At 71.3% G+C, this 55,945-nt stretch carries 54 protein-coding genes and 2 pseudogenes (1 of these 56 cut by a window edge); 36 read left to right on the forward strand and 20 right to left on the reverse strand.

All coding sequences use genetic code 11. From position 1 onward, the window contains the following. Positions 1–1,247: pseudogene (locus SSOG_RS44310) on the reverse strand (YncE family protein); the annotation flags it as partial. 193 nt (positions 1,248–1,440) lie between these two features. Here SSOG_RS44310 and SSOG_RS44315 point away from each other — a divergent pair. From SSOG_RS44315 to SSOG_RS44330, 4 genes and pseudogenes are all read left to right on the forward strand, one after another. After that, positions 1,441–2,337 (forward strand): Gfo/Idh/MocA family protein, encoded by an 897-nt coding sequence (locus SSOG_RS44315; protein WP_009720865.1) that lies wholly within the window; start codon positions 1,441–1,443, stop codon positions 2,335–2,337. Between the two features lie 138 nt (positions 2,338–2,475). After that, on the forward strand, positions 2,476–3,219 hold the full coding sequence (locus tag SSOG_RS44320) for an HAD family hydrolase (protein WP_009720866.1): 744 nt from the start codon (positions 2,476–2,478) through the stop codon (positions 3,217–3,219). Beyond that, positions 3,216–5,561, forward strand: a complete 2,346-nt coding sequence (locus SSOG_RS44325; protein ID WP_009720867.1) for a glycoside hydrolase family 65 protein — start codon at positions 3,216–3,218, stop codon at positions 5,559–5,561. The genes SSOG_RS44320 and SSOG_RS44325 overlap by 4 nt, the downstream gene beginning before the upstream one ends. Positions 5,562–5,588: 27 nt before the next feature. Further along, a pseudogene (locus tag SSOG_RS44330) lies at positions 5,589–6,622 on the forward strand (PHP domain-containing protein). Positions 6,623–6,631: 9 nt separating this feature from the next. Here SSOG_RS44330 and SSOG_RS44335 read toward each other — a convergent pair. Continuing rightward, on the reverse strand, positions 6,632–7,204 hold the full coding sequence (locus tag SSOG_RS44335; RefSeq protein ID WP_009720869.1) for a YceI family protein: 573 nt from the start codon (positions 7,202–7,204) through the stop codon (positions 6,632–6,634). Positions 7,205–7,324: 120 nt separating this feature from the next. Beyond that, entirely contained in the window at positions 7,325–9,250 is a 1,926-nt protein-coding gene (locus tag SSOG_RS44340; RefSeq protein ID WP_039940239.1) for a glycoside hydrolase family 97 protein, read from the reverse strand. Between the two features lie 167 nt (positions 9,251–9,417). On the opposite strand from SSOG_RS44340, the gene SSOG_RS54520 reads away from it, so the two are divergent. Next, complete coding sequence (locus tag SSOG_RS54520; RefSeq protein WP_009720871.1) at positions 9,418–9,585, forward strand: hypothetical protein; 168 nt, start codon at positions 9,418–9,420, stop codon at positions 9,583–9,585. A gap of 1 nt (position 9,586) precedes the next feature. Here SSOG_RS54520 and SSOG_RS44345 read toward each other — a convergent pair whose 3' ends face one another. The 4 genes from SSOG_RS44345 to SSOG_RS44360 form a co-directional block, all read right to left on the reverse strand. Then, positions 9,587–10,060 (reverse strand): nuclear transport factor 2 family protein, encoded by a 474-nt coding sequence (locus SSOG_RS44345; RefSeq protein ID WP_039942798.1) that lies wholly within the window; start codon positions 10,058–10,060, stop codon positions 9,587–9,589. 48 nt (positions 10,061–10,108) lie between these two features. Then, on the reverse strand, positions 10,109–11,827 hold the full coding sequence (locus tag SSOG_RS44350) for a right-handed parallel beta-helix repeat-containing protein (protein WP_050800205.1): 1,719 nt from the start codon (positions 11,825–11,827) through the stop codon (positions 10,109–10,111). Positions 11,828–11,903: 76 nt separating this feature from the next. Further along, positions 11,904–12,581: a response regulator transcription factor gene (locus SSOG_RS44355; protein ID WP_009720874.1), complete on the reverse strand. Its 678-nt coding sequence runs from the start codon at positions 12,579–12,581 to the stop codon at positions 11,904–11,906. Further along, the gene (locus tag SSOG_RS44360) at positions 12,578–13,828 is read right to left on the reverse strand and encodes a sensor histidine kinase (protein WP_106516561.1); all 1,251 of its coding nucleotides are present in this window, start codon (positions 13,826–13,828) and stop codon (positions 12,578–12,580) included. The genes SSOG_RS44355 and SSOG_RS44360 overlap by 4 nt, the downstream gene beginning before the upstream one ends. 178 nt (positions 13,829–14,006) lie before the next feature. Here SSOG_RS44360 and SSOG_RS44365 point away from each other — a divergent pair, with 178 nt between their 5' ends. After that, a complete protein-coding gene (locus tag SSOG_RS44365; RefSeq protein ID WP_245606526.1) occupies positions 14,007–14,840 on the forward strand; it encodes a CPBP family intramembrane glutamic endopeptidase in 834 nt (277 codons plus the stop codon). Between the two features lie 50 nt (positions 14,841–14,890). Further along, entirely contained in the window at positions 14,891–15,919 is a 1,029-nt protein-coding gene (locus SSOG_RS44370; protein WP_106516563.1) for a methyltransferase, read from the forward strand. 18 nt (positions 15,920–15,937) lie between these two features. On the opposite strand, the gene SSOG_RS44375 is transcribed toward SSOG_RS44370, so the two are convergent. The 4 genes from SSOG_RS44375 to SSOG_RS44390 form a co-directional block, all read right to left on the reverse strand. Next, a complete protein-coding gene (locus SSOG_RS44375) occupies positions 15,938–16,756 on the reverse strand; it encodes a class I SAM-dependent methyltransferase (protein ID WP_009720878.1) in 819 nt (272 codons plus the stop codon). 198 nt (positions 16,757–16,954) lie between these two features. Continuing rightward, positions 16,955–18,151, reverse strand: coding sequence for a globin domain-containing protein (locus SSOG_RS44380; RefSeq protein ID WP_039940244.1), 1,197 nt, complete (start codon positions 18,149–18,151; stop codon positions 16,955–16,957). Between the two features lie 141 nt (positions 18,152–18,292). Then, a complete protein-coding gene (locus tag SSOG_RS44385) occupies positions 18,293–18,742 on the reverse strand; it encodes an RrF2 family transcriptional regulator (protein ID WP_009720880.1) in 450 nt (149 codons plus the stop codon). A 36-nt stretch (positions 18,743–18,778) separates the two neighbouring features. Next, positions 18,779–19,984 (reverse strand): AI-2E family transporter, encoded by a 1,206-nt coding sequence (locus tag SSOG_RS44390; RefSeq protein ID WP_009720881.1) that lies wholly within the window; start codon positions 19,982–19,984, stop codon positions 18,779–18,781. A gap of 256 nt (positions 19,985–20,240) precedes the next feature. Between SSOG_RS44390 and SSOG_RS44395 the strand changes: the two genes are divergently transcribed. Beyond that, a complete protein-coding gene (locus tag SSOG_RS44395; protein ID WP_009720882.1) occupies positions 20,241–21,446 on the forward strand; it encodes a cysteine desulfurase-like protein in 1,206 nt (401 codons plus the stop codon). Between the two features lie 5 nt (positions 21,447–21,451). On the opposite strand, the gene SSOG_RS44400 is transcribed toward SSOG_RS44395, so the two are convergent. Next, a complete protein-coding gene (locus tag SSOG_RS44400; protein ID WP_009720883.1) occupies positions 21,452–22,216 on the reverse strand; it encodes an SDR family oxidoreductase in 765 nt (254 codons plus the stop codon). 156 nt (positions 22,217–22,372) lie between these two features. Between SSOG_RS44400 and SSOG_RS44405 the strand changes: the two genes are divergently transcribed. After that, positions 22,373–22,912: a nucleoside/nucleotide kinase family protein gene (locus SSOG_RS44405; RefSeq protein WP_009720884.1), complete on the forward strand. Its 540-nt coding sequence runs from the start codon at positions 22,373–22,375 to the stop codon at positions 22,910–22,912. 10 nt (positions 22,913–22,922) lie between these two features. Here SSOG_RS44405 and SSOG_RS44410 read toward each other — a convergent pair whose 3' ends face one another. After that, complete coding sequence (locus SSOG_RS44410) at positions 22,923–23,195, reverse strand: hypothetical protein (RefSeq protein ID WP_009720885.1); 273 nt, start codon at positions 23,193–23,195, stop codon at positions 22,923–22,925. Positions 23,196–23,465: 270 nt separating this feature from the next. On the opposite strand from SSOG_RS44410, the gene SSOG_RS55235 reads away from it, so the two are divergent. Next, a complete protein-coding gene (locus SSOG_RS55235; protein ID WP_050800207.1) occupies positions 23,466–24,137 on the forward strand; it encodes a TetR/AcrR family transcriptional regulator in 672 nt (223 codons plus the stop codon). A 56-nt stretch (positions 24,138–24,193) separates the two neighbouring features. Here the strand turns inward: SSOG_RS55235 and SSOG_RS44420 are convergent, their stop codons facing one another. Next, positions 24,194–25,303 carry an amidase domain-containing protein gene (locus SSOG_RS44420; RefSeq protein ID WP_009720887.1) on the reverse strand — a complete coding sequence of 370 codons (1,110 nt, stop codon included), beginning with the start codon at positions 25,301–25,303 and terminating at the stop codon, positions 24,194–24,196. Between the two features lie 462 nt (positions 25,304–25,765). Between SSOG_RS44420 and SSOG_RS44425 the strand changes: the two genes are divergently transcribed. After that, the gene (locus SSOG_RS44425; RefSeq protein WP_039940248.1) at positions 25,766–26,785 is read left to right on the forward strand and encodes a glutathione S-transferase family protein; all 1,020 of its coding nucleotides are present in this window, start codon (positions 25,766–25,768) and stop codon (positions 26,783–26,785) included. 23 nt (positions 26,786–26,808) lie between these two features. On the opposite strand, the gene SSOG_RS44430 is transcribed toward SSOG_RS44425, so the two are convergent. Then, positions 26,809–28,149 (reverse strand): FAD-dependent oxidoreductase, encoded by a 1,341-nt coding sequence (locus tag SSOG_RS44430; protein ID WP_009720889.1) that lies wholly within the window; start codon positions 28,147–28,149, stop codon positions 26,809–26,811. 119 nt (positions 28,150–28,268) lie between these two features. Here SSOG_RS44430 and SSOG_RS44435 point away from each other — a divergent pair, with 119 nt between their 5' ends. Beyond that, complete coding sequence (locus SSOG_RS44435; protein WP_245606527.1) at positions 28,269–29,111, forward strand: SDR family NAD(P)-dependent oxidoreductase; 843 nt, start codon at positions 28,269–28,271, stop codon at positions 29,109–29,111. Positions 29,112–29,280: 169 nt separating this feature from the next. Further along, positions 29,281–30,582 carry an MFS transporter gene (locus SSOG_RS44440; protein WP_009720891.1) on the forward strand — a complete coding sequence of 434 codons (1,302 nt, stop codon included), beginning with the start codon at positions 29,281–29,283 and terminating at the stop codon, positions 30,580–30,582. Positions 30,583–30,625: 43 nt separating this feature from the next. Here SSOG_RS44440 and SSOG_RS44445 read toward each other — a convergent pair whose 3' ends face one another. Both SSOG_RS44445 and SSOG_RS44450 read right to left on the reverse strand, forming a co-directional pair. Beyond that, the gene (locus SSOG_RS44445; RefSeq protein WP_009720892.1) at positions 30,626–31,378 is read right to left on the reverse strand and encodes an SDR family oxidoreductase; all 753 of its coding nucleotides are present in this window, start codon (positions 31,376–31,378) and stop codon (positions 30,626–30,628) included. A gap of 27 nt (positions 31,379–31,405) precedes the next feature. Next, positions 31,406–32,446 carry an NAD(P)-dependent alcohol dehydrogenase gene (locus SSOG_RS44450; protein WP_009720893.1) on the reverse strand — a complete coding sequence of 347 codons (1,041 nt, stop codon included), beginning with the start codon at positions 32,444–32,446 and terminating at the stop codon, positions 31,406–31,408. Between the two features lie 201 nt (positions 32,447–32,647). Here SSOG_RS44450 and SSOG_RS44455 point away from each other — a divergent pair, with 201 nt between their 5' ends. The 16 genes from SSOG_RS44455 to SSOG_RS44530 all read left to right on the forward strand — a co-directional run bounded on the left by SSOG_RS44455 (position 32,648) and on the right by SSOG_RS44530 (position 46,752). Next, entirely contained in the window at positions 32,648–33,808 is a 1,161-nt protein-coding gene (locus SSOG_RS44455; RefSeq protein ID WP_009720894.1) for an acyl-CoA dehydrogenase family protein, read from the forward strand. Between the two features lie 96 nt (positions 33,809–33,904). After that, the gene (locus SSOG_RS44460) at positions 33,905–34,693 is read left to right on the forward strand and encodes an enoyl-CoA hydratase/isomerase family protein (protein WP_009720895.1); all 789 of its coding nucleotides are present in this window, start codon (positions 33,905–33,907) and stop codon (positions 34,691–34,693) included. A 5-nt stretch (positions 34,694–34,698) separates the two neighbouring features. After that, positions 34,699–35,079, forward strand: coding sequence for a Zn-ribbon domain-containing OB-fold protein (locus tag SSOG_RS44465; RefSeq protein WP_039940249.1), 381 nt, complete (start codon positions 34,699–34,701; stop codon positions 35,077–35,079). After that, on the forward strand, positions 35,076–36,221 hold the full coding sequence (locus SSOG_RS44470) for a thiolase family protein (RefSeq protein WP_009720897.1): 1,146 nt from the start codon (positions 35,076–35,078) through the stop codon (positions 36,219–36,221). Before SSOG_RS44465 ends, SSOG_RS44470 begins: the two co-directional genes overlap by 4 nt. A 55-nt stretch (positions 36,222–36,276) precedes the next feature. Continuing rightward, on the forward strand, positions 36,277–37,479 hold the full coding sequence (locus tag SSOG_RS44475; RefSeq protein ID WP_039940251.1) for an acyl-CoA dehydrogenase family protein: 1,203 nt from the start codon (positions 36,277–36,279) through the stop codon (positions 37,477–37,479). After that, entirely contained in the window at positions 37,476–38,513 is a 1,038-nt protein-coding gene (locus SSOG_RS44480; protein ID WP_009720899.1) for a phosphotransferase family protein, read from the forward strand. The genes SSOG_RS44475 and SSOG_RS44480 overlap by 4 nt, the downstream gene beginning before the upstream one ends. Next, complete coding sequence (locus SSOG_RS44485; RefSeq protein WP_009720900.1) at positions 38,482–39,708, forward strand: acyl-CoA dehydrogenase family protein; 1,227 nt, start codon at positions 38,482–38,484, stop codon at positions 39,706–39,708. Before SSOG_RS44480 ends, SSOG_RS44485 begins: the two co-directional genes overlap by 32 nt. Then, complete coding sequence (locus SSOG_RS44490) at positions 39,705–40,481, forward strand: SDR family oxidoreductase (protein WP_009720901.1); 777 nt, start codon at positions 39,705–39,707, stop codon at positions 40,479–40,481. The genes SSOG_RS44485 and SSOG_RS44490 overlap by 4 nt, the downstream gene beginning before the upstream one ends. Next, positions 40,478–41,257, forward strand: coding sequence for an SDR family NAD(P)-dependent oxidoreductase (locus SSOG_RS44495; protein WP_009720902.1), 780 nt, complete (start codon positions 40,478–40,480; stop codon positions 41,255–41,257). Before SSOG_RS44490 ends, SSOG_RS44495 begins: the two co-directional genes overlap by 4 nt. Next, entirely contained in the window at positions 41,254–42,003 is a 750-nt protein-coding gene (locus SSOG_RS44500; RefSeq protein ID WP_245606529.1) for an enoyl-CoA hydratase/isomerase family protein, read from the forward strand. The genes SSOG_RS44495 and SSOG_RS44500 overlap by 4 nt, the downstream gene beginning before the upstream one ends. Before the next feature lie 176 nt (positions 42,004–42,179). Next, positions 42,180–42,800, forward strand: a complete 621-nt coding sequence (locus SSOG_RS44505; RefSeq protein ID WP_009720904.1) for a TetR-type transcription factor C-terminal domain-containing protein — start codon at positions 42,180–42,182, stop codon at positions 42,798–42,800. Positions 42,801–43,087: 287 nt separating this feature from the next. Further along, positions 43,088–43,456 (forward strand): nuclear transport factor 2 family protein, encoded by a 369-nt coding sequence (locus SSOG_RS44510; protein ID WP_009720905.1) that lies wholly within the window; start codon positions 43,088–43,090, stop codon positions 43,454–43,456. Then, positions 43,453–43,830 (forward strand): hypothetical protein, encoded by a 378-nt coding sequence (locus SSOG_RS44515; RefSeq protein WP_009720906.1) that lies wholly within the window; start codon positions 43,453–43,455, stop codon positions 43,828–43,830. Before SSOG_RS44510 ends, SSOG_RS44515 begins: the two co-directional genes overlap by 4 nt. Before the next feature lie 41 nt (positions 43,831–43,871). Beyond that, positions 43,872–44,192: an EthD family reductase gene (locus SSOG_RS44520; protein WP_009720907.1), complete on the forward strand. Its 321-nt coding sequence runs from the start codon at positions 43,872–43,874 to the stop codon at positions 44,190–44,192. A gap of 11 nt (positions 44,193–44,203) precedes the next feature. Beyond that, positions 44,204–45,715 carry a class I adenylate-forming enzyme family protein gene (locus SSOG_RS44525; protein ID WP_009720908.1) on the forward strand — a complete coding sequence of 504 codons (1,512 nt, stop codon included), beginning with the start codon at positions 44,204–44,206 and terminating at the stop codon, positions 45,713–45,715. Continuing rightward, positions 45,712–46,752, forward strand: coding sequence for an MBL fold metallo-hydrolase (locus tag SSOG_RS44530; RefSeq protein ID WP_009720909.1), 1,041 nt, complete (start codon positions 45,712–45,714; stop codon positions 46,750–46,752). The genes SSOG_RS44525 and SSOG_RS44530 overlap by 4 nt, the downstream gene beginning before the upstream one ends. A gap of 9 nt (positions 46,753–46,761) precedes the next feature. Here the strand turns inward: SSOG_RS44530 and SSOG_RS44535 are convergent, their stop codons facing one another. Next, positions 46,762–48,273, reverse strand: coding sequence for a serine/threonine-protein kinase (locus SSOG_RS44535; protein WP_009720911.1), 1,512 nt, complete (start codon positions 48,271–48,273; stop codon positions 46,762–46,764). Positions 48,274–48,380: 107 nt separating this feature from the next. Here SSOG_RS44535 and SSOG_RS44540 point away from each other — a divergent pair, with 107 nt between their 5' ends. Beyond that, a complete protein-coding gene (locus SSOG_RS44540) occupies positions 48,381–49,022 on the forward strand; it encodes a hypothetical protein (RefSeq protein WP_039942811.1) in 642 nt (213 codons plus the stop codon). A gap of 286 nt (positions 49,023–49,308) precedes the next feature. Continuing rightward, complete coding sequence (locus SSOG_RS44545) at positions 49,309–49,755, forward strand: GNAT family N-acetyltransferase (RefSeq protein ID WP_039940252.1); 447 nt, start codon at positions 49,309–49,311, stop codon at positions 49,753–49,755. A gap of 20 nt (positions 49,756–49,775) precedes the next feature. Here the strand turns inward: SSOG_RS44545 and SSOG_RS44550 are convergent, their stop codons facing one another. After that, positions 49,776–50,480: an AfsR/SARP family transcriptional regulator gene (locus SSOG_RS44550; RefSeq protein WP_245606530.1), complete on the reverse strand. Its 705-nt coding sequence runs from the start codon at positions 50,478–50,480 to the stop codon at positions 49,776–49,778. A gap of 279 nt (positions 50,481–50,759) precedes the next feature. Then, on the reverse strand, positions 50,760–50,963 hold the full coding sequence (locus SSOG_RS44555) for a hypothetical protein (protein ID WP_009720914.1): 204 nt from the start codon (positions 50,961–50,963) through the stop codon (positions 50,760–50,762). A 183-nt stretch (positions 50,964–51,146) separates the two neighbouring features. On the opposite strand from SSOG_RS44555, the gene SSOG_RS44560 reads away from it, so the two are divergent. The 5 genes in view from SSOG_RS44560 to SSOG_RS44580 are tightly spaced (at most 31 nt apart) and all read left to right on the forward strand, a layout consistent with a single transcriptional unit that may run on beyond the window. After that, the gene (locus SSOG_RS44560) at positions 51,147–51,725 is read left to right on the forward strand and encodes a Pvc16 family protein (protein WP_009720915.1); all 579 of its coding nucleotides are present in this window, start codon (positions 51,147–51,149) and stop codon (positions 51,723–51,725) included. After that, a complete protein-coding gene (locus SSOG_RS44565) occupies positions 51,722–52,453 on the forward strand; it encodes a carboxypeptidase-like regulatory domain-containing protein (RefSeq protein WP_009720916.1) in 732 nt (243 codons plus the stop codon). The genes SSOG_RS44560 and SSOG_RS44565 overlap by 4 nt, the downstream gene beginning before the upstream one ends. A 10-nt stretch (positions 52,454–52,463) precedes the next feature. Next, positions 52,464–54,728, forward strand: coding sequence for a phage tail sheath C-terminal domain-containing protein (locus SSOG_RS44570; RefSeq protein ID WP_009720917.1), 2,265 nt, complete (start codon positions 52,464–52,466; stop codon positions 54,726–54,728). A 31-nt stretch (positions 54,729–54,759) separates the two neighbouring features. Beyond that, on the forward strand, positions 54,760–55,215 hold the full coding sequence (locus tag SSOG_RS44575; protein WP_009720918.1) for a phage tail protein: 456 nt from the start codon (positions 54,760–54,762) through the stop codon (positions 55,213–55,215). Between the two features lies 1 nt (position 55,216). Beyond that, a protein-coding gene (locus tag SSOG_RS44580; protein ID WP_039940254.1) for a phage tail sheath family protein crosses the window boundary here: on the forward strand, positions 55,217–55,945 show its 5' end (the start). The gene runs 765 nt beyond the window's last position; the window shows 729 of its 1,494 coding nt (coding positions 1–729); it begins with the start codon at positions 55,217–55,219; the stop codon falls past the right edge of the window.

A 55,945-nucleotide genomic window follows, 5' to 3' on the forward strand; every position in this document is an offset into this window, starting at 1 on the left:
GGCCGAGGGAGTAGCGGCCCGGCTGCGGATAGACGGCCAGCCCGTGCGGGCCACCGCCCACCGGGATCCGGTGGCGGAGCCGCCCGGTGCGGGTGTCGATCGCGTACACCTCACCGTTGTAGCGGCCCGACAGCCACAGCACTTTTGCCGTCCGAGGACACGCCGCCCATGTCGGGGCTGGTGCCCCCGGGAAGCCGCCAGCGGTCGGTGAGCTTGCCGGACTTGAAGGACAGCAGGGAGACCGTGCCCTCACCGCGATTGGAGATGTAGAGCGTGCGGGAGTCCCGGCTGACGTAGAGGCCGTGGGCGCCCTTGCCGGTGGGCAGCAGCCGGGGGCGGCGGAAGGTGTCCCCGTTCAGCACCCACACCCCGTTCGCCACCATGTCGGCGATGTACCAGGTCTTGCCGTTCGGCGAGATCTTGACGTCCTGCGGCATGGCCCCCGCGAGCGGCAGCCGCTGCTGACCCACCACCTTCATCCGGGCCGTGTCCACCTTCAGCAGCTCGCCCGAGAATTCGCACGAGACGATGAAGTAGCGCCCGTCGGGGGAGAAGTCCGCGTGGTTGACGCCGAAGCACGTCACCGGCACCGACTTCACCACCCGCATGGTGTGCGCGTCCCGGAACACCAGGGCCCGGTCCTTGGAGGCCATCACCACGGCGTACTTGCCGTTCGGCGTGAAGTACAGGTTGTACGGATCGTGGACGTCCACCGGGCGGCCCACCCGGCCGGTCTTGGGATTGATCGGGGTGAGGGTGTTGCCGAGGTCGTTGTTGACCCACAGCGTCTTCAGATCCCACGACGGCACCACGTGCTGCGGCTGGTGGCCGACCTGGATGGTGCGCACCACCTTGTACGTCTTCGGGTCGATCACGCTCACCGTGTCCGACAGCGTGTTGGGCACGTACACCCGTGACGGAAAGCCCTTCACCGTGCGCGACAGCTTGTTCGGCCGGTCCGCCGCGTACAGGTCCCGCGGATCGAGCGGCGGTGGCATGCCTGGCAGCAGACGGGCGCGGGCCGCTTTCTCGGCCTTCTTGGCCTTCTCGGCCGCGGACTGCGCCCGGGCCGAGTGGTGCGGCGTCGCCGACTTCCGCGGGTGGGAGCCGTGGTCCGGGGAGGAGGCACAGGCGGGCACCGCCGCGCAGCACAGCAGCAGCGCCGCGGCCGCGCGCGTCGCGGTGCGGGGGCGTGGCGGGGCAGGCCGCGTCGCACGGCCCGATGTGGTGGGGGTCGGGCTGGCCACGGACGTCCTCCAGCGGTGAGGGGAGCGCGGCCGTGCCCGGGCTGTGGCGGGGCCGTGGCCCAAGATTGTCACCGCCCCCGCACCCCGGCACCCGCCCACGTCCAAGCAGGTGAGCGGCGTACCGCCCGCGGCGTAGGATCGCGGTCGGCCGCGGGGAGCGCCCCGCGGCGAACCGGGCGAAAGGGCGGGCAGGATGCGCTTCGGACTGCTGGGCACCGGACACTGGGCGGCCGAGACCCACGGCGCCGCGCTCGCCGCGCACCCCGACGCGGAACTGGCCGGGATCTGGGGCCGCGACCCGGGCAAGACGGAGGCGCTCGCCGACCGCTACGGCACCCGCGCCTACGCCGACGCGGACGCGCTGATCGCCGACGTCGACGCGGTCGCCGTGGCCCTCCCGCCGGACATCCAGAGCGACCTCGCCGAGCGTGCCGCGCGGGCCGGTCGCCATCTGCTGCTCGACAAGCCGGTGGCCTTCACCACCACTGCCGCCGACCGGATCGTGGCCGCAGCGGAGGAGCGCTCGGCGGCCTCGGTGGTCTTCTTCACCCGGCGCTTCGCCGCGCCCATCGCATCGTTCCTGGACCGTGCCGCGGCGGCCGGGGGCTGGGACGGCGGCCGGGCCACCGGCTTCGGTTCCATATTCCGGTCCGGCAGCCCCTACGGTGCCTCGCCCTGGCGCCGCGAACGCGGTGGGCTGTGGGACGTCGGGCCGCACGCCCTGTCCCTGCTGCTGCCGGTGCTGGGCCCGGTGGCCGAGGTCACCGCCCTCGACGGGCCGCGGGGCGCCGCGCACGTACTGCTGCGGCACGACTCGGGCGCGGTCGGCACCCTCGCGCTCACCCTGGACGCCGCGCCCGCTGCCGCCGGATTCGGCTGCGACTTCTACGGGGAACAGGGCACGGCCGAGGTGCCCGACCCGGGAACCACGGCGGTGGAGGCGTTCGGCACGGCGGTCGACCGGCTGCTGCGGAGCGCGCGGGACGGCGTGGCCGACCCCTGTGACGTGCGGTTCGGCCGCGAGGTGGTCGCCGTACTGGAGGCCGCCGACCGCTCCCGCCGCGAGGGCCGCACGGCCGTACCGGGCTAGGGCCGGGCTAGGGCCGGGCCGCCGGGAGGCGTCGTACCGGGCCAGGGCCACCGCCGTGCCGGGCTGAGCCCTGGGCCACGGCCGGAGCCGCCGGAGAATCTTCCGCATATTCCGGCGTGCGCGGGGGAACCGGGGGCCATGACCAAGCTCTGCCTCCCGGCGGGCATCCGGGCCTGCCTCTTCGACCTCGACGGCGTGCTGACCCGGACCGCGGTGGTGCACGCGGCGGCGTGGAAGCAGATGTTCGACGAGTTCCTGCGACGCCGCGACGGACCCTCCTTCCGCCCCTTCGACAAGACCACCGACTACGACGAGTACGTCGACGGCCGTCCGCGCGCCGACGGCGTACGCACCTTCCTGGCCTCCCGGGACATCGACCTTCCCGAGGGCAGCGCGGACGACCCGCCCGACAAGGACACCGTCCAGGGGCTCGGCAACCGGAAGAACGTCCTCGTCCTGGAGCGGATCCGGGAGGAAGGCGTCGAGGCGTACCCCGGATCGGTGCGCTTCGCCGAGGCCGCGCGCGCCGCCGGGCTGCGCACCGCGGTCGTCTCCTCCAGCGCCAACTGCCGCGATGTGCTGATCGCCGCCGGTATCGAGCACCTCTTCGAGGTACGGATCGACGGCGTGGTCGCCGCCGAGCGGGGGCTGCCGGGCAAACCGCGTCCGGACACCTTCCTGGAGGCCGCCCGGGAACTGGGCGCGGCCCCCGCCGAGGCGGCCGTCTTCGAGGATGCCCTGGCGGGCATGGAGGCGGGACGGGCCGGTCGCTTCGGCCGCGTGGTCGGCGTGGACCGGGTCGGCCAGGCCGACGCGCTGCGCGAACACGGCGCCGACATCGTCGTCGAGGATCTCGCCGAGCTGCTGGAGGACCCCTCGTGATCACCGATTCCTCATACGCCGTCGATCCCTGGCAGCTGCGCGAGACCGCGCTGCGCCTCGATCTGCTGCCGCAGAGCGAGTCCGTCTTCGCGCTCTCCAACGGCCATGTCGGCTGGCGCGCCAACCTCGACGAGGGCGAGCCGCACGGGCTGCCCGGCTCCTACCTCAACGGGGTGCACGAGCTGCGCCCGCTGCCGTACGCCGAGGCCGGTTACGGCTATCCCGAAGCCGGCCAGACCATGATCAACGTCACCAACGGCAAGATCATCCGGCTGCTGGTGGACGATGAGCCCTTCGACCTGCGCTACGGGCGGCTGCGCTCCCACGAGCGCGTGCTCGACCTGCGGGCCGGGGTACTGCACCGCACCTGCGAATGGACCTCTCCCTCGGGAACCAGCGTGCGCGTGCGCTCGACCCGGCTGGTCTCCCTCACCCAGCGGGCCGTTGCCGCGGTCGCCTACGAGGTGGAGGCGCTGGACGCCGAGGTCCGTGTCGTCGTCCAGTCCGAGCTGGTCGCCAACGAGCAGCTGCCGGAGCGTGGCGGGGACCCCCGGGTCGCCTCCGCGCTGGAGAGCCCGCTGGAGGCTGAGGAGAACGACGCCGTCGACAAACGGCTGCTGCTCATCCACTGCACCGAGGCCAGTAAGCTGCGGGTCGCCGCCGCCGCCGACCACCTGATCAGCGGACCGCCGCCCACCCGCCACGCCAGTGAGAGCGGCGACGACGTCGCCCGCCTCACCGTCACCTCCGTCCTCAAGCCCGGCGAGAAGCTGCGGCTGGAGAAGCTGGTCGCCTACGGCTGGTCCGGCGCGCGCTCCCTGCCAGCCGTACGCGACCAGGTCGAGGCGGCGCTCGCCGGAGCCGCCTCCACCGGCTGGCACGGCCTGGTCGAACAGCAGCGCGCGTGGCTGGAGGACTTCTGGGCCCGCGCCGACGTCGAGGTCGAGGGCGACGCCGAGATCCAGCAAGCCGTGCGGTTCGGCATATTCCACGTCCTCCAGGCCGGTGCGCGCGCCGAGGAACGCGCCATCCCCGCCAAGGGCCTCACCGGCTCCGGCTACGACGGGCACTCCTTCTGGGACGCCGACACCTTCGTCCTGCAACTGCTGACCTACACCTTCCCCGAGGCCACCGCCCAGGCGCTGCGCTGGCGCCAGTCCACCCTGCCCGCCGCCCGGGAGCGGGCGCGCCAGCTGGGCCACGAGGGCGCCGCCTTCCCCTGGCGCACCATCGACGGCTCCGAATGCTCCGCCTACTGGCCCGCCGGCACCGCCGCCTTCCACATCAACGCCGATGTGGCCGACGCCGTGGTGCGCTACATCGCCGCCACCGGCGACGAGGAGTTCGAACGCGAAACCGGGGTGGAGATACTGGTGGAGACCGCCCGGCTGTGGCGCTCCCTGGGCCATCACGACCACCACGGCCGCTTCCACATCGACGGGGTGACCGGCCCGGACGAGTACAGCGCCATCGCGGACGACAACGTGTACACCAACCTCATGGCCCAGTCGAACCTGCGCGCCGCCGCGGACGTCGTGGAGCGCCACCCCGACAAGGGCTCACTGCTGGGTGCCGACGACGAGGAGGCCGCCACCTGGCGGGACGCGGCCGAGGCCATGACGGTCCCGTACAACAAGACGCTGGGCGTCCACGAACAGTCCGCCGACTTCACCGGCCACCAGGAGTGGGACTTCCAGAACACCCACCCCAGCCAGTACCCCCTGATGCTCCACTTCCCCTACTTCGACCTGTACCGCAAGCAGGTCGTCAAACAGGCCGACCTGGTGCTGGCCATGTATCTGCGCGGCGAGTGCTTCACCCCCGAGGAGAAGGCCCGCAACTTCGCCTACTACGAGCATCTGACCGTCCGCGACTCCTCCCTGTCCGCCTGCGCCCAGGCCGTCATGGCCGCCGAGGTCGGCCATCTGCGCCTCGCCTACGACTACCTGGGCGAGGCGGCCCTGATGGACCTGCGGGACCTGGAGCACAACACCCGCGACGGACTGCACATCGCCTCGCTGGCCGGTACCTGGATGGCGCTGGTCGCCGGGTTCGGCGGGATGCGGTACCGCGAGGGCAGCCTGTGCTTCTCGCCCAAGCTGCCGGAGAAGCTGGCCCGGCTGGCGTTCAGCGTGCAGGTGCTGCGACGGCGGCTGCGGGTGGAGATCACCGACCTCACCGCCACCTACACGCTGGTCGAGGGCGCACCGCTGGAGATCCAGCACTACGGTCGGCCCATCACCGTCTCCGACAAGTCGCCGCAGACCTGCGACGTGCCCGAACAGACCGCCCGCGCCGAGCCCCGGCAGCCTCCGGGCCGCCGCCCGGACCGGCGCGCCTGAGGTGCTGTAAGGACAATGGAGGGCGTGGTGGACCCGCTGACGGCGCTGGACCGGATCGCGTTCCTGCTGGAGCGCGAGCAGGCACCGACGTACCGCGTGCGCGCCTTCCGCAACGCCCAGGCGGTGCTCGCCGAGCTGTCCCCGGACGAGGTGGAGCGACGGGTGGCGGCGGGCACCCTCGCCTCGCTCAAGGGCCTCGGCCCCAAGACCTCACAGGTGGTCAAGGAGGCGCTCAAGGGCGAGGTGCCCGCCTATCTCCGGAAACTGGAACCCCGGTGGCGGTGAGGGCGCTGACCGGCCCGAACGCCGCTGCGGACGAACTGTGCGCCGCGCTGCGCGGCGACTGTCATCTGCATTCGGACTGGTCCGACGGCGGTTCCCCGATCGAGCTGATGGCCCGTACCGCCGCCCGGCTGGGCCATGACTGGGCCGTGCTGACGGACCATTCCCCGCGGCTGACCGTCGCCCGGGGGCTCTCGGCGGACCGGCTGCGCGAGCAGCTGGACGTGGTGGCGGCGCTCAACGAGAGGTTGGCCCCGTTCCGGCTGCTGACCGGGATCGAGGTCGACATCCTGACCGACGGCTCGCTGGACCAGGAGCCCGAGCTGCTGGACCGGCTGGACCTGGTGGTGGCCTCCGTCCACTCCAAGCTGCGGATGGACGCGCGCCCGATGACGCGCCGGATGGTGGCCGCGGTCAGTGATCCGCGCGTCGATGTGCTGGGGCACTGCACCGGGCGGCTGCTGGGCGGCAAGCGGCCCGAGTCGGCGTTCGACGCCGCCGAGGTCTTCGCGGCCTGCGCGGAGTCGGGCACCGCCGTGGAGATCAACTGCCGGCCGGAGCGGCTGGACCCGCCGCGGCGGCTGCTCCGGGAGGCCGTCCAGGCGGGGACGTTCTTCTCGGTCGACACCGACGCCCATGCGCCCGGCCAGCTCGACTGGCAGATCAACGGATGCGCCCGGGCGGTGGAATGCGGCGTGCCGAAGGAACGGATCATCAACACCTGGACGGCCCGGCAGCTGGGGGAGTGGACCCGCACCCGTAAGCCCCCGGGCGGTTAGCCCAGCGGCTCAGGCACGGCTGCCCGCGGGGTCGAGAACGGCCTCGACGTCGATGGTGATGTCGACCATGTCGCTCACCACGACCCCGCCCCGGTCCACCGTGTCGTTCCAGGACACCCCGAAGTCGTGCCGGTTGACCCGGCCCGTCGCGAGGAAGCCCGCCCGCCGCCGCGGCCCCAGGTCCCGGTCGCCCTCCCACCAGGGCGTGCCCCACTGCCCCAGATAGGCCACGTGCAGCGGCACCCGGCGGGTGACACCGCGCACCGTGAGATCGCCCGCGACCTCGAACTCGGTTTCGCTCAGCTGGGTGACACCCGTGCCGGTGAACGTCCACGTCGGATGGTGCCCGACGTCGAAGAAGTCCGCGCTGCGCAGATGCGCGTCCCGCTGCGGCTGCCCCGTGTACACCTGCGTCGCGTCGATGGTCGCCTCGATCCGGGCGTCCTCCGGCTGGTCCGGATCCACCTCGATCGAGCCCTGAACGTTCTTGAACTGCCCACGCACGTACGTGACCATCATGTGCCGGGCCCTGAATTCGGCGGCCGTGTGGCCGGGCTCGAAGAACCATCTCGTGATCGCCATATCCGCTTCCTGACGTCTGATCCGCTCGGTCGCCCCGGAACGATCATGCGTCAGACGCGCGGAATCCGCCGCTCCGGCGGCGGCACGGTCACCGTGGTGTCCATGCCGCCGCCGCGCGCGTCAGGACGGCCGGTCGCAGCTGGTGACGCCCGGACGCCAGCGGCAGGCGATGGCGGCGAATCCGCCGTCCTTCACCACCGGGACGGACAGGGTGTCCCCGCCGCGCACCACCCGTGGCTCGCGCGCCAGGCCGTCCGCTCCGTCGAGGACGAGGTCGACCAGCCACTTCCCCCGGCCCAGCCGCAGCGGCATGGTGGCGGTGTGCGCGTCGCCGGTGAAGGTGCCGCCGATGAACCAGCGCTCGCCCTTGGCGCGCGCGAGCACCGCGCTCTCACCGGGACGCCCCGCCAGCAGCCGGGTGCGGTCCCAGGAGGCGGGTATCTGCTCCAGGAAACGCCGGGCCTGCGGACGGGCGTCGTACGACTCCGGGGTGCCCGCCAGGTTCTGGATCCCCGACTCGTACAGCACCGACAGGCCCAGCTCGCCCGCGTCCGAGGCCGCGTTGGGGCGCTCGGCGCGGTGGAAGGCGCCCGGGGTGAAGTCCATCGAGCCGATGACATTGCGGGTGAACGGAAGCGTCGCCAGGTGCTCCGGGGTGTTCACCCGCTTCTCCTCACCGTTGACGCCCTCCATCGTCATCACCTGCGGCCAGGTGCGCTGGATGCCCTTGGGGATGGTCGAGCCGTGGAAGTTGACGAGCAGATGGTGGGCCGCGGTGGCCGGAAGGATCTCGTCGTACCAGCGCAGCGTCTGCTGGGCCTCGGAGTCCATGAAGTCGATCTTCACCCCCTTTACGCCCCACTTCTCCAGGGTCGGCAGCCACTGCTCGCGCTCCTCAGCGGTGTCCAGATCGCGCTGGTGGATCCAGACCTGGATGCCGACCTTGCGCTGTTTGGCGTACCGGACCAGCTCCGGGATCCAGCTGTTGCGCTGCCAGTCGGGGTCGGTGACGTCCCACTGGTCCGGGTCGAAGTACCAGCCCGCGTCCACCACCACATACGGCCAGCCGCGGGCTGCCGCGTAGTCCACGTACCCCTTCTGCATCGACAGGCTCTGCCCGGCCGGACGCCCGCCCGCGAGCCAGGTCCACAGCGCGGGCCCCGGCCGGATCCACGAGGTGTCGGCGACCTTCGAGGCGGGAGCCAGATCGTCGGTGAAGGTGGACTCGGTGACGGTCGCCAGATCGCCCACGACCATCGCACGCCACGGGGTGCTGAGCGGACCGTCGGACTCGACCCGCTGGTCCCACAGCCCGATGCGGTACGTCGGGGCGCCCTCCTCGTGGACCAGGCGGGCGGCGGAGTAGCGGCCGGTGAGGTCCGATTCGGCGATCAGGGCGTAGGTGCCGCCCGTCTGGAACAGGGCCTGCGCCATGTACTCACCGGCGGGCGCGGTCGCCGCGGTGTACTGCTTGAACAGGTTCTCATTGTCCTTGCGGTACGTGCCGAGCCACGCGTCCGCGTCCGCGGGCAGCGTGAACGCCGAGGTCTCGCCCAGCACATCACCGCTGCCGGACGGCAGGACATAGCGATAGGCGACCCCGTCGGCGGACGCCCGCACCAGCACGTCCAGCCGGGCGCCGCCGTCGCCCCGGAACCGGAAGCGCGCCTCGGTCATGCGGTATGCGCGCGAGCGCTCCTTGCCGACCGTGGACCGGTACTGCCCGGCCACCGTACGGTCGCTGCGGCCTACGAACCGCAGCCCGCGCGACAGGTCCGCCCGCTCGGTGACGATGCCCACCGGCGAGGGCTCGACCACCGTACGACCGGATCGCGACACCTGAAGCGTCAGCGCGCCCGAGGCCCGGTCCAGCCGTAGCCGGGCGAGCGGACCGGAGTCGGAAGCGCGTGGCGACGGCCCGCTCACCGTCCACGCGGAGTCCCGCACCTGCCCCTTGGCGCGCGCCGGGCCCGTGACGAACAGCGTCATGGCCAGCGCGCCGCACAGGAGAAGGACCAGGGTGGAGCGTCTGACAGATCTCTCCATGTTTGCCTCCCGAGGCGGACACGTTACCGATTCATCCGACAACTGGGGAGACCTGGAACCGAATGACCCCCCATCAAGCCCGCATCGCGGCCGTATAGATCCGATCTATCCGTCTCATGGCACCCTGATAAGCCTCGCCCAACGATCCGGAGAGAGGGACCCCGGCGATGAGCGACACCGACCCCCGGCAGCCCTCGGACCGCGCCCCCGCCGAACCCGAAGGCGGGGACGCCGCCTGCTGGCTGGACCGCGTCTGCGCCGCATGCGGCGCCATCCAGGACACCGTCCCCTTCGACCGCTGCCAGCGCTGCGGCGCGGACGCGGAGGACCACTGACTCAGCTCCGCTCCGTGCCCCCGAGCCGCTCGGTCTCCCCGCCGAAGGCCAGATGCGTGGTCCGCGAGGCCAGCAGCCACCGCCCCTCCACCCGGCGGAACGCGTCCTCGTAGTGCCCCACGTTGACCGGCGGCCGCGGCGGAACGATGCCCCCGCGATAGCCGTCGACCCGGTACGTCGCGAAATACGACGTCGCATGGGCCGTCGTCGCGGAGTCCACCGTCACCAGGACGTTGGAACACACCCGGCGCGACAGCCGGTCCGCGGGCCGCGAGGCGAAATACTCCCGCAGCGCCTCCCGCCCCCGCACCAGACGCTCCCCGGCGGGCCACTCCCATATCCCGTCGAGGGTGAACAACTCCGCCACCGTGCCCGGTTCCCCCAGATCGAGCCGCCGCAGGAACTCCACGAGCAGCCGCTCACAGGCACGCTCGGCGAGCAGCCGCTCCATCGGATCGAGTGTCCCGGTCTCCATCTCCGCCATGTCCTCACGGTACGAGGCACCACTGACAACCCGCAGCGATTATCGCGGGCCCTCGATCGCGCCGAGGTCGGGTGCGCCGCGGTAGAGGGGGGTGCCCCGGTAGTCGCGGCCGCCGTTGTCGGGGGTGGGGGCGCCGGTGTCGATCAGGGGGGAGCCCGGGCGGGGCGCGAAGGCCAGGCCGGTGCGGAGTTGCGGGCCGCTGGTGGGGGTGCCGTACGGGCCCGAGACGGCCGGGTTGACGAACAGCGGGTCGCCGGTGCGCGCCTGGGTGTCGGCGGCGGGGACCGGCAGCGGGGCGCCGCCGTAGAAGTTGCGGGCGTAGGTGATGGTCGGGCTGGTCGTCAGGGTCGCGTCGGCGACCGCCGAGGAGAACACGTTGTCGTGCAGGTTGTAGCGCGCGTTCAGCGAGGAGCCGTAGCCGTAGACGAGGTACTTGCTCGACGCGTTGTGCACGGTGTTGTTGTAGACCTCGGCCGACGCGGCCTTGTCCGAGTGCAGATACAGCGGATACCGCGAGTTCCCGTTCAGGACGTTGTAGCGCACCACGACATCGCCGAAGGCGAACTGGCAGAGCAGGATGCCATCGCCGTTGTCATGGGCGAAGTTGTACTGGATGACGACCCGCGTGGTGCCCTTGTCCGCGTCGATGCCGTTGGAGTCCGCGCCCCCGGCCTTCCGTTCCGTCCGGTACACCTCGTTGCGCTGGATCACCACGTCGTCCGCGTAGTACGCCTCGATGCCCGACGTCCCCGCCTGGTCGACCACATTGCGGTCGACCACCGCGCCGCGGACGTTGGTCAGATACATCGCGTTGCAGCCGTACGCGGTGCCGCCCTGGGAGACGTAGTTGTTCCGGATGGTGATGTTCGTATGCGGGGTGAACGTGGTGTCGGAGGCCGAGGTCCGGGTGCCCCAGCCGGTCGGCTTGGCGACCGGGTTGCCGTCCGCGTCCTTCAGGTCGCCGGTGTACTGCTTCACGACGATGCCCGCGAACGAGGTGTTGCGCACCGTGGAGTTCTGCACCCGCACATCGTGCAGAACGGTCGGGGCGGTGGGCGGTGCCGTGATGTCGGGCACCGTGGTGTCGAAGACGATGCCGCCGGTCCTCTTCGACCGGTCCCAACCGGTCTTGAAGCGCACGCCCGGGGCGTTGCCCGCGGTGTCGCCGCTGATCCAGTTCACCTCGCCGGTGACATCGTGGACGTCGACCCTGTCGATCACGAAGTGGTCCAGCTGCCGTGAGTCGTCCCCGGACACATGGATGCCGCGCAGATCGCGCAGATTCTCGCCCGGAGTCCCCGTGGCGGGCAGCGCGTTGCTGACGTCGAGGTCACGGATCTCCCAGTACTCCTGGTTGAACAGCCGCACCGCGTCGTCGACCTGGCCCTCACCCTGGATCCGGGGCTTGGGGCCCGGACCGTAACGGCCGATCGAGATGGGGTGGTTCCGCTCGCCCGAGCCCTTCGGCCACAGCTGCCCTTTCCAGGAGCCGCCGCCCTTCAGCAGGATGCGGTCACCTGGCCGGAACGTCGTCCGGCCGATCTGCTCCAGGCTGCGCCATGCCGCGCGGGCGCTGGTGCCGGACGCGTCGTCGCTCCCGGAGCGGGAGTCGACGTAGTACGTGGTGCCCGAACCTGCCACCGTGGCCTGAGCTTGGGCGGGGAGCGCCGTGAGCGTGGCGGCGGCGCCGAGGGCGGCGGCCGTGAGCAGGCCGAGCGGCCGCCGGCCGGGTCTGACGGAGCGTCGTCCAGAGGTCATCACGCCATAGAAAGCGCTGTCATCAGTGGTGTCAAGGTGCCTGCCGCGTACGCGACTTGATCGCGAAACCGCTTTCTCACCTCCCGGGTGCGAGTCCCGCCTCGAAGGCCAGGATCACCGCCTGGGTCCGGTTCCCGGCGCCCAGCTTGGTCAGCACATTGCCCACATGCGTCTTGACGGTCTCCAGGCTCACCGTCAGCACCTCCGCGATCTGCTGGTTCGTCAGCCCCTCCGCCATCAGCCGCAGGATCTCCGCCTCCCGGCGGGTGAGCGCCGCCACCCGCGCCGCGGCCTCCCGCCGCGGCGGGCGCCCGGTGGTCAGCCGGGCGACGGCTTCGGGGAAGAGGACGGAATCCCCGCTGGCCACCAGCCGGATGGCATGGGCGATCTGCTGGGCCGGGGCCCGCTTGCGGATGAATCCGCTGGCACCGGCCTCCAGGGCGTCGTACACATACTCGTCGTTCTCGAAGGTGGTGATCACGATGACCTTCGGCGGTTCCGCCGACGTGGCCCGCAGCCGCCGCGTGGCCTCGATCCCGTCGACGATGGGCATCCGTGCGTCCATCAGCACCACGTCCGGCTGCAACTCCTCCACCAGCGGCGGCACTTCGGAGCCATCGGCGGCCTCGCCGACCACCGTGAGATCGGGCTTCGCGGACAGCAGGGTCCGCAGCCCGGTACGGGTGAGTTCCTCGTCGTCCACGACGAGCACGCGCACCGTACGGCCGACAGCGGCAGCCTCTTCGGTGTTCACCGCGCAGCCCCCAGTGGCAGCCGTGCCACCAGCCGCCAACGGGCCCGCCCGTCCCCGGCGTCCTCCACCGGCCCGGCGGACACCTCGCCGTTCAGCAGCCGTACCCGGTCGGCGATCCCGGTCAGACCCTGACGCGGCCGCCCGCCCCGGCGGAAACGCGCCGCGCCGCCCACCAGGTTGACGAGTTCCACCTCCAGCAGGTCGTCCCGGGCGGTGACCCGCAGCGTGATGCCCGCCTTCGCGCCGTGCCGCAGCGCGTTGGTCAGTCCCTCCTGGACGATGCGGTACGCCTCGCGCGACACGGTCGCCGGGACGCGGTCCAGGCCGCCCTCGGTCGTCACCTCCAGCGACGCGCCAGCCTGCCGCACCGATTCCGCGAGCGCGCCGAGGTCGGCGAGGGTGCGCGCGGGTGAGGTGGGCGCCTGCTGTTCCCGCAGCGCGCCGAGGACGTGGTCGAGGTCGTCCATCGCCGCGCGGGCCGTCTCCTCGATGGTGTTCAGCGCGCGCCGCGCCGCCACCGGATCACGCTCCAGCAGTTCGCTCGCCACCGCCGCCTGGATGGTGGAGGCGGTCAGCGTATGCCCGATGGAGTCGTGCAGCTCCTGCGCCAGCCGGTTGCGCCCGGCCAGCACCCGCGCCCGCTCCTCGGCGGCGGCCGCTCGCTCGGCGGGCCGGTGGTCGAGCAGGACCGGAGCCAGCAGCCGGAGCCCCGCGGCGGCGACCGCGGTCAGGTAGGCGGCCAGCAGCAGACACAGGGCGGCGACGGCCGGGCTCCACGCTCCGGCCACACCCGCCGTCACGGTGACATGGCTCCCGAGGACGGCGACCCGCCCTCCACCGTTCAGCCAGACGGCCGGAAACGTGACCGCGGCGAAGGCCAGCACCCCGGTCACCGCCGTCGCCGCCACGCCCACCGCCGCATGCGGCACCAGCCAGGCCGCCGTACGCACCCGGTCGGCCCACCGGGATCGGGCCGATACGGCGGCGGGGGCGGGCAGTTCGGTGCCCAGCAGCCGGTTGGCCAGCGTGACGCATCCGCGGCGCGCCGCGCGCAGACTGCCCATGACGGCGAGCACCACGACGAGCGCGAGCGTGAAGCCCGCGATACGGCCGGGAAGCGGCCACGTCGGCGGTGCCGAAAGCACCGCCACCACCAGCGGCGGCACGCTCAGTGCCGCTCCGAGAAACGCGTAAGCCCAGCTTCGATAAGTGGCGCCATCGAAAAGCGGGCGCATCAGTGTGCGCATGGCCCGAACGGTAGCGGTGCCCAGGTGCGGACTGCCTCCCCCGAAAGAGCCAGCCGGCACTCGCGACACCGGGGGAGACGGATTTCGCTCGCGGCAGCGATGCGCCCACTCGCCGCCGGACGGCAGTTTTATCCGCAGATTGATCCGTGCTCACTGCTCAGGAAAGGGATGCGCGTTGATGTCATCGAAAACCAGAGGGCTTGTGGTATTCCTCGCCCTGTCCTTCGGCGGGACCTGGCTGTGGCTGTTCGTGGCGTACGAGGTTCTGGGCCTGTCCGCACTGAATCCGCTGTTGCAGCTTCCGGCCTTCTGCGTTCCGGGCATCGCGGCGTTCGTCGTACGGCGCTGGGTCACCCGGGAGGGATTCGCCGACGCGGGGCTCCGGCTCCGGCTGAAGAGGGCCTGGCCCTACTATCTCCTGGCCTGGTTCGGCCCGTTGGCGATCGCCGCCATAACCCTGGCCCTTGCCGCCGCACTCGGCCTGTGGCGCCCGGACCTCGCCCCGCTGGACGAGATCGCGGACGGCGTCCCGGGCTGGGCGGCGGTGCTCGCCCTGATGCTCGCGCTTCCGCTTCTCACCCCGGTGTACTGGGGTGAGGAGTTCGGCTGGACCAGCTATCTCCGACCGCGGCTCTTCGGCGGCAGAATGGCGCCATCGGTGATCGTGACCGGGCTCATCTGGGCGTCCTGGCACTATCCACTGGCCTTTATCGGCTATGTCGAATTCCCCCGGCTCTTCCTCGGGCTGCTGGTGTGGACCCTCTGCTTTCAGTTCCAGGAGACCGTTCTCGCCTGGCTGTTCATGCGCAGCGGCACCATATGGACCGCGAGCCTGGCCCACGCGGGAAACAACATGGTCCTCTTCCTGCTCACCGGCCAGCTACTCGGCAGCGGGGACGACGGTCTCGGCATGGTGGGCGTCACCCTGCTGACCATGATCCCCCTGGCCGGGCTCAGTCTGTGGATCGCCCTGCGCCCCAATCGGACTGTAGCGTACGAAAGTTCGCAATGACACGGCCGAGTGCCGTGCATGCTCATTCCGGAAGAACGGCGAGGAATTTCATGTCACACGAGATCAGCCCGGAGCCCATTTTGCAGGTGGGGCTCGGCTACATGGCGTCGAAAACCCTGCTCACCGCCGTGGAACTCGATGTCTTCACCCGGCTCGCCCAAGGCCCGTGCGAGCGCGGCGATCTGGCCGGGGCGCTGGGTCTGCATTCGCGGGGCGCGGCGGACTTCCTGGACGCATTGGTCGCCCTGGGCTTTCTGGAGAGAAGGGGGACCGAGTATCGCAACAGTCCGAGTGCCGACGCGTTTCTCGACCGGGAGAAGGACACCTACGTCGGCGGAGTCCTGGAGATGGCGAACAGCCGTCTCTATCCGTTCTGGGGATCGCTCACCGAGGCCTTGCGCACCGGAAAGCCGCAGAACGAGCAGAAGCACGGCGGAGACGTATACGACGCCATCTACCACGATCAGGCCGGCCTCGAACGATTCCTGAACGGCATGACGGGGCTCAGCATGGGAATGGCGCGGGCGATAGCCGAGAAATTCCCCTGGGTCGACTACCGGACGGTGCTGGACGTCGGCGGCGCCCTGGGCTGCGTCCCGGTGGCGGTGGCCCAGCGCCATCTCCACATCAGCGGCGGTGTCTTCGAACTGCCCCGGGTGCGGCCGGTCTTCGACAAGTATGTGACGTCCTTCGGCCTCACCGACCGCATCGCCTTCCACGGGGGCGACTTCTTCGCGGACGACCTGCCCACCGCCGATGTCATCGTGCTGGGCCAGATCCTGCACGGCTGGGGCCTGGACGAGAAACGGCTGCTGCTGAAGAAGGCGTACGACGCCCTGCCCGACGGGGGAGCGGTGCTCGTCTACGACGCGATCATCGACGACGAGCGGCGGCACAACACGTTCGGCCTGCTGGCCAGCCTGAACATGCTGATCGAGTCCGCTGCCGGGTTCGAATACACCGCGGCCGACGGCCGGTCCTGGATGGCCGAGGCGGGATTCGGCAGCACCTGGGTCGAACCCCTGATGGGCGGCTATTCCCTGCTGGTCGGCATCAAGGGCCGCCCCGGCGCCGGGTGACCCTTGTGAGGACGGAGCCTAGAAGCGATAGCGCAGAATGCGGCCCACGTCCTTGAACCCGGGCAGATGCGCCATCACCTTCATGCTCATCCGCCCCGTGGTGGGCATCGCCTCCATCCCCGGCATGTCGACGCTGCGCACCGCGTCCATCAGGGTCAGCCCGTCGTGCCAGCCCTCGATCTCCCGCGGGTCGTCGAGACCCCAGTGGAGCGTCGCGCCCGCGTTGCGCACCGCCGGGACCATCTTCTGGAGCCTGATGCCCAGCGATCCGTAGACGTCGAAGAGCAGCTGGCCGCCGGGGAACCGGTCGGTGATCCGCTGGATGAGGCGCTTGCCCTCCTCCTTGTGCAGATACATCGTCAGGCCCTCCATGACGGCCACGGTCGGCCGGTCGTCGGGCACGTCGCGGAGCCACGCCTCCTCGGTCACCGAGGAGGCGACCATCTCGTAGTTGCCCGACGGCTGCGGAAGCAGCTGCTTGCGCAGCTCGATGACGTCGGGGTAGTCGACGTCCAGCCAGCGCACCGACGACGAGGGGTCGATCCGGTGGACCCGGGTGTCCAGCCCGCACGCCAGGTGCAGCACGGTCGCCTTCTGATGCTCGGCCAGGAACGCGGTGGTCCAGTCGTCGAGCTGTCTGGCCCGGAGCGCGATGCCGACCGCGGTGGTCTCCGTCATGCCCGTCTTGCCGAAGTCGTAGGCGACGCGCTGCACCGCCTCCTGGGCCGTGTGGTCGCCCAGGACGGAGTGCGGCGAGCGGCTGTCCACCGCCCTGCCGTACAGCGTGGCGAGCATCGTCTCCTGCGTACCGGTGAGAGTGATCTTTTCGCGATCCATGGTTCCTCGGTCGAGTGCGGGGGTACCGACGGCCATTTCCGGTGATTCATCCGGGATGGGTGGAATCCGTGATGCGTACCGTCCCACGAGTACCCGGACGAAGGCGATCGCGCCCTGGGCCATTCGTGTCCTTCACGCCAGAATCCGGGCCCGTCGGCTGCCGAGGACGACCGAAAACGGCGGTCGGACGGGCCGGGATCAGTCCTGCGCCAGCCACAGATCGGGGCCGAAGACCTCGTAGTGGATGTCCGAGGGCCGCACACCGCGCTCCAGCAACTGGGCGCGCACCGACCGCATGAACCCCAGCGGACCGCAGAGATAGGCGTGGACGCCGTCGGGGATCTCGACGCCGGTCAGGTCCACTCGGCCGGTGCGCTCGGCCGGCCATGCGTCGCCCGGCCGCTCGTACCAGACGTGTGCGGAGCCCCGGGCGAGCTTGGTGACCAGCCGCTCCTGATCGGCGCGCAGCGCGTGGTCGGCGGGGGAGCGGTCGGCGTGGACCGTGATGACCGGGGCCTGGTGCCCCCGGTCGACCAGGTCCTCCAGCATGGCGACGATCGGTGTGCAGCCGATACCGGCCGACGCCAGCAGCAGCGGCGCGTCCGTGGCGTCGAGCACGAGGTCGCCGTACGGGGCGGACACGCTGATCACATCACCCTCCCGGAGGTGCTCGTGCAGATGCCCCGAGACCTCGCCGTCCGGATCCGTGCCGCCGCGTACGTGCTTGACGGTGATGGAGCGCACCGTCGCGCCGGGCGGGTTGGTCAGGCTGTACTGGCGGATCTGGCGCGCCCCGTCGGCCAGTTCGACCTGGACCGAGACGTACTGGCCCGCCTTGAAGGCCGGTGCCGGGCGGCCGTCCGCGGGCCGCAGCCGGAAGGTGACGACGTCCGCGGTCTCCTGGACCCGCTCGGCCACCTCCCACGGCCGCCACGTCCCGCCCGCCAGCACACCCTGCTCGGCGTACAGCCGCCGCTCGATCTCGATGAGGGCGCCTGCCATCAGCCAGTAGACCTCGTCCCAGGCGGCTGCGACCTCCTCGGTGACCGCGTCGCCGAGCACCTCCGCGATCGCGGCCGACAGATGGCGGTGCACGAGCGGGTACTGAGCGGGGCTCACGCCGAGCGAGGCGTGCTTGTGGGCGATCCGGGTCAGCATCGCGTCGGGCCGGACCTCGGGGTGCTCCACCAGGGCGGTGGCGAACGCGGCCACGGCACCGGCGAGCGCCTGCCGCTGGATTCCGGCCGCCTGGTTCCCCCGGTTGAACATGTGCCGCAGCAGCTCCGGGTGGGCCTCGAAGAGCTTCCGGTAGAACAGGTCGGTGATGGACCCGATGGCCGCACCGACGGCGGGGAGGGTGGCGCGGACGGTGTCAGCGGACTTCTGGGAGAGCATCACCGGCTCCTAAGTGGTATGCAGGATTCGTATTTAACGGCGCGAAGAAACCCGGCGCGGCGACCGCCGGCGTAGTGAGTGCGGGCGTAGCGAGCACCGGCGTACGGACGTGGGCGGGCCGGGGAGGCATCCCCCGCGGGTTCACCGGTCCGCCCCCGGCGCTCGCCCCACCAGCCCGAGCAGGACGGGCCCGGTGGGGGAACCGATCAGATCGGTGACCGTCAGCGGGTCGAGCGAGGAGAAGAACGCCTCCTGCGCCTGCCGCAGCGCCATCCGCAACCGGCAGCCCTGGCGGAGCGGGCACGGGGTGTCGCCCTCGCAGTCGACGACCTCATCGGCCCCTTCGAGTTCCCGGACCAGTTGGCCGACCGAGGCGGTGCGGCCGGTCTCGGTGAGCACCAGCCCGCCGCCGCGCCCCCGCCGCGTCTCGATGAGGCCGAGATGCTGGAGCCGGGCGGCCACCTTCGCCAAGTGGCTGTACTGCACCCGCATCTCCCCGGCGATCTGCCGTGCGGTGCACGGCTCTGCTCCGGCGACCGCCAGTCGCATGATGGCGCGGAGAGCCAGATCGGTTGATTTCGTCAGCCGCATGACACCAGATTAGATAATGCGAATCTGAGATGCAATTTACCGGGACGGGGTGCGCAGCGCACGGGTCACGGACCAGGCCACCGACACCATGGGCACGGCCACGATCGCGCCGACCACCCCCGCCACGATGCCCCCGGCGATCACCGAGATCGCCACCACCACCGGATGCAGCCGCACCGCCCAGCCCATCACCAGCGGATGCAGCACATGCCCCTCGATCTGCCCGACCACCACGATGAGTACGAGCACGACCGCCGCGATGACCGGCCCCCGCCCCGCCAGGGCCACCACCGTGGCCACGGCCAGCGCGATCGGCGAGCCGATCAGCGGGATGAAGGTGAAGAAGAAGACCAGCAGGGTCAGCGGCAGCGCCAGTGGCACCCGCAGCAGCAACAGGGCCAGGCCGACCAGTGCCGCGTTGGCGGCCGCCACCAGGATGATCCCCCGGGTGTACCCCGCGAAGGTGTTCCAGGCCGCCCGGCCCGCCCGGTCCCACGGCGACCGGGCCGCCTCCGGAAGCTGCTCGCGGAACCACCGCCACATCCCGTCACCGGAATGCACGAAGAACAGCGAGCAGAACAGCGCCAGCACCGCCGCCGTCAGCGCCTCCACGACCCGGCCCGCACTGCTGAGCGCCCTGCTGATGAGCGTGGCGCGATGGGCCGAGACGAACGAGCTGATCCTGTCGTGCAGCCCGGTCAGCGTGCGGTGCCGGACATGGAACGGCGGCCCCTCCAGCCAGCGCGTGATCCGGCCGATCCCGCCGCGGAACTCGCCCACGAGCCTGCCCGCCTCGCCCGCCGCCGCACTGCCCACCAGCGCCAGTAACCCCAACACCACCAGCAGACTCCCGAACACCGCCAGCGCCACCGCGAGCGGCCGGGGCAGCCACCGCGCCAGCACATCGGCCAACGGCCGCAGCAGCGCGGTGCCCACCAGGGCCAGAAACACCGCGACCGCCACCAGCTGAAAGCGCCCCAGAACGGTGAACGCCAGATAGACCGCCACCCCGACGGCCAGCAGCCGCCATGCGTACGCGGCGGCCAGCCGCAGCCCGGGATGCACCCGGTCGCCCGCCCCGCTCCCCGCGCGCCCCGCCCGCTCCCGCGCCACGGCCCCCGGGCCCCGGCGCGGACGGCTGCCGAGCGTCGCGTACCGCGACCGCCGACCGCGCCGGATGCCGGGACGCCCTCCGCCCTCCCGCCTCGGCGCCCGCTCCGGCGGAGGAGACTCGCTGCTCACGCCGGTGCCACCGCCCTCCGTGCCCCGGACCCGCGCCGCGGGGCCGGGTGACCGTTCTTCCCGTTATATGCCTGATGGGAAGATTCAATCAGGGCGGCCGGGCGCGCGCCTGATCACGCCCCCGCCCCCGGGTACACCTCGCGGCCCGCCGCGGCCGGGCCGTGGCGCTGTTTCCCACAGCCCCGGCGAACTCCATAATCGATCACCACGGTGCCTCATCCGCCGACCGCCCTCCGCACCGCAGCAAGGAGTTGCCGTGACGTACGACATCGCCGCCATCCGCGCGCAGTTTCCCGCCCTGACGGCCGGGTCGGCCCACTTCGACGGCCCCGGCGGTACGCAGACCCCCGTACCCGTCATCGAGGCCATCACCGACGCGCTCGCGCACCCGCTGGCCAACCGGGGCCGCACCACCGCGGGGGAGCGCAACGCCGAGGCGATCGTCGCGGCCGCCCGGCAGGCCATGGCCGACCTGCTCGGCGCCGACCCCACCGCGGTCGTCTTCGGCCGCAGCGCCACCCAACTGGCGTACGACTTCTCCCGTACGCTCGCCACGACCTGGTCGCCGGGCGACGAGATCGTGGTCACCCGCCTGGACCACGACTCCAACATCCGCCCCTGGATCCAGGCCGCCGACCGGGCCGGGGCCACCGTGCGCTGGGCCGACTTCGACCCGGCGACGGGCGAGCTGACCCCCGACGACATCAGCGCCGTCCTGAGCGAACGCACCCGGCTGGTCGCCGTCACCGCCGCCTCGAACCTCATCGGCACGCGCCCGGCGATAGCGGAGATCGCCCGCCGCACCCACCAGGCCGGGGCGCTGCTGTACGTCGACGGCGTGCACTACACCGCCCACTCCCTCGTCGATCTCGACCTGCTCGGAGCGGACTTCTACACCTGCTCCCCGTACAAGTTCCTCGGCCCCCACCTCGGCGTCCTGGCCGGCCGCCCCGAACTCCTGGAGACCCTGCACCCCGACAAGCTGCTCCCCTCCACGAACGCCATCCCCGAGCGGTTCGAGCTGGGCACCCTGCCGTACGAATTCCTCGCAGGGACCCGCGCCGCCGTCGACTTCCTCGCGGGTCTGGACCCCCGGGCGCGGGGCAGCCGCCGCGAACGCCTGGCGGCGGCGTACGCGGCCCTCGAAGAACACGAGGACGCGCTGCGGCTGCGCATCGACAAGGGACTGGCCGCCCTCGACCCGATCACGGTCCACTCCCGCGCGGCGGACCGCACCCCCACCCTCCTCATGACCATCGACGGCCGCGACACCACCGACGCCTACCGCCATCTGGCCCGCCGCGGCGTGGACGCACCGTCCGGATCCTTCTACGCGATCGAGACCTCCCGCCGGCTCGGCCTCGGCGACACCGGCGGACTCCGCATCGGGCTGGCCCCCTACACCAGCACCGAGGACGTGGACCGGCTGCTGGAGGGCCTGTCGGAGTTCCTGTCGTCGTAAGGCCGCTAGCGCAGGGTGTAACCGCCGTCGGTGTAGAGCGTGGAGCCGGTGGTGAAGCCATTGGTGAAGAGGAAGACCACGGCCTGCGCGATCTCGTCCTCGGCCGCCGGGCGGCCCAGCAGCGCGTCGCGCCGGTACTGCGCGAAGGCGGCGTCCCGGTCGGCGGCCGGGCGGTTCGCCCACAGGTGGCCGTCGACGGTGCCGGGTGCCACCGCGTTGACCCGCACCGGGGCGAGTTCCACCGCCAGCCCCCGGCCGAGGCCCTCGATCGCGGCGTTGCAGGCGACGTACGCGGGAGCGGGCCCGGCGGGGCGGGCGGACGCCGCGCCCGACATCAGCACCACGGACCCGTCCCGGGCCAGCTTGGGGGCGGCCGCGCGCACCGCGTGATACTGGCCCCAGAACTTGGAGTCGAAGGGCGACGCGGCATCCTCGTCGCTCAGTTCGCGCATCGGCCCGACCCGGTAGGAGGCCGCCGAGGTGAAGAGATGGTCGACCCGTTCGACCCCGTCGAAGAAGGCGGCGAGCGAGTCGGTGTCACGGGTGTCCACGGTGCGCCACGTGGCGGCCTCGCCCAGTTCGGCGGCCGCGGACTCCAGCCGGGCCGCGGTGCGGCCGCCGAGCACGACCCGTGCTCCGGCGTCGACCACCCGGCGCGCGACCCGCAGCCCGATGCCGGAGCCGCCGCCGATCAGGACGACCGTCCGGCCCCGCAAATCCTCGGCGCCGCCCCGGGCGCCGGGACCGGGTGCGGTGGTGGCCTGCGCCATGATGCTTCCTCGCTCACATACGCGGTTATGGTGATCAACTTCTTGCAACCGCCGCCCGCGCAGGCCGTATTCCCGCAGCTCACCCCGGGCTACACCCTCGCCGCCGCCCCGGATAACGCATCGCGCCCGGCGGCCCGCGGCTGACACCCTCCCTCCATGGAACACACCGAGGTACTCGTCATCGGAGGACGCGCGGGCGTCGGCAAGACCACGGTCGGCTGGGAGGTGTCGGCACAGCTGCGCGCCGCGTCGGTGCCCCACGCGATCATCGAGGGAGACTTCATGGCCCAGGTGCATCCGGCCCCCGAGGACGACCCTCACCGCAGGAAGATCGCCGAACGCAACCTGACCGCCCTCTGGGCCAACTACGCCGAACTCGGCCACCGGCGCCTCGTCTACACGAACACCGTGAGCGTGCTGCCCGCGACCACGGACATGATCGAGCGCGCCACCAGGCCCTGTGCCCGGATCGTACGCGTCCTGCTCACCGCCTCGGACGCCACGACGGAGGAGCGGCTGACGGGCCGGGAACTCGGCTCGGAACTGGAGCACGAACTGCGCGGCAGCGCCCGCAAGGCCCGCCTCCTGGACGAGCAGGCCCCCGCGAACACCCTGCGCGTGGCCACCGACGGGCGACTGGTGGTGGACATCGCACGAGAGCTGGTCGCCGCCACCGGCTGGGCCGACGGCGCGTAGCGACACCTGTTCAGCAGCGCGGGGCCAGCACATCGACCCGGGGCAGCTCACGGTGGCGGTGATGGGCGGCGGCGATCCCCGCGAGCGCGGGGCGGCCCAGGGCGCCGTACGCCGCCGCCAAGAGCTCCCACACGAACTCCTCCAGCACCGGCTCGCCCCCGGACGCCCAGTGCAGATCGCGTCCCAGCACCAGCGCCTCCGCCGGATCCCCCGCCGCACACCGCCGCCGCGCCTCCTCCACGCTCCGCTCCACGGCGGCGTGGTCCTCGAGGAACCCGTACATGAACTTTGCGAACGCGTACTCCTCGGCCCCGTCGTCGTCCGCGAGATCCTGCCAGCCCGTCGGACCCGCCGTGCAGAAACGTCAGGAACTCCGGCGGATCCCGGTAGTAGCGCCCATGGACCCGTACGTCGGCGCCCACAACGGTCGGATCCTGCCCGCTGCCCGGTTAGGCTCAGTCGTGCGGTGTGATCCACGGCATGTTGTACGCCACAAGGGGAAGGCGCGGAGGACGTGAGGGACGGTCAGGATTCCATACGCTCGAAGCCCCCTATGCGCGCCGACGCCCGCCGCAACCAGCAGCGCATCCTGGACGCGGCCCGTGCGATGTTCAGCGAGCAGGGCACCGCCGCGCCCCTGGACGACATCGCCCGCCGCGCCAACGTCAGCATCGCGACGCTCTACCGCCGCTTCCCCGACCGCGCCGCGCTCTGCCGGCACGTCGCCATCGAGGGCTACGAAACCGTACTGGCCGAGGCGCGGGCCGCACAGGAGGTGGCCGAGGAGGGCGGTCCGGACGCCCCGCTGCGGGCCGTCGAACGCTTCCTGACCGGCGCGGTCGACCAGCGCTCCCGCCTCGTCCTCCCGCTGTTCGGCGGCCCGGCCTTCCACGACGAGGAAGTCATCGTCCTGCGTCACCGCATCACCGGCTCCCTGGAGGCGGTGCTCGCCCGCGGCCGGGAGCGCGGCGCGGTGCGCGACGACGTCAACTCCATCGATCTGCTGATGGCCGCGGCCATCATCAGCCGCCCGCTCCCCAACACTCCGCCCGAGTGGCTCGACACCACCGCCCGCCGCCACATCGCCGTCCACCTCGACGGCCTCCGCCCCGGCGCCATCCACCACCTCCCCGGTCCGGAACCGGAGCACGCCTTCAGCCGCGAGACACCGGCCGCGGCTCGCCCCGGTCCGGCGGAGAACGCCCCCACCGAGCACCGCGCCTGACAACGGACCGTGGCCCCACCCGAAGGGCGAGGGCCACGGTCACCGGTGTGCTTCCGTCAGGTGCGGTACGCGTAGTACAGCGAGTTCGGGTTGGAGGCGATGATGCTCGCCACCGACTTCCGGTAGGTGTTGACCGAGTGGTAGGTCATGTACGGGACACCGCTGGAGGAGCGGTACGTGACCATCATGGTGTGGTCCTTGGACCCGTCCCGGTCGAAGTCCATCTGCATGACGTCCCCGACACCCATGTAGTACACGTTCGCCAGGTTGGTCGCCCGCTTGGCGTCCAGCGTGAACCATGACCACTCGTTGGCGCCCACCCAGGACGTCGCCTGGGTTGAGGTGTCGTACCACCAGGTGCGGTAGTCCACCGCGTCGCCCGGCGCGTGCTTCCAGCCGCCCGCCTTCAGGGCCTGGCTGATGAAGTTGGTGCAGTCCCCGCCGGCTTCGTTGAACTTCCGGTAGGCGGGGTTGTAGTTGCTCCAGTACTTCTCCGCGTACGTCGCCATCGCCGCGTAGTTGTACGCCCCCGCGGGCTTGCTCATCTGCTGGGACGGCTTCGAGGTGGCCGCGGGGGTCGCGCTGGGCAGCGCCGCCGCGCTCTTCACCGACACCGTGGCGGGCTCGTTGATGGCGGTCGGCCCCTCGTCGGTGGGCCTGATGCCGGTCAGCTCCCACTTGCCGCCGGTCCCGGCGGTGAAGCTCAGCTCGTGGTGGGCCTGGAAGCTGGTCGTCGCGGGCTCGTCCCCGCGGATCTTCTTGTACGTCAGCGTCGTGGTCTCCGTGGCCTGGACGGTCGCATGCCCGTCCACGACACGGGTCGCGCCCACGGTGACCTTGGTGTCGGCGTCCGTGTACGCCTCGCCCAGCGCGGCCAGCCGCGCCTTGCGGGTCCGCAGCGTGGACAGCGCCGTGTTCTCGGTCCGCGTCAGACCGGTCGACAGCCGCGCCTTCTTGGTGGCCGGTGCCGCCGCACGCCGCGCCTGCTGCCCGTCCAGCAGCGCCGCCGTACGCTCGGTGAGCAGCGCGTCGGCCAACTGCCCGAAGGACGTGGCGGTCGCCCCGTCCACCACACCCGTCTGCGCCGCACTCGCGGCAGAGGCGGGCAGTGCCACGGCCGACAGCGCCACCGTCAGTGCCGCCCCGACAGCGGATCTGAAGGTCAATGAATTCACGATGGATTCCCCTCCGCATCCCGGGCCGGATCGACCCGGGGGGCTCGGATCCTTGCATATGCGCTGCCCGTTTGGTGATTTTGTGCTCAGAATGCGAAGTGGTGTCCACGAGTCCTTCACCTGCGGGATAATGGCCGTTTTCAGACTGACCCGGCGCGGCATGCCGAAGAGCCGTTGTCCGGCGGCACCGGTTCGCGCTGCTGGAGCCCGCGCGGCGGCTGGTCGGCGACGAGGACGAGTGGGCCTTCATCGACTGGGACACGGCCGCCCCTGGTTCCCGCCTGTGGGATGTCGCCTACGCCCTAGGCCGAGCACTCGCCGCCCGCACCGGGATGTCACTGGGATCGAGCCGCGTCGCGTGTCTCCCCGGTGTGGAGGAGGGTAGGTAGTGAGCCGAGTCGTACATATGTCGGGCGTATGCAGACGCTCCGCACGCTTCGGGAGGTAACCGAATTGAACACCGCTGGCCAGGAGACGCCCCGTGAAGAGAAGGAATTCACCCGGTCCGGGCCGCACTTCTCCGACCGGATCACGGCCGACGGCCGGGACGGCTGGCCGGTCGAGGCCGGGCGGTACCGGTTGGTCGTCAGCCGGGCCTGCCCCTGGGCGAGCCGGGCGCTGATCTCACGACGGCTGCTCGGCCTGGAACCGGCCCTGTCGCTGGCGGTCACGGACCCCATCCAGGACGAGCGGAGCTGGCGCTTCACCCTGGACAAGGGGGATCGGGACCCGGTGCTGGGCATCGCGTTCCTCAGCGAGGCGTACGACGCCCGCGAGAAGGAGTACCCGGGCGGGGTGAGCGTGCCCGCGATCGTCGACGTCCCCAGCGGGAAGCTGGTCACCAACGACTTCCAGCGCCTCACCCTCGACTTCGCCACCGAGTGGACCGCCCTGCACCGGGAGGGGGCGCCGGACCTGTATCCCGAGGAGCACCGCGATGAGATCGACGAGGTGATGGAGGGGGTCTACCAGGATGTGAACAACGGCGTCTACCTGGCCGGTTTCGCCAAGCACCAGCACACCTACGAGGACGCCTACCGGGCTCTCTTCGCCCGTCTGGACCGGCTGTCGGAGCGCCTGGCCACGCGGCGGTATCTGGTCGGCGACACCATCACCGAGGCCGACATCCGGCTGTTCACCACGCTGGTGCGCTTCGACGCCGTCTACAACGGCCACTTCAAGTGCAACCGCAACAAGCTGAGCGAGGACCGGGTGCTGTGGGGGTACGTACGCGACCTCTTCCAGACGCCCGGATTCGGCGACACGGTGGACTTCGACCACATCAAGCGGCACTACTACCAGGTGCACACCGCGGTCAATCCCACGCGCATCGTCCCCGTCGGCCCCGATCTCTCCGTCTGGTCGACCCCGCACGGACGAGAGGAGCTGGGCGGGCGTCCCTTCGGCGACGGCACCCCGCCGGGCCCGGTGCCGCCCGGTGAGGAAGTCCCGGAGGCGGGCCGGGCCCGCTGACGGGCCCGCCGCCGCGCCGGGGGTCAGGGGTGGCGGGCCTGCGCCGCGGCGGTGTCCGCCGCGGTCAGCCCGAAGACGAGGGCTGACGCGATACCGCCCGCGTAGGCGCGGTGCCACAGGCCGCCGGTGTCGGAACCGGCGGCCAGTAGCCCCGTCAGTGGCTCCCCGTTCTTTGCCAGGACCCGCGCCTGATCGTCGATGCGTACTCCGTGGAACGGGAAGGTGATGGCCGGTGCCGTCTCGATGACGTAGTACGGGGGCTCGTCCAGCGGCAGCGGGTCCAGCTCCCGGCCGGGTGCCGTGGCGAGCCCCGCCGAGGCGCGCTCGTTGAACCGCCGGACCCCGTCCCGAATGGCCTCACCCCGGTAACCCCACTCCTCGGGGAGGAACGCCAGCTCGTCGAGATCCTCGGCCAGTCCCACACGGCCGCCTCGCTTGTTCGCCAGCGCGAACTTGTCGACGGCGACCGCGCCCTCGACGTAGGAGCCCACGATCCAGTCGCGGAACACCCGGGCATCGGCGATGAGGAGTCCCCGGCTCTCCGGCTGTTCCAGCAGCGCCATGGAGGTGAGGTGGTCGCCCAGCGTCTCGTCCACGAAGCGCTCGTTGCGCAGGTTGAACAGGAGCGCGTGTTCGCTGTAGTACAGCGACAGGTCGACGAAGTCCACCGGGTCGGTGAAGGGCGTACGGCTCGGAATGAGGTGGCCGTAGAAGCCCGCGTCGGCGTGGCCGGTGGCCGCGCCCACGCCGGTGGCCAGGCGGTAGCCACCGCCGCGGCTGTCGGGATTGGAGCGCAGCTCCATGCGGTCGGCGTGGGGGTGCACATGCTCGGTGCGGAGCGCGAGGTCGCCCTGGAACCCGCCGGTCGCGAGGAGCGTGGCGCGGGCGCCGACCGTCCTGTGCGTGCCGTCGGCTGACCTCAGCAGGGCTCCCACGACGGCACCGTGCTCGGTCAGCAGGTGTTCGGTGTGGGTGGCGAGCAGCAGTCGGCCACCGCCGTCGAGGATGAGCCGACGGCAGGTGTCGAGATAGTGACCGGTGTCGAATTGGTGTCCGCGGCCGAAGCTCAGGATGCGCTGTGCGTCCTTCACCTCCACCCCGGTGGAGCGGATCCAGGAAACACCCTCGTCGAACCGGTCCACGAGGGCGCGCTTCAGCGTGAGGTCCCCTCCCGGATTGTGCCGGTCCATGATGTCGTGGCTCGGAGCGGTCCACGCGTATCCGGCGAAGCGCGCGGAGCCGCCCACGTCCGTGCTGGTATCCACCAGCACCACGGACAGGCCGCTGCGGACGGCACGGGCACCGGCGGTCAGGCCCGCCATGCCCGCCCCGATGATGAGTAGATCGACGACTTCCGCGTCCACGCGAAATCTCCTTCGGTGGGGGCCGGTGTTCAGTAAAACCGAATCCAGTTCACATCTCAAGACGGTTGCATCGAGCCTGTCCCGAACCTTGTCGGTGCCGGGTCGGCACGGTAAGAGAGGTGAAGTCAGTTCAATATCGGATGGTGCTGGAGGTCGTCATGGCGCATGGAGGGGCCCACGCGGGCCGGTTCGAGGGCAAGGTCGCCCTGGTGACGGGTGCGGGCTCGGGTATGGGCGCGGCCGTCGCCCGGCGGCTGGCCGCCGAAGGGGCCCGGGCGGTGGTCCTGGCCGACGTCGACGGTACGAGCGCGGCGGCCGTCGCGCAGGACGTGCCGGTCGGCCGGGCGCTCGCCGTCGACGTGGCGGACGCCGCGGCGGTCGACCATGCCGTCGACGACGTGCTGCGTCGGTACGGCGGGCTCGATCTGGTGGTGCACGCCGCGGGTGTCGACGATCCGCAGGCCAAGCAGCGCATCGCGGACGCCCTGGTGGAGGGCCGTCCGCCCGAGGTGACCGATGTGCTCGAGGACGCGGCCTGGCGGCGCGTCATGCGGATCAACCTCGACGGCACCTTCCATGTGCTGCGCGCCTCGGTGCGGGCCATGCGGCCGGAGAAGGCGGGGGCGATCGTCGTGATCGGCTCGTCGTCCGCCTTCGACGCCCCGGTCGGCTACCCTCATTACGCCGCGTCCAAGGCGGGGGTGCACGCCCTGTGCCAGGCCGTGGCCAAGGAGGTCATCCCGTCCGGGATCAGGGTGAACGTGGTCGCGCCGGGGCCGACCGAGACGGGGATGGCCGTACGTACGCCGGAGGTGCTGCGCTCGGGGTTCGCCGACCCGCGGGTGCGCCCGTACGCGACCGCCGAGGAGATCGCCGACATCGCCCTGTTCCTGGCCAGTGACGCCGCGGCGAACCTGATCGGCGCGGTGCTGCTCGCCAACGGCGGCCGGTTCACCGTCTGACTGCCGTCACCCTGAATTCACTTCAGATTGCCGTGCGTGGCCTCGTCTGTCGCTTCCCGGCTCGTCCGAGAAATCCCCGTCCGCAGGCTAGCTGTACTGAGTTCAGTTCTGTAGCGTCCCGGGCGTCGGCAAGGAACGGGATCTCGCCGTTCGGAAGGAGAGCCGAAACATGAGCACCACTGAGCAGCCCGCCCCGCCGGGGTCGGCGTCAACGTCCTACGACCCCCGCACGGTGCGCCGCGCGATGCTCGCCGGAAGCATCGGCACACTGATCGAATACTACGATTTCAGCGTCTACGGTTATCTCGCCGTGGTCATCGCCCCGCAGTTCTTCCCGAATGAGGATCCGACGGCCTCGACGCTGGCGGCGCTGGCGGTGCTCGCCACCGGCCTCGTGGTCCGGCCGCTCGGCGGGGTTTTCTTCGGATGGCTCGGCGACCGATGGGGGCGCCGCAAGGCGCTGGTCTCCTCCGTGCTGTGCATGGGGGTGGCCAGCAGCATTACGGGGCTGCTACCGACCTATGGCCAGATCGGCGTGCTCGCCGCGGTGCTGCTCTTCCTCACCCGGCTGGTGCAGGGCATCTCCTCGGGCGGCGAGTCGGTCGGCGCCTACACCTATATCTACGAGTCGGCACCGCCCCGGCGCAGGGCGTTCCTCGGTGCCGTCACGCCCATCGGATCCAACCTCGGATTCATGTTCGCGGCCGCCACGGCCGGGGCGATCTCCGCTCTCACCACTCAGGATCAGATGGCCGACTGGGGGTGGCGGCTGCCCTTCCTGATGGCCGTGCCCCTCACCCTCATCTGTCTGTGGGCCCGGCTGCGGATCGAGGACACCCCGGAGTTCAAGGAGGCCGCGAAGCGCGCCGACATCCCCGCCGCCCCGATCCGGGAGGTCCTGTCCACCCACCGCACCGCGCTGCTCCAGTCCATCGGACTGGCCATGGCCCAGGGCGGCGCTATCTTCCTCGGACTGACCTACATGGGCATCTACCTGACCACGAACCTGGGGTACGACCCCACGCATGTGTTCTGGCTGACCGCGGGCGTCGTCCTCGTCACCGTGCTGCTCATGGTGCCTGCCGGGTGGCTCGCCGCCCGGTTCGGTTGCCGTCGCGTCCTGCTGGCCGGGCTGCTGGGTTTCCTGGTGACGGCGTACCCCGCGCTGACGCTCATGGGGCGGCACAGCCTGGCCGTGGCCGGGCTGGCCTATCTCCTCTTCATGCTGAGCAGTGCGTTCGTGCAGGTCCCGGCGGCCAGCCTGTGGCCGCATCTCTTTGAACGCCGGGTCCGCTACACCGGTATGGCCATCGGGTACAACATCGGCACCGTCCTCGCGGGCGGTACGGCTCCGTACATCGCGGCCTTCCTGGTGCAGCGGACGGGGAACCTGCTCTCCCCGGCGTTCTTCGTGATGGCGGTCTGCCTGATCGGGCTCGGCGCCCTGTCCACTGTCCGCAAGGATGTGTAGGGACGCGGACGGCAACAGGCACGTCGGCGGCGGCGAACGCGGGTCAGGCTTTGTCCGCCGCGTGGCCGTGGCCGACGTGGCCGATGGTCTGGCCGCCGTCGACGGCGAACTCCCCGCCCGTGGTGTACGAGGCGTCGTCGCTCGCGAGGAAGAGCACCATGCGGGTGACCTCATCGGGCTCCCCGATGCGGGCCACGGGCTGCCGGGCGAAGCGCTCGGGTGAGGCCCTCTCACCCATGGGCGTGCGGATGACGCCCGGATGCACGGAGTTGATCCGTACCCCCGTGCCCGCCATGTCCAGCGCGGCGGCCTTGGTCATCCCGCGCACCCCCCACTTGCTCGCCACATAGCCGATGCCATCGGCGAAGCCCATGAGGCCCGCGGCCGAGGAGATGTTGACGACGGCCCCGTGGCCGCGGGCGCGCATGCCGGGCAGGACGGTGTGCATACCGAGGAAGGCGCCCACCAGATTGATGTCGATGATCTGGCGGAACTGCTCGGGCGACTGCTCCTCGACGCCACCGAAGTGAATGATCCCGGCGTTGTTGACCAGGACATCCACCGGACCCAAGGTGTCCTCGACCGTGCGGACCACGGACCGCCACTGCGCCTCGTCCGTGACGTCGAGGTGGCAGTACCGGGCGTGGGCGAGTTCGCCCGCCAAGGACTCTCCCTCGTCGTCCAGGACATCGCAGACGGCGATTCGGGCCCCTTCCGCGGCCAGCCCACGGACATGTGTGGCGCCCATGCCCCGGGCCCCGCCTGTGACGATCGCGACCTTTCCCTCGAAGCGCATCCCGAGCTTCCCTTCCGTTGAATGTGATCAGTCGGGCACCAGTACGGCCCGGCCCCGCACCCGGCCGTGGCGAAGGCGGTCGATCGCCTCCGCCGCGGCCGACATGGGGAACCGCTCCGTCTCGACGTGCAGCGCTCCGGCACACGCCAGCTCGACCACCTCGGCGAGCTGGTGGCGCGGTCCCCAGAAGGGCAGCGAGAGCCTGAAGCCGGGTGGGAGAACGCCCGGCTTGGCGACTGTCAGACGGCCGCCCCCGCTGCCGACGACGGCGAGTTCGCCACCGGGCCGCAGAACACCGACGGCGAGGTCCAGCGTCTCCGCGGTGCCGACGAAGTCGAGTACGGCGTCGGCACCGACATCCCCGCCGCGCGCCCTCAGCACCTGGGCGGTGTCCGCCCGCATCAGGGTGCCGAAGTCCGCGCCGGAGCGGTCCGCGAGGGCCAGGGCGTCGTCCCGGACGTCGACGGCCAGCACACGGCACGCCGTGGTCGCGCGCAGGATCTGCACCGCCAGGTGGCCGAGCCCGCCGATGCCGATCACGACGGCGGTGGCGCCCTCGCCGAGGGCGTGCCGGAGCCCGGCCACGGCGTGGTACGAGGTCAGTCCGGCGTCGGAGAGCGGGGCCGCCTGTTCGGCCGCCAGGCCGTCGGCCGGCACCAGATGGCGGGCGGACGGCACGAGCACGTACTCGGCCATTCCGCCGTCCCGGCCCAGGCCCGCGCCGTGCCAGGGGAGCGTGGCGCGCCGGTCGCAGTAGTTGTCCCAGCCCTCGGCGCAGCGGCCGCAGCTCCCGCAGCCCCAGGGCCCGTAGAGCACCACACGCTCGCCCACCTCCACCCCGTTCGCGTCCGGCCCCAGGGCCGCGACCCGCCCGGCGACCTCATGGCCGAGCGTGAACGGCAGCTGGTAGGGGAGCACCCCAGGAGCCGCGTCGATGACATGCAGATCGGAGTGGCACAGCCCGGTGGCTTCGACGCGTACCAGGACCTGTGCGCGGAGCGGGACGGGTCGCTCGATATCGACCGGCGCCGGTGGATCGCCCCAGGCCGTCAGCCGCAGTGCCCTCATCATCACCGTTCCCAGGTCTGGTCGGGCTGTGGCCGTCACGGTAACAGAGGTGAAGTGAGTTCAATAGATGGATGCAGGTCGGGGCGGGGTGCCCCGGAGGTCTTGCCGGGCAGGCGTTCCCTGCCTACGGTCAAATGAATCGAGTTCAAATTGTCGGATCGACCGGATCCGATCCCGTCGTACGAGAACGATGGAGTCCCCATGCATCCTCGCCACCCTGAGATCGCCCCCCGGCTGCTGTCCGAAACGGATGAACAGCGGCAGCTGCGTACCGTCCTGCGGGACCTCTTCCGTGAGACGAGCAGTCCCGAGGATGTCCGCAAACATCTCGCCACACCGCGCGGATACGACGAAGCCCTCTGGTCGCGGCTCGCGGGCGAGATCGGGGTCCACGGGCTGGCCGTTCCGGAGGAGTACGGCGGGTCCGGCTTCACCTTCGCCGAGCTGGCGGTCGTCCTGGAGGAGGTCGGGCGGGCCCTGTGCAGTGCGCCGCTGCTGCCCACGGTGGTGCTGGCCGCGCACGCCTTGCTGTACAGCGGTGACCGAGCGGCATGCGAGCAGTATCTGCCCCGGATCGCCGACGGCGCGCTCACCGCGACCGTGGCCGGATTCGGCGAAGGATTCGGCGACGGCGAGCCCATCGTCACCGCCGAGCGGGGGAGCGCCGGATGGGTGCTGCGCGGGCGGGCGGACTTCGTCCTCGACGGGGCCGGTGCGGATGTGATCCTGGTGCGGGCCGCGACCCCCGACGGACCCCGGCTGTTCGCCTGCGAGCCGGACCCCGGCACCTGCCGGCGGACGCCGCGCCGCGTCCTGGACGAGACGCGGCGCCAGGCGCTGGTGGAGTTCCGGGGCGCACCGGCCACCCCCGTGGGCACGGCGGAGGGCGCCGAGGCCACGGTCTCGGCGACTGTGGACACCGGGCGGGCCGCGCTGGCGGCCGAACAGATCGGCGGCAGCGGACACGCGCTGGATGCCACGGTCGAATTCGTCGCCCAGCGCCACCAGTTCGGGCGCCCCATCGGTTCCTTCCAGGCCGTCAAACACCGGCTGGCCGATGTGCTGGTCGCGCTGGAAGCGGCGCGCTCGGCCTCCGCGTACGCCACGGCCTGCGCCGCCGTCGCCCCGGAGCAGCTGCCGGTGGCCGCCAGTGCCGCCGCCGTGGTCTGCTCCGAGACCTTCCGCCTGGCCACGGCCGAGTACGTGCAGCTGCACGGCGGCATCGGCTTCACCTGGGAGCACCCGGCCCATCTGTATGTGCGCCGCGCCCGCGGCGCCGAGGTGCTGTTCGGTACGGCGGACCGGCACCGGGCGCGGCTGGCCGCGCTCGCCGGACTCGCCCTTGAATCATGTTCGGTTTGACCGTCGGACCGGTTCTGTCTCGATCAAGGGGTTGACAGTGCGGTCTTGGACTCGCAGAGTTGTAATGAATTCAGTTCAGTTTGAAGGGGTGAGGGTATGACCGTGGAAGACGAGATCCAGTTCGAGCGCGACGGCCACGTGGCCCGGGTGTGGCTCAACCGTCCGTGGAAGAAGAACTGCGTCACCGTGCCGATCCTGGACCGGCTCGACGAGATCATCACCGAGGTCGACGAGGACCCCGAGCTGCGGGTCCTGGTGGTCCGTGGCCGCGGCGGCACCTTCTGCTCGGGCTTCGACCTCGACAGCCTGAAGGCCGACTATGTCGGCAAGTCGAACGCGATCGACGTCGCGGTGAAGTCCGCGAAGGTGTGCGACCGCCTCTACTCGATGAAGACCCCCTCGGTCGCGGTCCTGGAGGGCCACGTCACCGCCGGCGGCTTCGAGATCATGATCTCCTGCGACTTCGCCATCGCCGCGGACGACGCGAAGATCGGTGACTTCCACATCCGCCGCGCGCTGTTCGGCGGGGCCGGCCCGATCTACCGGGTGCCGCGCATGATCGGCATCCGCAAGACCAAGGAGCTGATGCTCACCGGCAAGCTCCTCTCGGGCGTCGAGGCCACCGAGTTCGGGCTCATCAACAAGTCCGCCCCGGCCGACGAGCTGGACGCGACGGTCGAGGACTTCATCGCGGACCTCACCGACAAGAGCCCCTTCATGATGTGGCTCACGAAGATGACGATCGACCGCAGCCTGGACGCCGACACCCAGTCGCTGATGGTGATGGAGCACCTCGCCGTGGGCGTCGCGCTCAACTCCGAGGACGCCAACGAAGGCGTGTCGGCGTTCCTGGAAAAGCGCGAGCCCAAGTGGCAGGGACGCTGACCCGGATGGCCACGGATCCGCGGAGTCCGGACGCCGGGCTCCAGGGCTCGCGCTGCTCCGGCTGCGCGGTGGCGGCCTACCCCGCGGAGGACACGTGCCCGCGCTGCGGGGAGTCCGCCCATCCGGCGGCCCTCCAGGGCACAGGCACGCTGTGGACCTGGACGGTGCAGCGGTACGCCCCCAAGTCGCCGCCCTACCAGGCCCCGCCCGGAGACTTCGTACCCTTCGCGCTCGGCTATGTCGAGCTGGCGGAAGGCGTGCGGGTGGCCGCCGTCCTCGACCTGGACGACCTGGGCGACATCCGCATCGGCATGCCCCTGACCGTGACCGCGGGCACCGGCGTCCCGCGGGCCAGGCCCACTGCCCGAGGCGAGGAGGGAACGTGAGCACCGAGGTCCTGATCTGCGGCGCCGGGCGCACCCCGTTCGGCCGGTCCGAGGCTACGGGCCGGCAGCTGGCCGTCGGCGCGGTGAACGCGGCGCTGGCGGACGCCGGAATCGCGTGGCCGCGTGTGCGGGCCGCGTTCGGTGGCAGCGACAGCGCGGGGCTCGCCGACACATTGGTGGCGCAACTCGGCCTGACCGGGCTGCCGTTCGTCAATGTCAAGAACGGCTGCGCCACCGGTGGCAGCGCGCTGATCTCCGCCGTGAACGCCATCCGCTCCGGCATGGCGGACGTCGTCCTCGCCGTCGGCTTCGACAAGCATCCGCGGGGCGCCTTCGATCCCAGGCCCGAGGACTGGGGCCTGGGGGCGGAATACGGCAGCGACGGGCTGATGGTGACCACCCAGTTCTTCGGCATGAAGATCCAGCGCTATATGCACGACCACGAGGTCACCGCGCGGACTCTCGCCCTGGTCGCCGAGAAGGCGTACCGCAACGGTGCCCTGACACCCGACGCATGGCGCCGCAAGCCGGTGTCCGCCGAGGAGATCCTCGGCTCCGGCATGGTCAGCGACCCCCTGACCCGCTACATGTTCTGCTCCCCCGGAGCGGGCGCGGCCGCGCTGGTGCTCTGCTCTCCGGAGGCCGCCCGCACCATGGACGGCACACCGGTCACCCTGCGCTCGGCGGCCGTACGCACCCGGCGCTTCGGTTCGTTCGAAGTCTTCAGCCCGTGGATCCCCGCGGGCGAGCTGACCAGCGTCAGCCGTGACGCCTCGGCCGCCGCCTTCGAGGAGGCGGGGGTCGGCCCCGGCGACGTCGACGTGTGCCAGCTCCAGGACACCGAGAGCGGTGCGGAGGTCATGCACATGGCCGAGTGCGGGTTCTGCGCGGACGGCGAGCAGGAGCGGCTGGTCGCCTCCGGCGCCACCGGAATCGGCGGAACGCTGCCGGTCAACACCGACGGCGGCTGCATCGCCAACGGCGAACCCATCGGAGCCTCGGGGCTGCGCCAGGTCTACGAGGTCGTCCAGCAGCTGCGCGGCCGGGCCGGTGAGCGCCAGGTCCCGGGACAGCCCCGCGTCGGCTTCACCCATGTGTACGGCGCCCCCGGCGTGAGCGCCTGCACGGTGCTGTCCCGCTGAGAAGTCCCGCCGGACATCCCGCCCGATCGGAGGTGGCACAGAAGTGGCAGAAGAGATGAGCGGCATCCCCGAACCCGAGGAGTTCCGCGCCCGGGCCCGGAAGTGGCTCGGCACCGTCGCCCGGCCCCGCGCCGCCGACGGGGAGTGGGGCAGCGGCTCCGACTCCGTCGCCGTGTTCGACAACTGGACCGAGGAGCAGGAGCGCGAGCACACCGCCCGCGTCCAGGAGTGGGAACGCACCCGCTACGACCAGGGGTGGTCCGCGCTCCACTGGGAGGAGGCCTACGGGGGCCGGGGCCTGCCCGCGTACTACGAGCAGCTCTACCGCGCCGAGGAAGCGGCCTTCGACGTGCCGCACCGCCCCGAGATCTTCCCGGTGACGCAGGCGCTCGTCGCCCCCGCGATCGCCCTCTGGGGCACCGAGGACCAGAAGCGGCGCTGGCTGCGGCCCATGCTGCGGACCGACGAACTGGCCTGCCAGCTGTTCTCGGAGACCGAGGCCGGATCCGACCTCGCCGCGGTGCGGACGAAGGCGGTGCGTGACGGCGAGAACTGGGTGCTGAACGGGCACAAGGTGTGGACCTCCGGAGCCCGCGTCGCCACCTGGGGCGTCGCGGTGTGCCGCACCGATCCCGACGTGCGCAAACACGCGGGCATCACCGTCTTCCTGGTGCGCATGGACGCACCCGGTGTCACGGTACGGCCCATCCGGCAGATGACCGGGGGCACCAGCTTCAACGAGGTCTACCTCGACGGCGTGACCGTGCCCGACACCGACCGGCTCGGCCCGGTCGGCGAGGGCTGGCGGGTCACGCTCAGCGTGCTGGCCGCCGAACGGCTCGACTCCGGCAGCCTCGGCCTCGACAACGCCGACCGGGCCCTGGACCTCGCCGCGCACCTGCCGCGCCCCCTCACCGGCGGCGAACAGCAACGGGCCGCCGACCTCCACATCCGCACCCTCATCCAGCGGCTCATCGGCCTGCGCGTGACCGCCGCACTCGTCGCCGGACGCGAACCCGGTGCGGAAGCCTCGGTCGGCAAGCTGTACGCCACCGAGACCATGCGCCGCACCAGCGACCTGGTGTCCGAACTGCTGGGGCCGAGCCTCGTGGCGGACACGGGGGAGTGGGGCACCTACGCCTGGACGGAACACCTGCTCGGCGCCCCCGGCTACAGCATCGCGGGCGGCACCGACGAGATCCAGCGCACCATCCTCGCCGAACGTGTCCTCGGCCTGCCCAAGGAGCCCACCCGATGAGCACGGCCACCCAAGAGACGCAACTGGCCGCCCGGGTCCGCGAGCGGCTCGCCCGCCACCACCCGGGCGCGTCGGTCGGCGAGCTGACCGTACTGCCGGGCGGCCACTCCGGGCTGACGTACTCGGTCGCGGCGGGCGACGCCCGGTACGTCATCAAGGCGGTGCCGCCCGGACAGCGACCCGTAGGACGCAACGACGTCCTGCGCCAGGCGCGGGTGCTGGGCGCGCTGGCCGGGTCCACGGTGCCGGTGCCGGGCATCGTGGCCGTCGACGAGACCGAACCCGCCTGGTTCGCCATGGACTTCGCCGCCGGGGAGGCCGTCGAACCGGTGCTCGACGAGCACGAGGTGCCCGACGCGACCGCCCGCGCCCGGATGCTGGAGATCACTGGAGTCCTGCGGCGGCTGCACACCACCGATGTCGATACGCCCGGGCTCGGCGCGCCCGCACCCCTCGACGCCGCCGGTGAGCTGGAGCGGTGGAGCCGCACCCTGCACGCCGTACCCTCCGAACTGCGGCCCGGCGGAGAGGAGTTGCTGGCCCGCCTCGCCGGCGACGTGCCGCGAAGCCTCCCGCCGGTGCTGCTGCACGGGGACTTCCGGCTCGGCAATGTGCTGTGCGTGGACGAACGCGCCGTGGCTGTCGTGGACTGGGGAGATCTGGAGCGTCGGCGACCCGCGGATCGACCTCGGCTGGTTCCTGCTCTTCGCCGACCACCGCAACTTCCCCCCGGGCTGGGACACCCCGTGCCCGGGCCTGCCCCGGCGAGACCGAAACTGATGGAAACCTACCGCGCCGGCCGTCCCGCCCCTCCCCGCCATGGACTGGTTCCGGGCACTCGGCCGCATGAAGATGGCCGCGATCATGGGCCACAATCTGCGCCGCCACCGCGAGGGCAAGCACCACGACCCGGACCAGGAACGCCTGCCGCCCACCATCGCCGCGATGATCCGCACGGCACGCGACATCCTCGGCTGATCGCCCCATTGAACAGGAGCAAGCGTGGATTTCGGATTCTCGCCCCGCGCGAGTGAACTCCAGGACCGCATACGGGCGTTCATGGACGAGCACGTCCTTCCCGCCGAAGCGGTGTACGACCGGCAGCTGGCCGAAGCGGACGACCCGCACGCGCTGCCGCCGGTCATGGCCGGGCTGAAGGAGAAGGCCCGCGCCGAGGGACTGTGGAACCTCTTCATGGCCCACGGCGACTGGGGCGCGGGCCTCACCAACCTCGAATACGCGCCGCTCATGGAACTGGCCGGGCGCTCCATCATCGGGCCCGAGGTGTTCAACTGCTCGGCGCCCGACACCGGCAACATGGAACTCCTTGCGCTGTACGGCACCCCCGAACAGCAGGAGCGCTGGCTGCGCCCCCTGCTCGACGCCGAGATCCGCTCGTGCTTCGCCATGACCGAGCCGGAAGTCGCCAGCTCCGACGCCCGCAACATCCGCACCCGCATCACCCGCGACGGCGACAGTTACGTCGTCAACGGCCGCAAGTGGTACACCTCAGGGATCCTCGACCCCGACTGCGAGCTCATCATCCTGATGGGCAAGACGGATCCGGAGGCGCGCACCTACCGGCAGCAGAGCATGCTGCTCATCCCCCGGAACACCCCGGGTATCACGATCCTGCGCGACCTGCCGATGTTCGGCTACACCGACCGGCTCGGCCACGGCGATGTCCTCTTCGAGGACGTCCGCGTACCGGTGGAGAACATCCTCGGCGGCGAGGGCGAGGGCTTCGCGCTCGCCCAGGGACGGCTCGGCCCGGGCCGGATGCACTACGCGATGCGCGCCGTGGGATTCGCCGAGCGCGCCCTTCAGCTGATGTGCGAGCGCGTCACCGCACGCACCGCCTTCGGCGGGCCCCTCGCCGACCGGGGCGTGGTCCGCGAGTGGATCGCCCGCAGCCGCATCGAGATCGAGCAGCTGCGGCTCCTCGTCCTCAAATCGGCCTGGCTGATGGACACCGTCGGCAACGCCGCCGCCCGCATGGAAGTGGCCGCCATCAAGGTCGCGGCGCTGGACGTCGCCCACAAGGTGGTCGACCGCGCGGTGCAGGCCCACGGCGCGGCGGGCGTCAGCGACGACACCGTACTCGCCCGGCTGTACGCCATCACCCGGGCGCTGCGCATCGCCGACGGCCCCGACGAAGTACACCTGCGGACGGTGGCCCGCCAGGAACTGGACAAGTACGCAACGACTCGACCGACGGGAGCAGCGTGAGCACCCACAGCCTCGACGGCAAGGTGGCCGTCATCACCGGCGGATCCCGCGGCATCGGCCTCGGTATCGCCGCCGCCTACCGGGCGGCCGGAGCACATGTGGTGATCGCGGCCCGTAAACCGGCCGGGCTCGCCGAGGCCAGCGAGGAGCTGCTGCGCACCAAGGGCGACGGCGACGTCCACACGGTGGTGGCCAACGCCGGTGAACCCGACCAGGCGGAGGCCTGCGTCGAGGAGACCATGTCCCGCTTCGGCCGCATCGACATCCTCGTCAACAACGCCGCGACCAACCCGTACCACGGCGATCTGCTCGACCTGGACCTGCCGCGCGCGGAGAAGACCACCCGCGTCAACCAGTACGGCATGATCGCCTGGACCCGGTACGCCTGGCGGGCCTGGATGGCCGAGCACGGGGGAGCGGTGATCAACATCGCCTCCGTCGGCGGGCTCATCGTCGATCCGCACATCGGCTACTACAACGCCACCAAGGCCGCCATGCTGCTCATGACCCGGCAGCTCGCGTACGAACTCGGGCCGCGCGCCCGCGTCAACGCCATCGCCCCCGGACTGATCAAGACCGAGCTGGCGCGGGCGGTGTGGGAGGTGCGCGAACCCATCCTCACCGCCAAGCTGCCGCTGCGCCGCCTCGGCACGGTGGAGGATGTGGCGAACGCCGCGCTGTTCCTGGCCTCCGACGCCTCGTCCTGGATGACCGGCCAGACCCTGGTGCTCGACGGCGGCGCCACCGCCCTGCCGATCGGGGTGGAGGGATGAGCGCGCCGCTCGCCGCCGCCGAGCTGTTCTCGCTGCGGGGCCGGACGGCCCTGGTCACCGGCGCCTCCGCCGGACTCGGGGCGCGCTTCGCCACCGTCCTCGCGCAGGCCGGCGCCACCGTGTACGCCGCCGCCCGGCGCCTGGACCGGCTGAAGGAACTCGCCGACTCCGACGCCCGTATCCACCCCGTGGCCTGCGACGTCTCACGGGATGAAGACCGTACGCGGCTCGTGGAGACCGCGCGCGCCGCCACCGGGCACGTCGACATCCTCGTCAACAACGCGGCCGCCTCGGGCGAGACCCGCGCCGAGGACGAATCCCCGGACGCCTTCGCCGACGTCCTCGGCGTCAACCTCACCGCCCCCTTCCACCTGGCACGCCTGGTGGCGGAGACCCCCGCCGGGGACGGCGCGCCGCCCCGGAGCGTCATCAACGTCTCCTCCATCCTCGGCCTGGTCACCGCCGCCCCGCTGGGCGGCGCGAGCTACTCCGCGTCCAAGGCCGGGCTGATCGGGCTGACCCGGGAGCTGGCGGGGCAGTGGGGCCCGCACGGCACCCGCGTCAACGCGCTCGCCCCCGGCTGGTTCCGCACCGAGATGACCGCGGACCTCTTCGGCGACGAGCGCTCCGCCCGCTGGGTCGAGCGCAACACCCTGCTGCGGCGCGGCGGCGACGGGCATGAACTCGACGGCGCGCTGCTGTTCCTCGCCTCGGACGCTTCCTCGTACTGCACCGGGCAGATCCTGACCGTCGACGGCGGATGGACCGCGCGATGAGGGTCGGCATCGAGATGGACGACGGTCTGGCCCGCCTCACCCTGCGCCGCGGCGAGGCGGGCAACGCCATCGACCTGGACATGGCACACGGACTGCTGGACGCGGCACGGACCTGCGCGGCGGAGCGCGTACGGGCCGTCCTGCTGACCGGCGAGGGGAAGTCCTTCTGCGTCGGCGGCGACCTCGGGGAGTTCTCCCGGCTCTCCGGCGCGGCACTGGAGAAGCACCTCACCGCCGTGACCGACGCGCTCCACGACGCGCTGCGCACGTTCGCGGCGGGCGACGCGCCCATGGTGGCCGCCGTCCAGGGAGCCGTCGCGGGCGCGGGGCTCGGCCTGGCCGCGTTCGCCGATGTGACCCTCGCCGCCGACACCGCCTCCTTCACCGCCGCGTACACCGGCATCGGCTACTCGCCGGACGCCGGGGTCAGCTGGTCCCTGCCGCGCCTCATCGGCCCCAAGCGGGCCCTGGACCTGCTGCTCACCAACCGCCGCGTCACGGCGGCCGAGGCCGCGGACATCGGGCTGGTGAGCCGGGTCGTCGCATCCGACCGGCTGACCGACGAGGCCGCGCGCACGGCCGAGGGGCTGCGCCGCGGACCCACTGCCGCCTTCGGCGCCACCCGCCGTCTCGTCGCCGCCGGGCTGACCGCCGACCTCGGCCCGCACCTGGACCGGGAGGCCCGCGCGATCGCCGCCGCGGCCGCCTTCCGACACCGGGCAGGAGGGACGTCGCCGCCTTCCTGAGCAAACGGGCGCCCGACTTCACGCGCGGCGCGAGCAACAGCTGAACGTATGCCCGGAACCCCTGACTCAAGCCGACCCGGGTCGAGCGGAATCAGCCCGAGCCGATTGGCAACTGAGTTCAGCTTGGGGCTACTCTCGGGTACCGACGAAGTGGACGGCGGCCAGGAGACGGGGTCATGGCGACAAGGGTTGAACCGGAAGCGGGACCGAGGTCCAAGCGCGCCGCCATTCTGGCGGCCGCCGTCGACTGCTTCGGCGAGACGGGCTTCGAGGCCACCAAGTGGTCCACCGTGGCGGAACGGGTCGGCATCGGGCAGACGGCGCTCTACCACTACTTCGAGTCCAAGACCCACTGTCTGCTCACGATCATGCGGCTGGAGCTCCAGCGCTCCCACGACAAGTTCTCGGAGACGACCGCGGACGTCACCGACCCGGTCGAGGCCCTCCGGGCGGCCGTGCGCGCGGCATACGACGTCTCCGACCACGAAATCCTCCAGATGCGGATCCTGCACAACCACATGGATCTGCTCTCCGGCCCGCGCAAGTCCAAGCGGGAGGAGGCCGAGCGCGTCGAGGCCCGGCAGCTGGTCCAGCTCGTCGAGCGGGACTGGACGAACCTGCTGGTCCGGGGCATGTCCCAGGGGGTGTTTCCGCTGCGGGACGCCCAGCTGCTGGGCGCGGGTGTGCTCGGCCTGATCGTCAGCGTCTGGCGCTGGTACCGGCCATCGGGGCCCACCCCGCTGTCGGAGATCAGCGACCTGATCGAGGGCGCCTGCGTACGGATGGTCGCCACGTGACGCGCTGAGCGCCCCCGCTCCCTCCTGCCCCCGGTGGACCTTCCGCCGGGGGCTTTGCCATGTCCGCGCCGAGGTCGCGCCGAAGCCGAGTCGAAGGCGCAGGATGGTCTCGTACGGACTCTTGTCAGCCGTATTTCGCCGGGATTACCATGCAAACTGAATTGAACTTGACTCAAGTTGATCTGGGGGCGGCGGCAACGCGGCCCCCTCCCGGCCGCCCCGGCTCTCCCGCCCGGCGACCATCCACCAGACCCTAATGAGCGGCCGCCGACCGAAAGGGCCCCCTCATGGCGTTGCGCGCGTATTTCGCCGGTATGGACAGCCGTCAGCCGGAACAGACACTCGAACTGCTGGAACCCGACTTCCGGTTTCTCATCGCCCTGCCGGGCAAGGAGGTCACCGGCACCTCCAGGGATGACTTCGCCGCGTACATCGCGGGCCGTAACCCCGTGGACCGGACACACGAGATCCTGCGCCACAGCCGGGACGGCGACCTGGAGACCGTATACGGAGTGGTGACCGAGGGCGGGGAGTACGTCGGCTCCTTCCACTCGGCCGCGGTGCTCTCGCCCGGCGGACTCATCGCCCGTTACCAGGCCTTCTTCACGGTTTCCTTCCAGCTGATCGACTGGGCCGGGGAAAGGAGCCGGGTATGACGGGCACCCCGGCGGCGGCCCCCTTCCTCACCGCGTGGTTCGAGATCCTCGACGGCGACGAACCGTCCAAGATCCTCGACCTGATCAGCGACGACTTCGCCCTCTCCATCCTGTTCTCCACCGGCGGCGGCAATGCCACCGACTTCGCCGGGGGCCGCGCCGCCCTGGTCGGCTACCTCGAACAGCGCGAGAAGGGCACCCGCACCCACCACCGGCTGTCGGCCACCACGGTCGGCCGGGACGAATTCTTCCTCGGCGAGGTACGGCGCGCGGGCGTCCCCGAGGCGAGCTTCGTCGCCACCGGGCGGGTGAACGACGACGGGCGGTTGCAGCGCCTGCTGATCGGGCGCTCGTCCGAGATCCGCTTCACCTGAGCCCGACCCCTGACCGCTCATCTGACCTGCGAAGGACCGTCATGTACAACCTCGTCCTGCTGGCAGCACGGCCCCCGGAGTGGACACACGAGCAGTTCATCACGTGGTGGCGCGGCGACCACGCGGAGCTGACCTGCCGCCTGCCCGGACTGCGCAGCTGGCGGCACACCGAGATCGACGCCGCCCTGGAGCCGCGCTCCGAGGGCTGGGACGGCCTCTCCGTCCTCGGCTTCGACTCCCCCGAGGACCTGAAGAAGGCCCTCGCGAGCCCCGAATGGGCCGACGCCGTCGCCCAGGTGGGCGACATGAAGGGCCGCCGCATCGCGGTCATGGGACCCGAGGCGGAGCTGTTCGCCGCCTGAGGAAGGACGAGATGCGACAGGTAGTGCGGGACTTCCAACAGCGGGCCGCCGAGGCCGACTTCGTCGCCGTCATCGACGACACGGGCAGCCATACGGCCCGGCAGCTCCTCGACGAGGCCGAGCGGCTGGCCGAAGCGCTGTCCGCGGGCACGGCCGACGGAGCCGTCGGCACCGTCATGATCCAGGCGGACAACTCATGGCGCACGGTCGCCGCCACCCTCGCCGCGGGCCTCAGCGGCGGGGACGGCGGGGTCATCGCGCTGGTCAACCGACACACCACACGGGCCGAATTCGCCTCCGCCTGGGAGGACATACGCCCGGACGCCGTCGTCGCCGAACCCTCGGCGATCGACGAATGGGCGGTGGCCGAGCGGCTGCCGGGCCCGGAGCGGACCGCGCTCGACGGCTGGACGTGCCGGTCCACACCACACCCACGCGAGGTGTCGCGCTGGTCGGGCGGCGTCCTGATCGGCCTGACCTCCGGTTCGACCGGGCGGCCCAAGGGCGTCGTACAGTCCGAAGAGGCCCTGTGCTACGCGGCCGAGACCACCATCAGCGTCAACGGGCTGTCGCCGGGCGACGCCGTCGCCGCGATCGTCCCGCTGTCGTCGACGGCCGCGTACTGCTTCGGTGTCTATCTCTCCCTGCTGCTGCGCGGGCCGCTCGTCATGACGGCCAAGTGGGACCGGGCCCGCGCGCCGCGGCGCATGGCCGAGGCCGGAGTCCGCTGGACCATGTGCGTGCCGACCATGGTGTTGCAGATGGGCGACGAGGCCGCCGGGTCCGGCATCCTCCGGGGCGTCCGGTCGATCACCGTCGGCGGCGGGCCCATGGACCGCGGAGCCCTGGCCCGGGCCGAACGGTCCCTGGGCACCAGGATCCTGAGAGTCTTCGGCATGTCCGAGTGCCTCGGCCACACCTCGCCGAGCCCCGACGACCCCGAGGAGATCCGGCTCGGCAGGGACGGCCGCCCCTTCCCGGGCACGGACGTGCGCGCGCTCACCCCCGACGGCCGGGTGGCGGGCCCCGGGGTGACCGGCCAGGCACAGGTGCGCGGCCCGTCCCTCTTCCTCGGATACGCCGGTGACGGAAGGGCCGTTCCTCCGGCGCTGACGGAGGACGGCTATCTGCCCACCGGCGATCTGCTGGTCACCCATGAGGACGGCACCCTCACCATCATGGGACGCGAGAAGGACATCATCATCAGGGGCGGCCGCAACATCGACATCACGGAGATCGAGCGCGCGGTCGCGGCCCACCCGCGCGTGGCCCGGGCGTGTGTGGCGCCGGTCCCCGACGATGTCCTCGGCGAACGCGTGGCGCTGCTCGTCGTCACCACGGACGGCGGCCGCATCGACCTGGCCGAGGTGACCGGTTACCTGGAGAGCATCGGACTCTCCAAGACCAAGTGGCCCGAATACGTGTACGGTACCGACGAGTTGCCCCAGACGAAGGTCGGCAAGCTGGACCGGGGCGGGGCCCGGGACCTGGCCGTCAGCCTGCACCAACGAGGAGAAACATGACAGCGCGGTTCGACCAGGGCCCCTGGGCGGCGGCCGGAGTCCAGACCGTACAGCCCGGGGTGCACCGCGTGCCCCTGCCCTTGCCCAACGACGGGCTGCACGCGGTGAACGTCTACCTCCTGGAGGACCTGGACGACGACGGTGGCATCGTCATGATCGACGGTGGCTGGGCGATACCCGAGGCGCGCAAGACGCTCGAGGAGGCCCTCGCCGCCATCGACCGCGACCCCGGCGACATCAGCCACATCCTGGTCACCCACATCCACCGCGACCACTACACCCACGCCGTGGAGCTGCGCCGGCTGCTGGGCTCGCGCGTCTACCTCGGTGCGGGCGAGCGGCCCGGACTGGAGATGCTCGACCGGCTGCGCAGCGACCAGCCCGTCGGCTCGCTGCGCACCCTGCGCGCCGCGGGAGCCGGGGAACTCGCCGACCACATCGAGGCGATGGACCACGGCGGCTACGACCCGAGCGTGTGGGAGGCCCCCGACCGCTGGCTCGGCGCCGAAACCCTCAGCTTCGGCGACCGCGAGCTGCGCGTGGTCCCCACCCCCGGACACACCAAGGGCCATGTGGTGTTCCTGGACGAGCAGCGCGGACTGCTGTTCTCCGGGGACCACGTCCTGCCGCACATCACCCCCTCCATCGGCTTCGAACTGGCCGAACCCGGCGGCCGTCCGCTCGCCGACTACCTGGACTCGCTGCGGCTGATGACCCGGTACGCCGACGCCCGCCTGCTGCCCGCGCACGGGCCGGTCGCCGACAGCGCCCACACCCGGGTCGGCGAACTGCTCGCCCACCATGACGACCGGCTGGCCGCGAGCCTGGCCGCGCTGGGCGAGGACACGCTCGACGCCCACGCGGTGGCGCGGGGGCTCGCCTGGACGCGCCGGGCCGTACCGTTCGGGAACCTGAGCGCCTTCAACCAGATGCTCGCGATCAACGAGACCGCCGCGCACCTGGACGTCCTGGTGCTCCGGGGGCAGCTGACGGTGGCGTTCACCGATGGGGTGAACCAGTACACCCGCGTGCGGTGATGAGCCGCGTCAGTGGGTGCGCAAACCTTCCTTCACCTTGTCGAAGACGGGACGGTAGGTGTCCCATTTCTCGTCGGGCGCCGAGAGGTAGACGTCGTACTCCTTGCCGCCCTCCCGACCGAAGCCGAGGTCGATGGCGCGGAACGTGCGCACCCTGCCGTCGAACGTGCACTCCCAGATCGCCGCGGGCTGCCCCCGGAAGGTGGTGCGGTCCAGGCGCAGTCGCCGGTACACGTCGTAGTTCTTCTTCGTGTTCGCCTCGATGTCCCGGAAGTGCGCCACGGGCGACGGTCCTGCGGGGTTCACCGTGCCGATCGTGATCTCGACCAGGCCGGAAGGATCGATGTACTTGACTCCGTCGCTCGTTCGGCCGCTCAGCTTCCACCCGTTAGGTACGGGGAAGGAGACGCCGAGCTTCTTCTCCTCAACCAGGTGGTATCCGCGGGGCACGGGCGGGGGAGTGGTGGCAGAGGGCTTCGCCTCGCCGCCGCCCTGCTGCCCGTTGCCGTTCGGCCACATGTAGGTGGCACCGGCGACGGCCAGGATCGTGAGCGCCACCGCCGCGGCGCTCCATACCGCGCGGCGCCGCTTACGACGGCCGCCTGTGCGCTCGGGCGTCGCCACGGTCCCGGCCGGTGGCGGGGTGGCGGCCGTGTCCGGGGTGTCCTGGCGCGGGGCCCGGGCCCGCGTCGGCTCCTCCGCCACCACGGACTTCAGCTCCCGCTCCGTCTCCTCCGCCGAAGGACGCTCGTCGGGCTCCTTGGCCAGCAGCGCCTCGATCAGCGGTGCCAGCGGCCCGGCGTGGCGCAGCGGCGGCAGCGGGTCGACGGCGTTGGCGTAGGCCGTCTCGATCGCCGTGTCCCGCCGGAACGGGGGGTGTCCTTCCACCGCTTGGTAGAGCGTCGCGCCCAGCGCCCAGAGGTCCGAGAAGGGGCCGGGCTTCCGGCCCCTGACCCGCTCCGGGGCCATGTACTCGATGGAGCCGATCATCTCGCCGGTCCGGGTCAGCGTCGACGTTCCGCTGGTCACGGCGATGCCGAAGTCGGTGAGGACGGTGCGGTCGTCGGCGCCGAGCAGCACATTGCCGGGCTTGACGTCACGGTGCAACACCCCGGCCGCGTGCGCGGCCCGCAGCGCGGCGACCATGCCCAGGCCGATCCGCGCCGCCTCCTGGGGCGGGACGGTACCGCGCTCCTTGAGCAGCGCGCCGAGGGTGGTGGACGGCACGTACTCCATGACGATGCACGGCAGCCCCTCGTCGTCGTCCACGACGTCATGGACGACGACCACGTTCGGATGCGTGATGCGGGCGGCGCTCCGCGCCTCGCGGCGGGTGCGCTCGTACAGCGTGGAGAGTTCGTCGTCGGAGAGATGGTGCGGAGCGTGGATCCGCTTGAGCGCCACCTGGCGGCCCAGCACATCGTCCTCGGCCCGCCACACCGTGCCCATGCCGCCGCTGCCGATCCGCTCGGTCAGCCGGTACCGATGTGCGACCAGCGGCTCCTTGTCCGACACCAGCATCCCTCTTCGTTCTGACCTGCTCGTGCTCGATGTGCCTCGACACGATAACCGGCGCGAGCGCGCACGCCCCCATGGCCCTCCCCGCCCTGCCGGGTACTGTCCCGCGCATGGCGATGATGACTCAGGCGGACGGCCAGTGGCTGGACCGTGCACTCCAGTTCGCGGGACTGACCTGGACGTACCCGGCCTATGAGGGCCTCTTCGTACGCAACGGCTGGCACCTGCCCGGGCGCGACGGCGAGCCCGTCATCCTGGAGATGGAGATATGGCCACCGCCCGGCGAGGAACGCGACGAGGGCTGGCACCTGTGGATCGGCAACCATCCCGGCTGCGAGGAGGAAGGGGCGGAGGTGGCGTGCGCCCACCCCGGATGCCGGGAGGACCGTGGGGTGCTGATGCCCCTGGCGTACGGCGCGTTCGAGGTGACCGACCCGAGCGGGGAGCCGCTGCCCCTGGACGAGGTCTGGGAGTTCGACGCCTTCACCGGATGGCGGTGGCGGCCGGAGGCCACCGAGGACGACTGGGCCTCCGCCTTCCGGGCGGCCGAGGAACTGCTGCGCGCGCGGCTGGGCGAGCCGGTGTCACGCCCGCCGGACGAGGAGCTGGAGGCCGAGCGGGGTGTGGTCTGGGAGTACGGCGACTCCTCGGTGACCCTCTTCGAGGGCGCTGAGCTGCTGCATTACGGGCAGTACGACTGGATCTGCGTCGATGTGCGCCCCCGGCACTCCGTGAGCCGGGAGGGACTGTAGGAGGCTCACGATCGCGTCAATACCTCGCGCACCACGCCGTCCGGAACCATGCGCCGGTAAATCGCGACCTGTCGGGTGGGGGCCGCCTGGGGCAGGCTGGCCCCGCCGGGCCTTTCGGGGCCGGGCCGCGGACGTAAGAAGGGGCGTGGGACGTGAGACGGCAAGCCGCCGAGGACGTGCACAGAATCGGCACCGCCGACGGGTCCGGCCGATGATGGCGGGCGAGCGGTCCGGGTTATGGGCCCGTCTGCTGGGCGCGTTATCCGCGCGCGAGCCCGGACGCCCCATGGAGGAGGGGGAGGTCTGGGCGTACTTCCCGCCCGGCGCCCCGGCCGGATACCGGCAACTGCGGGTGTGCCAGGTGCCGGACGGGGAGGACTTCGCCCGCCTCACCTGGCAGGTGTGCGGCGTATGCCGGAGGGGCCTGGTCCGGAAGATCCGGGTCGCCGAACGATGGCAGCGCCGGGGCTACGGCAGCCGCATGATGATGCGGGCCTTACGCGACTGCGAGACGTACACCTGGACGACGACCAAGCAGTCGGAGTACGGCGAGAGCTTCTTCGCGGCGCTCGCGGCCGCCACCGGCATCGACTTCAGCCCCGACTCCCGGGCCTGCGACCATATGCGGGCCGCGCGGGGCGCCGCCCACGGGGAGTCCAGGAGGGAGCCCCCGCAGCCGTACGACAGCCCCGGTGAGCCCCGTTGGTCCCACCGGGACGGGCTGGGCTGCTGACCGGCGGACGCGGGCAGGGCTCAGCGTCCGCCCGCGCCCTCGACCAGCACATCGCTCGCCGGGCGGCCGACCATGACGCGCCGCGGCTTCTGGGGCGTCTTTTGGAGCGCTGCCCCCTCCGGCTCGGGCGGCTGCGGGGGATGGCACGGCACCAGGCTCCGCAGCGCCTGGGAGGGTTCGAGCCCCAGCTCGTCGAGCAGCACCCGGCGGCACTGCTCGAACTGCCGCAGCGCCGCGCCCCTGTTCCCGGCGGCGAGATGTGCCGTGATCAGGACGCGATGGGCGCTCTCCCGCAGGGGTTCCGCGCGGACGGCGGCCAGCCCGGAGGCGACGGCCTCACCGTGGCGCCCCACCGCCGTCAGCCGCTCGGTCATCGCCTCCAGGGCGTACAACCGGAGTTCGTGGTACTGCTCCTGCTCGATCAGCACCCACTCGTTCTCCGACCACTCGGGTAACAGATCGGAGGAGAGGTCCGCCCGCGTCTGGGCGGTGAGGATGTCGTCGCAGGGGTGGGCCATGTCCAGCAGCTGGTGCGCCCGCGTGGCCGCCGCGTGGATGTCCACGTCGATGTGTTTGGCGATCGCCAGTTCCTGCGTGGACGCGTCGATGACCTGATGCCCCGTTCGGGTCGCGCGCCACAAAGACGATCTGAGGTTGGCGTTGGCGCGGGACGCCGTAACGTCGGGCCACAGCATTCCGGCCACATATGTTCGCGTGCGTGGCATGTCCTGGAGGGCGAGGAACGCGAGGAGGCGCTGGGCGCTGGAAGAAAGGGGAACGCGTTTATGATCGACCGATAACGCGAAGCTTTTGAGCAGCCTCAACGTAATGACGTGGCCTTCTGCGCTCATCGGCCCCCCGGGCGATATTGGCTTCAGTGAATGATCCCATAGCGGCAATCGGGATGTTCCCCAGCCATGTTACGAGCAATTCATGATCGTGCGCCCTGCCCTTCGGGTACAGAACGATATACGGCCGGGCATCACCGGGACGTCGCGGAAACGTCACCCGTCCGGCGTCGGTTCGAGCAGCTGATCGAGCCAGGCACGCACGGCATCGAGCACGTCGTCGACCGCGCTCACCGCGGTCGGAGGCGCCTGGTGCCGCCCGCCCGTCAGCACAATGCGCGCCCGGAAGCCGTCCGGCCTCCCCTCTTCCACCCACACTCGGAGGATCAGGACGCCGGCCTGCTCTGAGTGGATTTCCATGGAAGGAAAATATGCCTTATCCGTGTCACCCCGGCGTTGTCGGCGCGTGACCGCCGACGTCATCGCCGTGGGGCGGGAACGGGCTGGTGACGCTCGTGTGATGGGTGAATCGCGATTGCGCCACGCCGGGCCCGGCATCCTCATCGAGGCACGCTTTCGGGCGCGAGCACGGGGAGGATTCGCATGGGTGACTTCGGCGTCATCGCCGACGTCTCGACGGTCATCGTGGAGACCTTGACCCGGGCCCTGCACGAGCTCAGCCCGGTGGATCCGCCGATCGCGGAACTCAACGACCTCTCGGAGACGGTGCAGACACCGCCGGCGAAACTCACGGTCTTCCTTTACGAGATCGCCGAGGACCCGACCTCGCGCAACCGCCCACCGGTGCGCTCCCAGCCACCCGACCAGCCGTTCACCCGCAAGCCGCCGATGGCTCTGCTGCTGCGCTATCTGGTCACCCCATGGGGCGGTGACCCGATCACCCAGCACCGGATGCTCGGGCGCGCCATGCAGACGTTCTACGACGACGCGATCCTGGACGGCACCCAGCTGTCCGGCAGCCTGGCGGCGAGCACCGACTCGCTGCACCTCAGCCTCACCCCGCTCACCCTGGATCAGAAGTCCTGGGTCTGGTACGCGATCCAGAAGCCGTACCGGCTGTCGCTGAACTACGAGGTCCGTGTCGTCAATCTGGACTCCGCCGTCGACCTTGCGGTCCGGCCCGTGCAGAGCCGGACCATCAGCGGGGCGGCGACGCCATGAGCCCATTCCGACCGCTGGAGCGTTCGACGCTCCACAGCCCCGCCTGGTTCATCCCGTTCGACGACTACGCCCGGCGGGTGCGCGCCGCCGGGGTGACGGTCCAGCTGGACCGATTCGATGACGACGACGGCGCCTGGCTGCCGCTGGACGACGTGGCGGTGCGCACCCCAGGCGGTGCCTTCGCCTATCCGGGTCTTGGCCGGTGCCGGGAGCCGTGGGCGGCCCCGGCGCGGCGCCACCGGGCCCGCTTCGCGGCCCCCGGCTACCAGCCGCTGTACCCGGCCGACGACCAGCCGTTCTCGGCCGGTCTGGTGGGCGTCGAGTTCCTGGTGCACCCGTACGGCGACGCCCACCCGCCCGCGGTGGCTGCCCAACCGCGGCTGGTGCGGCTGCTGCCCGCCGTCTCCTTCCCCTATCCGCCGGGTGCGCGCACGGTGCACGGCGCCGTGATCGACGCGGCCACCGCCCAGCCGATCGCGGGCGCACTCGTGGAGGCCGAGGGGCGGACCAGCCGGGACCTGACGCCATGGCACGAGCGCACCCTGTCCGACGCCACGGGCGCCTTCCGGCTGGCCCTGCGGTGGGAGGGCGAGAAGGCCGGTGAGCGCGCCGTCGAGGAGACCTTCCACCTGCGGGCCACCGAGCGGCCGGGCAGGACCGGATCGCTGGTCGTGCGGCTGCCGCAGGACATCGAGCGCCGGCACGTCATAGAGATCCGCGAGAGTTAAGGAGCCGTCCATGGCGGAGTATCTGAGCCCCGGGGTCTACATCGAGGAGGTCGATGCGGGCCCACGGCCGATCGCGGGGGTGAGCACCAGCACGGCCGGAATGGCCGGGGTCACCGTACGCGGCCCGTACACAGGCAAGCCCAAGCTCGTCACCAACTTCCTGGAGTTCCAGAACACGTTCGGCGGGTTCGTCCCCGAGCCGGACGCCCTGATCCGGGACACCTGGGCGGGGGATCCCGCCGAAGGCGGCCGCTGGTGGCTGTTCCCGCTGGCGGTCAAGGGGTTCTTCGACAACGGCGGCCAGCGCCTGTACGTCAAGCGCGTCGCGGCCAAGCAGGCCACCCCGGCCTCGGGCGTCCTGGGCCACGGCCTGGTGAGCCCGATCGCCGGTGACGCGGCCAAGGGCGCGACCCGCCTGGAACTCGGCCACCTGATCGGGTTCACCGGCGTGGGGCAGCAGGTCGAGATCTTCCGCGGCGACGACCAGCAGTCGATCCACACCGCCGGGGTCGCCGCCTACGATGCCACCGCCCACCGGATCGAACTCGACACCGAGCTGCCCGCGGAGGTCAGGACGGCCCGCGGCGACTATGTGCAGATCGGGACGCGCAGCGCGGAAGAGACCCTGGAGTTCGCCGCCGTCAGCCCCGGCGCGTGGGGCAGCGGCGTCCAGGTGCGGATCCAGCCCATGTCCGGTGCCGCGCTGCCGGTGCTGCCGGATCCGCAGGAGGGCGCGCTGTTCGTCACGCAGCTGGCCGCGGACGCCGCCGCGGACAGCGAGACGGTCGAGGTGGCGGCGAGGACCGGGCTCGACCCCGACGACCTGCCCGCCGACGTCTGGGTGCAGATCGGCACCGACCGGTTCAAGGTCCAGCTCAGCCAGCCCGCCGACGGGAAGGTGACGCTGACCCTGCCGTCCGGCACCTCGCATGCGGCATGGCGCAAGGGGCTGCTGGTGCGCCGCGTGCGCCGGGGCAACACCTCGGCCGGGCCCGCGCTGCGGGTCGGCGGGGCGAGCAGGCTGTACCAGGGCGCAGTCGTCCAGCTCGACGACGGCACCACCCTGACCATCCGCACCGTCCAGTCGGTCGCAGCGGACGTCGTCACCCTCGACGGCAACGTGCCCGGCACGCTGTTCGAAACCGACCGGCTGCACCTGGTCGAGGCGCAGGTCGACGCGCGGTTCACCGATCCGTCCGGGGCCGCGGTGTCGGAGACGTACCGCAATCTGAGGCTCACCGGCGACGCGCCGTCGAACCTGGTGACCACCCTGGCAAGCCGCTCGCAGCTGGTGCGGGCGACCGCGCTGTCCGGGCTGTCCACCGACCCGGCGAAGTTCCCCGTGCCCGCGGTCGGCTCCTGGCTGACCCTGGCGGACGGCGACGACGCCTACGGAAGCCTGAGCGTGGCCGACTTCGTCGGCGAGGACGGCGGCAGCGGCAAGCGCACCGGCATCGCCGCGCTGGAGGACATCGACGAGGTGGCCGTCTGCGCGGTGCCCGGCGTGTGGTCAGGGACGGTCGAATCGGCCCTGGTCACCCACTGCGAGCTGCTCCGGGACCGGTTCGCGATCCTCGATCCGCAGGACGGCCTGGACACCGAGGGCATCCAGGCGTTCCGCGAGCCGTTCGACACCAAGTACGCGGCGCTCTACCACCCGTGGCTGGTCACCCGCGACCCGTCGACGGGCCGCGACACCGAGGTGCCGCCGTCGGGCCACATGGCCGGGATCTACGCCCGCACGGACGTGGAGCGCGGGGTGCACAAGGCACCGGCGAACGCCGTCATCCGGGGCATCCGGCTCACCGACGGCATCGCCCAGGACGTCACCAAGCGCCATCAGGACCTGCTCAACCCCAAGGGCATCAACGCACTGCGGTTCTTCCCCGGCATGGGCCACCGGGTATGGGGCGCGCGCACGCTCTCCTCGGACAGCTCGTGGAAGTACGTCAGCGTCCGGCGGCTCTTCCTCTACCTGGAGGAGTCCATCGACGAGGGCACCCAGTGGGTGGTGTTCGAACCGAACGACGAGGCGCTGTGGGCCCTGGTCCGGCAGACCGTCACCAACTTCCTCACCACCGTGTGGCGCAGCGGCGCGCTCGCCGGAACCACCGCCGACGAGGCGTTCTTCGTCGCCTGCGACCGCACCACGATGACCGAGGACGACCTCGCCAACGGCAGGCTCATCTGCGTCATCGGTGTCGCGCCGGTCTTCCCGGCGGAGTTCGTGATCTTCCGGATCCAGCAGAAGACCCGCGAGAACCAGCTCGCCTGAGCGCCCGACCGAGGACCGAGGAGAGGCCATCATGCCGCCCGTCACCAGGGACGATCCCTACGCGTCATATAACTTCCAGATCATCGTGACCAACGTCAGCGACGACGGGGTCGCGGTGAGCGGGTCCTTCACCGAGGTGAGCGGGCTGGAGCTGGAAGTCCCGCCGATCGAGTACCGCACCGGGAGCGAGGACATCACCGTCCGCAAGATCCCGGGGCTGAAGAAGTTCACCAACCTCACCTTCAAGCGCGGCATCACCGGCCACGTCGGCTTCTGGAACTGGGTGGTCGAGGCGCTCAACGGCAAGGTGCGGCGCACCTCCGGGTCGATCGTGCTGCTGGACGAGAACCGCCAGGAGGCCATGCGCTGGAACTTCGACCGCGGCTGGCCGACCAAGTACACCGGCCCGACGCTCAGCGCCACCAAGAACGAGATCGCCATGGAGACCCTCGTCCTGGCGGTCGAGAAGCTGGAGATCGACGCCTGACATGGCCGGCGAAGCGCTTCCCGGCGTATCCCTGACGTCCGCGACCCGTGACCCCGGCGCGGAGCCGCTGCGCACGGACGTGGCGGCCTTCCTGGGCCGGCTCCGCCGCGGCCCGGTCGGCACTCCGGTGCGCGTGGAGAGCTGGAACGACGTCGTGGCCGCCTTCGGACCGCCGGACGGCGCCTTCGCCACCCCGTACGCACTGCGCGGCTTCTTCGAGAACGGCGGCCGCACCGCCTGGGTGCTCCGCGTGTCCGGGCCGGCGACCACGGCCCGGACCCGGTGGGCGGCCGGACCGCTGAGCGGACTGGCCGCCACGGGCTACCAGGTGGTCGCCACCAGCCCCGGCGCCTGGGCCAACGGCGTGCGCGTCGCCGTCCGCTACCAGGCCAGCACGGTCGCCGGACCGCCCACAGTGGGCATCCGGGTCATGCCGCCCGACGAGCCGCCCGAGACCTTTCCCGGACTGCCGCTCGCCGACGTGGCCGACCGGCTGACCGCGTCCCGCTACATCCGGCTGCTCCCGGACGGGCCACCGCCACCGCCCGACCAGAACGGCCCGATCACGATGTCCTGGGACCTCACGCTGACCGGCGGCACCGACGCGGCGCCCACCCGCGACGCGTACGCGGACGCCGCGACCGTACAGTCCGAACTGCCGGAACCGGCGCTGGTGGCGCTGCCGGACCTCGGCACCGACCTGTCCGGCACCACCCACACCGACCTGGTG

Origin of the sequence: Streptomyces himastatinicus ATCC 53653, assembly GCF_000158915.1 — a bacterium.
Taxonomy (GTDB): Bacteria; Actinomycetota; Actinomycetes; order Streptomycetales; family Streptomycetaceae; genus Streptomyces; species Streptomyces himastatinicus.

Coding starts and splice junctions, on each gene's coding strand:
- SSOG_RS44385 (WP_009720880.1), bottom strand. CDS start 18,742: ATGCGGCTGACGAAATCAACCGATCTGGCTCTCCGCGCCATCATGCGA.
- SSOG_RS44505 (WP_009720904.1), top strand. CDS start 42,180: ATGGCGACAAGGGTTGAACCGGAAGCGGGACCGAGGTCCAAGCGCGCC.
- SSOG_RS44445 (WP_009720892.1), bottom strand. CDS start 31,378: ATGCGCTTCGAGGGAAAGGTCGCGATCGTCACAGGCGGGGCCCGGGGC.
- SSOG_RS44520 (WP_009720907.1), top strand. CDS start 43,872: ATGTACAACCTCGTCCTGCTGGCAGCACGGCCCCCGGAGTGGACACAC.
- SSOG_RS44360 (WP_106516561.1), bottom strand. CDS start 13,828: ATGCGCACACTGATGCGCCCGCTTTTCGATGGCGCCACTTATCGAAGC.
- SSOG_RS44480 (WP_009720899.1), top strand. CDS start 37,476: ATGAGCACGGCCACCCAAGAGACGCAACTGGCCGCCCGGGTCCGCGAG.
- SSOG_RS44515 (WP_009720906.1), top strand. CDS start 43,453: ATGACGGGCACCCCGGCGGCGGCCCCCTTCCTCACCGCGTGGTTCGAG.
- SSOG_RS44335 (WP_009720869.1), bottom strand. CDS start 7,204: ATGGCGATCACGAGATGGTTCTTCGAGCCCGGCCACACGGCCGCCGAA.
- SSOG_RS44540 (WP_039942811.1), top strand. CDS start 48,381: ATGGCGATGATGACTCAGGCGGACGGCCAGTGGCTGGACCGTGCACTC.
- SSOG_RS44450 (WP_009720893.1), bottom strand. CDS start 32,446: ATGAGGGCACTGCGGCTGACGGCCTGGGGCGATCCACCGGCGCCGGTC.
- SSOG_RS44545 (WP_039940252.1), top strand. CDS start 49,309: ATGGAGGAGGGGGAGGTCTGGGCGTACTTCCCGCCCGGCGCCCCGGCC.
- SSOG_RS44500 (WP_245606529.1), top strand. CDS start 41,254: ATGAGGGTCGGCATCGAGATGGACGACGGTCTGGCCCGCCTCACCCTG.
- SSOG_RS44400 (WP_009720883.1), bottom strand. CDS start 22,216: ATGGCGCAGGCCACCACCGCACCCGGTCCCGGCGCCCGGGGCGGCGCC.
- SSOG_RS44535 (WP_009720911.1), bottom strand. CDS start 48,273: ATGCTGGTGTCGGACAAGGAGCCGCTGGTCGCACATCGGTACCGGCTG.
- SSOG_RS44475 (WP_039940251.1), top strand. CDS start 36,277: ATGAGCGGCATCCCCGAACCCGAGGAGTTCCGCGCCCGGGCCCGGAAG.
- SSOG_RS44340 (WP_039940239.1), bottom strand. CDS start 9,250: ATGGAGAGATCTGTCAGACGCTCCACCCTGGTCCTTCTCCTGTGCGGC.
- SSOG_RS44370 (WP_106516563.1), top strand. CDS start 14,891: ATGTCACACGAGATCAGCCCGGAGCCCATTTTGCAGGTGGGGCTCGGC.
- SSOG_RS44375 (WP_009720878.1), bottom strand. CDS start 16,756: ATGGATCGCGAAAAGATCACTCTCACCGGTACGCAGGAGACGATGCTC.
- SSOG_RS44555 (WP_009720914.1), bottom strand. CDS start 50,963: ATGGAAATCCACTCAGAGCAGGCCGGCGTCCTGATCCTCCGAGTGTGG.
- SSOG_RS44570 (WP_009720917.1), top strand. CDS start 52,464: ATGGCGGAGTATCTGAGCCCCGGGGTCTACATCGAGGAGGTCGATGCG.
- SSOG_RS44495 (WP_009720902.1), top strand. CDS start 40,478: ATGAGCGCGCCGCTCGCCGCCGCCGAGCTGTTCTCGCTGCGGGGCCGG.
- SSOG_RS44550 (WP_245606530.1), bottom strand. CDS start 50,480: ATGCCACGCACGCGAACATATGTGGCCGGAATGCTGTGGCCCGACGTT.
- SSOG_RS44405 (WP_009720884.1), top strand. CDS start 22,373: ATGGAACACACCGAGGTACTCGTCATCGGAGGACGCGCGGGCGTCGGC.
- SSOG_RS44410 (WP_009720885.1), bottom strand. CDS start 23,195: ATGTACGGGTTCCTCGAGGACCACGCCGCCGTGGAGCGGAGCGTGGAG.
- SSOG_RS44315 (WP_009720865.1), top strand. CDS start 1,441: ATGCGCTTCGGACTGCTGGGCACCGGACACTGGGCGGCCGAGACCCAC.
- SSOG_RS44345 (WP_039942798.1), bottom strand. CDS start 10,060: ATGGAGACCGGGACACTCGATCCGATGGAGCGGCTGCTCGCCGAGCGT.
- SSOG_RS44455 (WP_009720894.1), top strand. CDS start 32,648: ATGCATCCTCGCCACCCTGAGATCGCCCCCCGGCTGCTGTCCGAAACG.
- SSOG_RS44350 (WP_050800205.1), bottom strand. CDS start 11,827: ATGACCTCTGGACGACGCTCCGTCAGACCCGGCCGGCGGCCGCTCGGC.
- SSOG_RS44510 (WP_009720905.1), top strand. CDS start 43,088: ATGGCGTTGCGCGCGTATTTCGCCGGTATGGACAGCCGTCAGCCGGAA.
- SSOG_RS44460 (WP_009720895.1), top strand. CDS start 33,905: ATGACCGTGGAAGACGAGATCCAGTTCGAGCGCGACGGCCACGTGGCC.
- SSOG_RS44320 (WP_009720866.1), top strand. CDS start 2,476: ATGACCAAGCTCTGCCTCCCGGCGGGCATCCGGGCCTGCCTCTTCGAC.
- SSOG_RS44440 (WP_009720891.1), top strand. CDS start 29,281: ATGAGCACCACTGAGCAGCCCGCCCCGCCGGGGTCGGCGTCAACGTCC.
- SSOG_RS54520 (WP_009720871.1), top strand. CDS start 9,418: ATGAGCGACACCGACCCCCGGCAGCCCTCGGACCGCGCCCCCGCCGAA.
- SSOG_RS44575 (WP_009720918.1), top strand. CDS start 54,760: ATGCCGCCCGTCACCAGGGACGATCCCTACGCGTCATATAACTTCCAG.
- SSOG_RS44525 (WP_009720908.1), top strand. CDS start 44,204: ATGCGACAGGTAGTGCGGGACTTCCAACAGCGGGCCGCCGAGGCCGAC.
- SSOG_RS44560 (WP_009720915.1), top strand. CDS start 51,147: ATGGGTGACTTCGGCGTCATCGCCGACGTCTCGACGGTCATCGTGGAG.
- SSOG_RS44365 (WP_245606526.1), top strand. CDS start 14,007: ATGTCATCGAAAACCAGAGGGCTTGTGGTATTCCTCGCCCTGTCCTTC.
- SSOG_RS44380 (WP_039940244.1), bottom strand. CDS start 18,151: ATGCTCTCCCAGAAGTCCGCTGACACCGTCCGCGCCACCCTCCCCGCC.
- SSOG_RS44465 (WP_039940249.1), top strand. CDS start 34,699: ATGGCCACGGATCCGCGGAGTCCGGACGCCGGGCTCCAGGGCTCGCGC.
- SSOG_RS44530 (WP_009720909.1), top strand. CDS start 45,712: ATGACAGCGCGGTTCGACCAGGGCCCCTGGGCGGCGGCCGGAGTCCAG.
- SSOG_RS44565 (WP_009720916.1), top strand. CDS start 51,722: ATGAGCCCATTCCGACCGCTGGAGCGTTCGACGCTCCACAGCCCCGCC.
- SSOG_RS55235 (WP_050800207.1), top strand. CDS start 23,466: ATGCGCGCCGACGCCCGCCGCAACCAGCAGCGCATCCTGGACGCGGCC.